Consider the following 57,671-nt stretch of genomic DNA (forward strand, 5'->3'; position numbering starts at 1 on the left):
TTCTAGGGTTATTTGCGGGCCAAGCTCGGCGTAGGCATCAAGCATTCCCGCTAACTCATCGCTGGTGGGGCGTTTAATGCGATGGGCAATCATAAAAGCACCGATTTGGGCCGGAGTTGCTTCTTGGGTTAACATCATCTTGGTGGCCATCGCCGCTTCAGGACGGGTTAGATTTTTGCCCGTATGGGTGCCACTACCGATCGCTTTTAATAATTCTCGAAAAGTATCGCTCATCTCAAGGAAGAAAATAAAGAGTAAATAGGATTGATGGGGATTCTTAAGGCTTTACAGGGGGATTTTCTCAGCTTTTAACCACACTTTGCTTCATTTGCCGCACTAATTGACAAAAATGAGCGATCGGTGGTATCTGTAGGCGATCGCTGGTGGTGACAAGGACTACCTGACGGGTGAGACGATGACTAAATTTACCATTATTAAGATGGGGATTTTCGCTACTAGGGGAAGCAAGAGGACGAATGGCGAGGGTGGCATCGCTACGGGCCTCCATCAGGGCAGATTGAGGCAGAAGAGCGATAATATTACCCTGACGCACCACACCGCGAAAAGCATCAAGGGTGTTTAATTCCATGACGGTTTTTAGGTGGGCATCCTGACGGGAAAACCATTCTTGTACTAATCTTTGCATTCCGTAGCCATCTTTGAAAACCACTTGCGGATAGGGGATTAATTCCGACCATGGCACTTCTTTGTATTGGGCAAGGGGATGATTAGCGGCCATGAGAATTTCGATCGCTTCTTCGTATAATATTTCTACCACCATCTCCGGGCTAGAGGTGAGAAAACGATTATTCATTACCAAGGCCAGATCTACTAAACCATCCCGCAGCACTTTTAAGGCGCGATCACTGCCTAGGGCTGTAACTCTTAACTGAACTTCTGGGTATTCAGCACAAAATTTCGGCAAAATCGGCGGTAAATAATGGGCGCAGACGGAATGAATCGCCGCCACGCACAATTCTGGCTGTTTTCCCGCCTGTAGGTCAGTGATTTCCTCGTGAACATTCGTCCATTCTTGACAAATTCGTTTCGCCCGGGGTAGCAATTTCTCCCCGGCAATGGTTAATTTCGCTTGGGCGGTACGATGGAAAAGAGGTAAGCCCAAATCGGTTTCTAGGGATTGAATCTGGCGGCTGATAGTCGATTGGGTGACTCCACACTGGCGCGCCGCTTGACCGAAATTGCCCGTATCGGCTACGGCTAAAAAGGCTTGCAACTGCTCGATCCGCATTCTTTCTGGTTTTAATTACATTCCGTCATGACCTTATGACGATAACGAATTTTATTGGGACTTTTGGTAGAAATTGCTACCGTTTTCTCAGTTATCAGCTTCTGAAGGCAAGAGGCAACAGGCACTCGTGCAAAAGACAGAATCTGGCAATTCTCCTACCTCAAAAGAAGGTTAGAAACTAAGCACATCAAAGCTTTTAGCTTAACCAATTAGGGTCTGCGGCAAAAAGTTTTTCCTGGGGGCAGGGTGTGGGGTGTGGGGTGTAGGGTTTTACCGATTTTGAGGTAGTCAGTTACCTAATTTTCAGGGCAAAAGTCCCAGAATTTTACCCCCGATCCCTCCAATGGTCGGCACTTTTTGAGGGAAAAAAAGTCTAAAAGTCTTACCCAACAAGGTTTTTAGATTTTTTCAGCCAACCGTAAATAGGATTGATGGGGATTCTTACGGCTGGACAGGGGGATTTTCTCAGCTTTTAACCAGACTTTGCTTCATTTGCCGCACTAATTGACAAAAATGAGCGTTCGAGAGGCTATCTATGTGTGATCGATCGCTTCTATTCGAGTTATCGAATTTTCCCAATCAAACCGATCCGATCGGTCTTCGTGCGGCCTGTTTTTGCTAGGTTAAAATCGTCCCCTGTGTTATTTTTCAATTTATGCCTTTACCGTCCCAATTAACTGCGCTCGTAGAAAGGATTGATCGAGAACTAGATCGCCTAGAAAGTGACGGGAGAGAAGCGATCAAAATCGGTACAGATCTGTTAAATCGTTTTCCCGATAATTTTACATTAATTCAATTGATGGCTTTTGTGAATACTAGCTTATTTTACGCTGATCGCGCAAGGAATCAAATCCGCGAGCGTGTGGAAAGTGTTGATCGATCAGAACCGACCCCAGCAAATTTACAGGAGGCCGGGGAAGATATCTCGATCGAGTTAGGACGTATTTTAGAGACTAGAATAAGGGTGACGCAGGTTAAAAATCGCTTGGAGGGTTTACGGTGATGGAAAGAAAAGAAACAGGACTAAATGAACGGGAACTAGAGGAAATTCTGGAAATGGCACGGGATGCGGCGGAAAAAGCCCGATCAATGTGCGAGGTAATTACAGAAAATTCTAAAAAATGGCGAGAAAGAGCGAAACAATCGCCGCAAGTGAGAGCGGGTGGCTGAAGTAACCGAACCGATATTTATGGGGAATAGTCGGGGGTTCGATCGATACGATAAACTAAACGATATCCACTCCAGAAAACCGCGATGGTTCAAGCGACCGAATATCTCTATATCGTTCGAGACGACGAGATTTTACACGGGGAACCAATTATCAAAGGAACGCGTACACCCGTCCGCGCCATCGTCGAAACTTGGCGTCTGGGAGTCGCTCCCGAAGAAATCCCCCTAGGAATGCCCCATCTGACGTTAAGTCAGGTCTTCAGTGCGTTGACCTATTACAGCGACCATCTAGAGGAAATTAACGCTTATATCGAGCATAACCGCATTCCCGACGACTTAATCGATCCGCTGCTAAAAAATTCGTGAATAATCTCTTCGGCATAAAGGAACCCTTGTGACATCGGAACATTTCCTTAAGATATAAGACCGAAGGTCCAGTCTGGATACAGAATTGATATACCTAGAATCGCTACTCTGGCTCACCCTCTAGGCCATTCCCTTCCAGACTGCTAGGCTATCAGACAAAATGAATAACAATCAAACTCCACGGAAACAAGGACTATACGATCCCCGATTTGAACATGATGCTTGTGGTGTCGGTTTTATCGTTCATAAAACGGGTAAAAAGTCCCACGATATTGTTGAACAGGCCTTAACAATTCTACTAAACCTCGATCACCGTGGCGCGTGCGGTGCGGAAAAAAATACCGGAGATGGGGCGGGTATTTTGTGCCAAATCCCTGACCTATTTTTCCGGAAAGTGACCAGCAATCTAGGTTTTACCTTACCAGCAGCGGGACAATACGGGGTAGGAATGCTCTACACGGCCCCTGATGCGGAAATTCGCGGGAAAAGTCGCCAGGAATTCGAGAAAATCGCCGCCGAAGAGGGGTTAAAAGTTCTCGGTTGGCGTGATGTTCCCACGGATAACTCTAGTTTAGGCAATTCGGCCAGATCTACCGAACCCTTTATCGAACAGGTTTTCATCGAACGCAATGCCAATTTAAGTGATGATCTGGCCTTTGAACGCAAATTATACGTTATTCGCAAGCGTTCCCACCTCAGTCGTCAATCTTTTAATCGTTACTGGTATCCTTGCAGTATTTCTAGTCGTACCATTGTCTATAAAGGGCAATTAATGCCGGTACAGGTGGGTGACTATTTCCCCGATTTACACGACCCCGACTTTCAAAGCGCTTTAGGATTAGTCCATTCCCGTTTTAGTACCAATACCTTCCCCAGTTGGGAACGCGCCCACCCCTACCGTTATATTGCCCACAATGGCGAAATTAATACCCTGCGAGGTAATATTAACTGGATGCACGCCCGTCAGTCGATGTTTGCCTCACCCTTATTCGGGGAAGACATCAAAAAAATCCAGCCGGTTATTAATATCGAGGGTAGTGACTCCTTAATTTTTGATAATGCCCTAGAATTAATGGTTTTATCGGGGCGTTCTCTCCCTCACGCTGTCATGATGATGATTCCTGAACCCTGGGCAGCCCACGAATCAATGAGTGATGAGAAAAAAGCCTTTTATGAATACCATTCCTGTTTGATGGAACCCTGGGATGGTCCAGCCTCGATCGCTTTTACCGATGGTACGATGATGGGAGCAGTGTTAGACCGCAATGGTTTACGTCCTTCCCGTTACTACGTCACCAAAGATGACCTAGTAATTATGGCATCGGAAGCGGGAGTTTTACCCATTGAACCGGAACGCGTCGCTTTTAAAGGTCGTCTGCAACCCGGCCGGATGTTCCTTGTGGATATGAAAGAAGGTCGTATCGTGGCCGATGAGGAGATAAAAGAAGCTATTGCCAAAGCTCATCCCTATCGCCAGTGGTTAAACGAAAATTTAGTCAATTTAGATGATTTACCGGCTGTGGAAACTGCGCCACCGGAAACTTCTGTTTCCCTAATCCAACAGCAAACCGCTTTCGGTTACACTTTTGAAGAATTACGTCTTTTATTAGCCCCCATGGGCCGGGATGGAGTGGAAGCAGTGGGTTCCATGGGTTCCGATACACCCCTAGCCGTCTTGTCCGATCGGCCAAAACTGCTTTATGATTACTTTCAGCAGTTATTCGCCCAAGTCACTAACCCCCCGATTGACTCGATTCGCGAAGAAATTATCACCTCTCCCATTACCACTATCGGCGCGGAGAGAAATCTCTTGGATCCGCAGCCGGAAAGCTGTCACCTGATTAAACTTAACTCTCCCATCCTCACTAACGCCCAATTAGCGCGTTTACAGGGCAATAGCGAATTTAACACCGTGACTATTCCCATTCTCTTCGATCCCACTTCGGGAGTCGAGGGGATGCGTAGCACAATTGAGGCAATTTGTCAAGAGGTGGACGAGGCAATTTTAGCGGGCGCGAGTATTATTATTTTAAGCGATCGAGGTATCGATAAAAATCACGCCCCGATTCCCTCACTGCTGGCGGTTGCTGGTTTACACCATCATCTCATCCGGCAGGGAACCCGCACCAGAGTCGGTCTTGTCTTGGAATCCGGCGAACCCCGGGAAGTACATCACTACGCCCTTCTCCTCGGTTATGGTTGCGGTGCGATTAATCCCTATCTAGCCTTTGCCACCCTCGGCAGTATGATCGAGGAAGGTTTATTGGTGGGAGTTGACCACCAGACCGCCTGTAAAAACTACATAAAAGCCGCCACCAAGGGCGTAATTAAAGTGGCCTCTAAAATTGGCATTTCTACCCTGCAAAGCTACCGTGGGGCGCAAATATTCGAGGCTATCGGCTTAAATCGATCGGTAGTCGATCGCTATTTTACTTGGACAGCTTCCCGCATTGAAGGGGCCGATTTAGAAATTATTGCCAAAGAATCCCTACTCAGACACGGCCACGCTTTCCCCGACCGGGATGTGAATGTGCATACCCTCGATATTGGCGGTGAATATCAATGGCGTAAGGACGGGGAAGCCCATCTTTTTAGCCCAGAAACCATTCATACCCTGCAACAAGCGGTAAAATTGGGCAAATACGATCTCTTTAAGAAATATTCCCAACTGGTCAACCAACAGAATCAAAAATTCTTCACCCTGCGGGGACTATTAACCTTTAAAAACCGGGAAAGTATCCCCATCGAAGAAGTGGAACCGATTGAAGCGATTATGAAACGCTTTAAAACCGGGGCCATGAGTTACGGTTCCATTTCCAAAGAGGCCCACGAATCCCTCGCTATTGCCATGAATCGTATCGGTGGCAAGTCGAACACCGGGGAAGGCGGCGAAGATTCCGAGCGCTACACTTGGACAAATGAACGGGGAGACTCGAAAAATAGTGCCATTAAACAGGTAGCTTCCGGCCGTTTTGGTGTCACCAGTCTTTACCTCTCCCAAGCGCGAGAATTACAGATAAAAATGGCCCAGGGGGCAAAACCGGGCGAAGGCGGTCAATTACCGGGTAAAAAAGTCTATCCCTGGATTGCCAAAGTCCGTCACTCCACCCCCGGAGTCGGTTTAATTTCTCCCCCACCCCACCACGATATCTACTCCATTGAAGACCTAGCGGAGTTGATTCATGACCTAAAAAATGCCAATCGCGCGGCCAGAGTGAGCGTAAAACTGGTTTCTGAAGTGGGAGTTGGTACAATCGCCGCCGGAGTCGCTAAAGCTCACGCTGACGTGGTTTTAATCTCTGGTTTCGATGGTGGGACCGGTGCCTCACCCCAAACCTCGATTAAACACGCGGGTTTACCTTGGGAGTTGGGACTAGCAGAAACCCATCAAACATTGGTGTTAAATAATCTTCGCAGTCGCATTGCGGTGGAAACCGATGGCCAGATGAAAACCGGCCGCGATGTGGTGGTAGCGACGCTATTGGGGGCCGAAGAATTCGGTTTTTCGACCGCGCCACTGGTAACGTTAGGCTGTATTATGATGCGGGTTTGTCATCTTAATACCTGTCCGGCGGGGGTAGCGACTCAGGATCCGTTATTACGGAAGAATTTCATCGGGGATCCCGAATATACGGTGAATTTCATGAAATTTATCGCCCAGGAAGTGCGGGAAATTATGGCCGAATTGGGATTCCGCACCTTAAATGAAATGGTGGGGCGAACTGATGTATTAGAGCCGAAACAGGCTGTAGAACATTGGAAAGCGAAAGGAATTGACCTAACTCCGATTCTCTATCAACCGGAGGTAGCTCCAGAGGTAGGACGCTATTGCCAGATTCCCCAGGACCACGGTTTAGATAAGTCCTTGGATATAACCGTTTTACTGGATTTATGCAAGGATGCCATTGAAAAAGGCGAAAAAGTCAAGGCGACACTACCGATTAAAAATATTAACCGCGTGGTGGGGACGATTTTAGGCAACGAAATCACTAAACGTCACTGGGAGGGTTTACCCGAAGATACCGTACATCTCCATTTTCAGGGCAGCGCGGGGCAGAGTTTCGGTGCTTTTGTTCCCAAAGGGGTGACACTGGAGTTAGAAGGGGATGCCAATGATTATGTGGGTAAGGGTTTAAGCGGTGGCAAAATCATCGTTTATCCGCCCAAAGGTTCCACTTTTGTGGCCGAGGAGAATATTATCATCGGTAATGTGGCTTTATACGGTGCAACCAGTGGTGAGGTGTATATTTCTGGGGTTGCTGGGGAACGTTTTGGGGTGCGTAACTCTGGGGTGACTACGGTGGTTGAGTCCGTTGGCGACCATGCTTGCGAGTATATGACGGGGGGTAAAGTCGTTGTTTTAGGGCCCACCGGTCGCAATTTCGCCGCCGGGATGAGTGGTGGTGTCGCCTACGTCCTCGATGAGTCGGGGGATTTCGCCACTCGTTGCAATACCCAAATGGTGGCTTTAGAGGCGCTAGAAGGGGAAGAAATCGACGATTTACGCGAGTTAATTCAACGCCATGCTGATTACACCCAAAGTCAAAAAGCGTCCCTAGTTTTAGCAAATTGGTCGGAAATGTTGCCCAAGTTTGTTAAAGTAATGCCCAAGGATTATAAGCGGATGTTGCAGTGTATTAAAGAGGCGTTAGATTCTGGTTTAACCGGCGATTCTGCCCTCGATGCCGCTTTTGAAGCCAATGCCTGCGATGTGGCAAGGATTGGCGGTAGTTAGAGTTTCATGGGGGCTGAATAAGCCCCCTTTTTTTCAATAGACAAGTTAAAATAGAGGTTAGATGTTGTTTATAGACCTAACTCCTGTCATTCCAATGGACACACAAAACAATTTTCTCACCTTTGAAATTTTTGCATTTGCCACTTCTGATAAATCTCATATCAAAACTCCTGATAATTTACTCTATCTTCTCGCCTCGAATAATTCATTTTGGAAGGGAACACAACAAATAGATTGTAACAGTCGCCAAATCAAGGATAATTTTATAGAAATTACAGTAAATCCAATTAAATTTGATCAAGACAGCAAAGATAAATGTATTACAGGTTTTTCAATTGTTGTAAAGGGAGAATATGGTTGTTTAGAACCTCAACGTATTCCAATTTTAAAATTTTTCAAAGACCAAAAATTAGAAAAACTGGATATAGTAAAAGACGAAATTTCTGAACAGATTGCTGATCAAATTTATCCTTATATTAATCGTGTGGAACGCCGTTTAAGAGACTACATAACGAAATTCATGATAACCAAGATAGGAGTGAATTGGTGGAAAACGGAAGCCCCCCAAGATTTTAGCAAGAAAGTTAATGACAGAAAAAATAATGAAACAAAATTTGCAAGCTATATTGACAATAAACTCTATCTGATAGATTTTAATGATTTAGGTGAGTATATATACAAGCTTTCATCTGGTTGTATAACCAAAGAGGATTTAATTAAAAAAATTGATAGGCTTGAAGAAACTCCCGAAGCAATTCGTAAATTAAAAGAAGAAATTAAAAGCAACTATGATAAGTTTTTTAAGGAATCATTTAAAGACAGAAATTTTCAATCTAATTGGGAGAAACTGTATAAAATCAGAAACAAAGTAGCTCATAATAATCTTTTTACCAATGACGACTTAAGTGTGGCCGAAGAAAAACACCGAGACTTAATTGAAACAATCAAGAACGCGGAGCAGAAACTTGAAGGACTGATATTAACTCCTGAAGAAGTAGGATTAATACAAGAAGAAGCAAATTCTATAGAAGATAGACAATATCCCATCGAAAAATTGATGGATATAGTAGGAAAGTTACCATCCGAAAAATTGATGGATCCATTAAGAAAGTCACCATCCAAAAAGATGGATCTAGTAGGAAAGTTACCATCATGCCATTCTCTTATCACTCCTTCTGGCTTAAACTTAAGACGAATGAAAACCGAAAAATTGATGGATGCATTAAGAAAGTTACCATCCGAAAAATTGATGGATCTATTAAGAAAGTCACCATCTGACGGGTTCTTCGGTTTGTGCTATGCAATGGACGGAGTTATAAGGGATGAAACCCTTATAGAGAAGGACATTGATGCGATTTTGTCAATTGTTTTCGATCTAGAACGAACTAATCAATAGAACTCTTGCAAGATAAGGATTTAGTCGATTTATGCCACCCTTTAGGAAGTTGATGGGTGCTGCTACTGAGTCGGGATTCCTTGAGTGTGTAACAGAGCAGAGTATGGCTATCGATTAGACATTTCAAAGCAGATACTCCGCGAAGTCTTGTAAGTGTTCTTTATCATCGGCTTAATTTTGCCAGTGGGAAATTATTATCGGTAATTAACAATTCTTCCCCTAGTTTGAGATTGTATATCAGTTCGGGCAGTTTGGCTTGAGCTTCTTGGAGAGAGACAATCATAATTTTACGGCAAGCGGGAAGATGAAAGGACTTTCTAGGCCGATAATACTAAATCCGTTGAGTAACGCACAGAAAACGGGTTTCTCGGAGAAACCCGTTTTCTACTCATGCAAAAATAACCAGATTTGTTATAATTTCTCGATTCTAACTGATCGACGCAGAGAAGGGATAGGCGAACCGAAAACCCTCTCCATTAAGGACTCGTGTTAAACTGATTAATCATGCTGGTGTCTAGAAGCGACCTATGCCAAACTTAACCTTAAGCAACGAACAAGTGATCGAATTAGTCAAACAACTCCCCGAAGCACAGCAACAGGAAGTTTATAAAATTCTCATCCTCAGTCAGTGGAGACAGTTGGAACCAGTATTTAATGAAGGAGCAGAAAGAGCTAGAATCGTAGCCAAAGAACGCGGCCGTGATTGGGATACTATGACCGAAGACGAGAGAGAAGAATTTATCGATGAAATCGTTCACGAAAAATAGTGACCTATGTAGTTGTTTTTGATACAAATATATTAATCTCTGCTTGGCTGTCTAAAAACAGCCCTACATTTTCCTGCTTATCGTTAGCGAAGACGGGATCGGTATCTTCAGTAACCTGCCAAGAGATTTTAGACGAATTAACCGAAAAACTTCAGCAGAAATTTCAAATATCTGAACGGGGACTTAGAGAATATATCGCGGAAATTCGTCAATTTTCTAGCCTTGTTCCGATAACAAGACAACTGAGAGCGGTTCCCAACGATCCCGATGACGATATGATCATAGAATGTGCGATCGCTGGCAAGGCTACCCATATTATCACGGGGGACAAACATCTTCTTTCACTGGTTGAATATCAAAATATTCAGATCGTAAAAGCAAAAGATTTTCTAGATTTCTTAACTCGAAATAATAACCATCAATTATGAACTTTACTCAATGGGATTTTATTAAAAGATATTCGCGAAGCAAGATTATCCGTGGGAGACGTGGGGACATTGGTAGAAAAACATCAAATCGAGGGATTAGAAACCGGGTATAGTGTCGAATTTTTCGATAGGTTGGGAAAAACGATTACTGTTGTCACCCTGCCCGAAAATTCCCTCCGTTTCCCCACCCACGAGGATCGACCTTGACCCTACAGGACTGATATTTTCCCATCTTTAGCAGAATATCGGCATCTAGAAGAGGGTGCGATCGTGCGGTATTTATAGTTGAGAGGGTGTGTTACACTAGCCTTAAGGCACTGTGTAGGCCGTACTCGAATTACTTCTTAACAATCCATTATGATAAAAAATCTACGAGTTAGTTATGATGGAATGGTTTTCCGTCCCGAAGAAAAGATTGAATTAGAACCCAATACCCATTACATCATCCAAATTATTTCTCGGGAAGACCCACTAGAAAATAACCCTAAAAATGCTTGGGAACTGTTAGAAGAAATGGCTGGCACCTATGAAGCTCCAGAAGATTGGTCAAGGGAACACGATCATTATTTATATGATACTCCCAAAAGAAATATAAGCGATGAATAAGTCGAAACTTTTTTTAGATACGGTCTTTATCCAAGCAATTCTCAATCCTCATGATCAATATCATCAAATTGCTATGCAGTTCCTCCCCTATGTAAAAAATGCAACAGCAGTTTGGGTTACTGAAGCCATTTTTATGGAGGTTGGTAATGCTCTTAGTCATTACAATCGTCCTAAGGTTTCTGCCTTTATCAAGCAATGCTATCAAACCGATAATTTATTCGTTGTTACTATCACTTCTACTCTTTTTCAAAAAGGCTTAAAGCTCTACGAATCAAGAGCTGATAAAAGCTGGGGATTAGTAGATTGTTTTTCTTTTATTGTTATGGAAGAAAATCAAATTACCGACGCTTTAACTTCAGATGTTCATTTTATTCAAGCAGGTTTTCAAGCTTTACTACGATAATTAATTAGCGATCACCATTTAGTTAAAGATATAATTTTACGGCAAGCGCGAAGATGAAAGGACTTTCTAGGCCGATAATTTCTCGATTCTAACCGATCGAAGCCCAGAAGGGATAGGCGAACAGAAAACCCTCTCCATTAAGGACTCGTGTTAAACTGATTAATTATGCTGGTGTCTAGAAGCGACCTATGCCGAACTTAACCTTAAGCAACGAACAAGTAATCGAATTAGTCAAACAACTCCCCGAAGCACAGCAACAGGAACTATTTAGATTCCTCATCCAGCGTCAGTGGGGAAATATGGAAGCTATAACCGATTACGGAAGCCAACAGGCAAAAATCGTCGCAGAAGAACGCGGCTACGATTGGGAGACAATGACGGAAGAGGAAAGAGAAGAATTTATCGATGAAATCGTTCACGAACCATCATAATATCCACCGAATTATACAGGACAATATTTTACCATGAATATTACCTTAAATCCCGAATTAGAACAATTAATTAACTCTCAATTAGCGACCGGAAACTATAACAGCGTTGAAGATTTATTAAAAGACGCTTTGTTAAATTTAGCGGACAAACAAAACCGTCAGACTTTAAGCCAAAAAGTTAAAGAACTCTTTGATAAAACTCAATCTTTATCTTGGGTTCAGGAGATTACCGAAGAAGATATCGCCGCAGAAATTGAAGCCTATCGGAGAGGCGAATGAAAGTCGTGATCGATACGAATATTCTACTCTCGGCAATTTTAAAAGGAAGGTTGCCGAGAACGGTTATACAATTCGTGATCGAGTCTAATAAAATCGAATGGATTGTTTCCGAAGCTATTTTAACTGAATATAAAGATGTTGTCAGCCGTCCTAAGTTTAAGCTGTCGGAAGGAGTGATAAGAGAATGGTATAAGGTTTTCGATACATTTCCTAGATTAATTGATGTTCACAGCACCGTTGATTTCCCTAGAGATCGATCGGATGCTAAATTTCTAGCTTGTGCTATGGCGAGTGATGCTGATTTTTTGATCACAGGTGATAAAGACTTTGAAGAAGTAGATAATTTAGGATCGACAACTATAATTTCTGCCTCAGAATTTAAAGCACTCGTGATCGATCCCGTTGCGGATGAAGAATCTTGAAATCCTGTTGATCCCGCGATACTCAATCGAAGGAGTCTTTATGATAAAAAGGAAGGGTAATCAGCGCCTCCCTATGTTCTGGTGTGATGGCAAGGATAAGTACCTAGGCAAAATTATTTACACATGACGATCATTGCCCCGTAAGGGTTTTAGCTCGATCGGGCAGGTAATTAATTTTGCATGACTACTTATTAAATTGATATTGATTAAGGCATAAGTAGCTGGTTATAATTAAAGGCTCTTCGGTTTGTGTTATGCAATGGACGGGGGTTATAAGGGATGGAACCCTTATAGAGAAAGGCATGGCTGCGATTTTTGTCAATTGTTTTTGCTCTAGAGCGAACTAATCAATTAAGTCTCTTGCCAGATAAGGATTTAGTCAATTTATGCCCTCCTATCGAACCATACCAAGTAACGAAGAACCTAATTAAATTAAAAATGGACTATGCCGAAATTAACCTTAAGCAACGAACAAGTAATCGAATTAGTCAAACAACTCCCCGAAGACCAGAAACGAGAAGTTTATAAAATTCTCATCCTCAGTCAGTCGGACCGATGGGAATCCTTGTCTAACTACGCCATTGACAAAGCTCGAATCGTGGCGAAAGAATGCGGCTATGATTGGGATACCATGACCGAAGAGGAAAGAGAAGAATTTATCGATGAAATCGTTCACGAACCATCATAATATCCACCGAATTTACAGAGTATATAGCGTTTCCCAATCTCATGAGGTACACCAAAATCTTAACTCCTGACTCGGAGACTCCTGACTCCTCAAAACCTAAGACTCTGTACCTCACCACTATGGGAATTGCTATAAACGAGCATAATAAGGGACTCTTAAGACAATTCTTGCCCAAGAAGACGAATTTTAAAATCCTGAAGCCAAAGGAGGTAGAAAGAGCCGTAAACTTAATTAACAATCGAGGTGGCTCCATAACAGCTTAAGCTAGAGCTAGTAAATATAAATAGCACCCTGTTGATTGATGTTAAAGGTGGTATAACCGGGGGTACTCCCCGGAACTTTGGTGACAGTAATCGTGACTAAATTATCATCATTGACCTCTACGCCATAGATTAAACTAGAAGAATAGGGATCTGCGGCTGCATTAGCTCGATTAATCAGAATATATGCTGGAATTACCAAACCTTTTAGGGTTGTCTCCGTACCGGGAGATAATAATTGGGGAGAGGAATTAATATTGGCCGATAGGTCATAATTGAGGTCAATATCGGTTTGATTGATGATTTTAATCTCCACGGGACGACTCGTATTCACCCTAGCAACAGGCTGCCAAGGACCGGGTTGAAAGGTGGTAGCGGGGGGATTTTGAGCGGGTAAAGAGGGGGGAAAAACTAATCCCAGACTTAACACTAGGGAAAGAGTCAAAAAGCGATCGCATTTCATAGATAAATCCTGGTCTAGGGTTTTCATCCTATTTTAGGGAGGTATCCCCAGTGTTTTATACTGAAAGTAGAAGCTTTTGAAATTGTCTATAGCATTGATTGATCAGCTATCAGGGAATATCCTAAGCTTCCCTGATTTTGCTCTGTAAACAAGGCTAAATACACCCATTTTTCTCGAGAAGTTTCCCTAGTAACCCCTATCAACGGTTTAACTTAGGTTGAGATTGATTATATGCCTACCATCGACATATCGGGAGTATCCCACAGTTACGAGTTATTTTCGCCCCAAGCGGATAAACCAGTTTTAGTCTTTATACACGGTTGGCTGCTGAGTCGTCACTACTGGCAGCCTTTGGTAGATATTCTCTCCCCGGATTATCCCTGTCTAGTCTATGATCTCCGGGGCTTTGGCGACTCCCAAAAAATCACCTCTAACAGTCCTCCTAGCAGTTATAACCTTGAATCCTACTCCCAAGACGTTATTACCCTTCTTAACCGCTTAAACCTCGATGCTGCTTGGTTAGTTGGTCATTCCCTCGGTGGTAGTGTTGCTTTGTGGGCCGCGGATAGCTGTCCTGAACGGATTAAAGGGGTAATCTGTATGAATGCCGGCGGTGGCATCTATCTAAAGGAGGAATTTGAGCGATTTCGGGAAGCCGGTAGACAGATTTTACAGAAAAGACCCTCTTGGTTGCCCCGTGTTCCCTTTATTGATGTTTTATTCTCGCGGATGATGGTCAAGCAAACCCTAGGTAAAAAATGGGGCAAACAGCGCGTGATTGATTTTGTCCGGGCCGATTACCAAGCGGCCCTAGGGTCACTTTTGGAAACCACCACTATCAGCGAAGTTCATCTTTTACCCCAGATTGTCTCCCGTCTCCCGCAACCGGTCTATTTTCTGGCAGGGAAAGAGGATACGATTATGGAAGTTAAGTACGTTAACCATCTGGCCAGTTTTCATCCCTTGTTTGAAACTGGCAGCAACGTCATTGAGTTATCCGATTGTGGTCATTTTGCCATGCTGGAACAAACAGCAGCGGTGGCCCAAAAGATGATGGCTATTTTAAATCTGCATCGCAGTTAGAACCTTTAGGTAAGCGCATTCTTGAACTTTTCCAACAGTTTCTTAACTCCACAAACAGTGAACTAAAAACTCAAATCTGATCCCTGATAGCTGTCTCGGAGTCTCCTACTTAATGTCTTAGGCCATAATTAAAACTCAATAACTTTAACCAGAGGCGAGGATTGTCTTTTTCTAGCCAGCTTTGCCAGTTTTTTAACCATTGGGGAAACCAGGGACCCAAAAGCAGATTTTTGACTCCATCAAGGCTAAAATCGAGATAGGAACCCAACCAGCGCATTAAATCCTGACTGCCGGCCATTTCTGCTATCCATAACAGTAAAGTGGGGTTTTTTCTGGCCGCTTTAATTGCTAAACGGCTAAAGGTCAACCAATCGGTTTTATCCTTAATAAAGGTTTCGGAAACCTCCGGCGGTTCGTCGGCCAATAAACCGAAAAATGTGTTTAACATGGCGTTAATTCTTTGGGGGGTAAGGTTTTTCCCGTGGGAACCATCATTCCTTTAGAAAATAACCAAGTTACCGCCACATTACTTTGATAGGCCCGCACGTTTTCTAGGTCTTTAGCTGTTAGTAAATCGTGTTTTAAGGCCGTATCCAAAAGATGGGTTAAGCGCTCTAAATTACGCACCAAAGAACCGAATCCAGTAAAGATTAAGGGTGATTGCAGGGAGGCGGCATCACCGATGGCTAAAATGCGATCAAAGGAGACAATTCGATCTTTTTTTCCTGTGCTAAAATGCCCCGGTATATAACCAAAGGTGGGTTTTTTCCAAGTTAATTTTTCTGGGTCACACTGTCGATATTCGGGCAAAATAGTAAAGAAATCTTCGTACATTTCTAACAGAGAACCGGGGTTATCGGGATGGACTTGATGATAGTGAAATAGATAAAAGGTTAATTCTTTTCCTTCCCCCGGAAATAATTCCCAAATTAATTGCCTACCTTTAGAAATATCGCCATGGGAATTTAAGACATCACCATAGTGAGAATCCCACACCACCGGATCGAATCCTTCTACTACTGCCCCCACCGTCGGACAGACACTATCAAAGGCACGCACTCCGTTTAATTGCCAAGCAATGGCAGAGGCGGAACCCATGGCATCAATCAATAAACGGCCTTTTATCTGTTGAATTTCTCCACCATGATTAAGGGTGACAGTAACACTATTAGCGGTAATATCAGCCTTAATAAATTCCGTTTGATCGAGAATTTTACCGCCATAGTACTGTATTTTTTTAGCGCAGGATTGCAGCAATTTATCGGAATTAATGGCGATATTTAAAACCGTGGGAGTATGGAGAATTTTGGCTTTCAGATGGGGGGGATTATTGCCATCAAAAAACTTATTAAAGCCATCGATGTATTCTTGGAAGATTAATTCCTCGAATTCTTCGGCGGTAAATAGGCCTAAATTAATTAAACTTTGAAACTCCGATCGAGAGATATTCCATTCCCGATTCATCCGTCCGAAAGGTAGTCTTTCTACTAAGAGGACTCGATAACCTAATTTGGCCATCTGTGCCGCATGAATTGCCCCCAAGGCACCACCAATATAAATTAAGTCGTAGGTGATGGGATGATTATTTTCCTCGCTGCTAGAGAAAATTACCGGCTGCGGTTGTTGGGGATTTTTGGCACTGTCGCGCCAACGTTTTTCCCACCAGTACAAACGTTCTAAATCTGCCTCCCCTTGCGGCATTTTGCGGAAGTAGTGAACCGTTAGGGGATAGTCCGCTTCTAAATCTGTAAAAATTGAGTGATTTTTTTGATCGATATTTGGTAGCGTGTTATACTGCGGCGGAAAACGCTTTTGTAAAGCTCGATCGAGCTGCCGAGTCAGGGATGTTTCTTGATCATGCGATCGCTCACCCCAGCGGAAAACTTTTAAATAAGTAGTCCGTTGCAGCGTCCAGACAAAAATCGACAATTCGATCGCCTCCGATAAGCGCAATCTCACCCCGTTAGGTGTATTTGTCTTGACACCGTTTGCGGGTTGCCAATCGGATTGTAACCACTGACAAACGGCGATCAAGTCAGGAGTCGGAATTTCTCTGTAAAGTATTTCTTTCATCTTGATTTAGTTATTACACCCAAAAATCGTCTGATTACGCTAGACTACACAAAAAGTTTTCTGAAAAAAGTTTAAAAAACTTTACATACCTAGATTAATACACAGCCTACCCCATCTGATTATGAATTATCCCATCCCGACTACCCCCGAAGAAATTGCCGCCCTCCGACAGCGTCCCGTCGATGAGGAGATGATCGCTGCCGTGATTGCGGGAATTATTAGAATGGCCCGCGCTCAGGGTCAATCTCTCGATGATCTGACTGAAGAAATTCTCGCAGAAGACCCGATTTTAGATCAAGTGCAACGACGTTGGTTAAGTCAGCTTTTGACTAATGCTTGGCAAAATTTAGCTGGATGGGTGTAATTGAGCGATGGAATGGCTAACAATCACTCTCGCTAGTGTTTTGACCCTGTTAACTCCCGCAGGGGCAATTATTGATACGGTTTTAGCCCATACCCTTCGCTCTCAAGTCCAAAAAGTGGAACAATTAGCCGTGAGGGTCGATAATACTCCCAATTATCAGGTTCTGCAAGGCAAAATCGATCGAGTTCGCATTTCTGCACGGGGAATTTATCCCCTTGCTGGTGTTCGCATTGAGAAGATCGAGCTAGAAACTGAGCCAATTAGCCTCGATTTGCGGCGATTACAGCAGAAAAACAGCAGTTTAGCCGCCGCACTGCGCCGACCAGCTGCGGGAGCTTTGCATCTTGTCCTCACGGAAACTAATGTTAATCAAGCTTTACAATCGGCAGCGGTCAAAGAACAAATTCAGACCCTGATTAATAATCTGATTCCCTCTAGGGAAGAATTTGGTAGCACAAAATATCAACTTAGTCAAGCAAATTTTAATTTTCTTAATAATAATCGAGTCACCCTCAGCCTGCAGCTAGAGACACAACGGCCAGACGAACCAGCATCCACCCTCAATCTGAGCTTAGAAGTGGGATTTAAGCTAGTGCAGGGGCGAAAAATCGAGCTTATTGACCCCACAGCCACTCTTAATGGTCGTCGCATCTCCTCGCGCCTTCTCAAGGGGTTTGCCGAGGGTATATCCACCCAGTTAGATTTAAAAAACTTCGAGAAACAAGGAATTATCGCCCGCCTTCTCCAATTGCAGATTGACGATGATAAGCTGAGTATAGCCGCCTTTGGCAGCATTGAACCTCGATCGGGGAACCCCAATTAAATTTAACGGTCAGAAAAGAGGAGATATTTCAGTGATCAGTGATCAGTAATCAGTAATCAGTGAAAAGAAAACGGCAATTTCTATTTCAGTGATCGGTAAAAAGTGAAAAGACACTGGGAAACTGCTATTTAATACTGCTCACTTAATACATACCAATAACTGATAACTGATAACTGATAACTGATAACTGATAACTGATAACTGATAACTGATAACTGATAACTGATAACTGATAACTGATAACTGATAACTGATAACTGATAACTGATAACTGAATTATGCCTAGTTCTCGCTCTAGTGATAAAATCTCTTTGCCTTGGATAATTGGTATCGGCCTCGCTTTATTTACTGCTGGTGGGGCCACTGCTTGGTTTGCCGTCCATCACCTATCTTCCCCCCAGAAAACTAGCGAAAACCCGATTGAATCTCCCAGTCCGGCGCCGATAAGTCAATCGCCAATTGTTGAACCGATTTCTCCCGGTCCAGTGAAGACAAGTCCGACAGCAACTCCTGCAGCTATTCCTGTTAGGGAAACTCGACAGGTTTATTGGTTAAAAGTGACCGATAGGGGTAATCAATTAGTCACCCAAGAAATTACCGTTCAAAAAGCGGATAGCGACGACCGAGAGTTAACAGCAGTATTGCAAACTCTATTAGCAGGTCCAAGTAATCCTCAGGATATGACTACTATTCCCCCGGGACTAAATTACTTGATTTAAAAGTAGATAAAACGGGAATTAAAGTTAATCTCTCGCGGGAGTTTGGCACTGATGATGGTCCTGATATGTTGATCGGTCGTTTGGCACAAATCATCTATACTACTACTACCGAGGATCCCAATGCCAAAGTCTGGATTCAAGTGGAAGGAAAACCCCTAGAATTATTAGGAGAAGGCCACGGTATTGAAGTTGCCCAACCGATGACTCGTAAGTTTTTTGAGGAGAATTATCAATTGTAAGTTGTCCGCGCATTTAAATTGTTTGTTGCGATAGCAAATTGAGGTTAACTAGGGGGATTACTGGGGGGATAGGGAAAAAGAATTGGATAGGGAAGTTTAATTCCTTCTTGCTGATATCGTCGGTGTAGGAGTTTAATAAATTCGTGTTTAATGGTGAGATGTTGAAAAAATTCTTCTTCTACCACCTTGAGATAGACTGTTAGCACAATGCTATAGTAATCGAGTTTACCATAAAGAATCAAGGGTTTATAGTTACCGAGGTGAGGTTGCAATAACTGAGCGATTTCTTGCATAACTTCTAGGGTAACTTTTTCGACTTTTTCTAAGTCACTATCGTAACTAATGCCCACTTCCACGGGAATCAGTAGGGAGTGATCTGGTAAACTATAGTTACGGAAACTAGAAGAAATGATCTGAGCATTGGGAATGACCAAAAGATTATTGGTAATTTCTTCGATGACTGTGCATCTTAAATCCACATCTCGCACATAACCAGCTTCTCCCGTTCTCAGTTCAATATAATCTCCCGGTCTAACTTTTTTAGAAGTGATAATATTAATCCCTGACATTAAATTAGCTAGGGTATTTTGGAGAGCTAAACCGAGGGAAACACCCCCAATACCAAAGGCAGTAAGCATCGGAGTTATCGAAATGCCAATCGAGCTTAAAATCAGCAAAAAACCGCAGCTAAAAATCAGAACTTTGGCGAGAAATTCAAATAGGGAAGTTAGGGAAGAAATGCCATCATCTCCCGTGGTATAAACTCGTAATATTTCCACGGATAATTGAGCAATAGCCCAAGTAGCCGAAGCTAAAAAAGCCACTAGCAGCAATTTTTGGCTCAGGAGAATCAGGGAGGGAAAGAGGGGAAGATTGGGAAGGGAGAGGGCAATATTTAACCCCAAAAGTCCGAACCAAAGTATGCTTAATCCACGAAGGGAACGTAAAACCCCTTCCGAGAAACGCAGGTTTTTTTCTCTGGCAATCGATAAAAGTTGACTGACAACGCGCTGTTCTACGAGCCATCCCAACAGCAGGAAACTGAGGATGATAGTGATAGGTAAGATAATATAGGGCCAATCTTCCAGTCTGGTTAATAGGTTCATTGCTAGAGGGTTAGAAAAAGATGCAGTTTTGTCTTATATTATTCTCCATTTGCCTATCTCTAGCAGGGGCGGTGGAATTTTCGGGCAAAAAGTTGCAAAATGTAAAGAGAAACTCACCTTTCCTTCGGCGGCCTTCGTGAATAGTCAGTTATTTAAACCAAAATTCGGGCTTTATCGACTCTTAATAGTTATAATCGTGGTTTTGTTGCTGATTAGCACCTTTTTAATCACCTTTCATCTGGCTAAGATGTCGGATCCTTACATTAAAGAGGTTTTATCCCTACAAGGTAATGTCAGTCGCGGTTACGAAATCTTTCAGATTAACTGCGCTGCTTGTCACGGTCAGTTTGCTGATGGCATCGTCGGACCGAGTTTAGAGGACGTTTCCCATCGCAAATCGAGAATTAGTCTGATTGAACAGGTAATTAGCGGTAAAACCCCGCCGATGCCCAAATTTCAGCCTGATACTCAAGCTATGGCCGATTTATTGGTTTATTTAGAAAATCTTTCAAAAAACTGACTTGAAAGAGGGTGTAGGGTGTAGGGTGTGGGGTGTAGGGAAGGAAACCTCTTTCATCTGTGGGGGTGAAAACTTTTTCATCGGGACTGACTCTTGGCTGAGATTGATGGTAAGCTAGGACGCGTTGAAACTGGGTGCAGAGTGGGAAGCGGGGGAAGTGGGGACGTGGGGACGTGGGAAGTGGGGGAATTTCAACTAAAACCCTAACACCCCCCGCAAAGCGCACGCAGTGACCACCCCAAAACCCAACCCCTGACCGACTGATAAATTTTACTTATATAGAAAAATTTTGCTTATATTTGGGTACGCTAGTAGAGACACTTAACGATAAATACTTATGTCTTGGCATTCCCAAGTTGAACCGGCAATTATCCAAGGGGATTTCTGGCAAGTTAGCCAGTTTTATCAAGAATTGATAGAAAAAGAACCCTTAGAAATTAGTCATTATTGGTATTTAGGATTGGCCTATCTTTTAGAAGCTAGGGAAGAAGAAGCACAAACCACATGGTTATTCGTCCTCAGTCAAGGGGATGAAGGGGAAATGACTGCGTGGACAGCAGATTTAGTCAATATTTTGGATGGGGAAGCGCGAAGACAATTAGAGTTAGGCAATTTAGAAACCAGTTGGTTAATTCGAGGACATATTCGCGAGATTAGTCACGATAATATTGATAATTTACTGCGGTTTATTTTATTAGCAATTAATTTGAATTATTTTGAAAAAGAGCAGTTAAAAACTTGGTTATTTGTCGATGTGTTAAAAACAAATGATTTCCAGAGTCTCGAGTTAAGTTTATTAGCAGAAGTTTTAGAAAAATTTCTCGATTCTCAGATACCAGAAACCGTCCCCTACTTAGAGGCAATATTTCAATCTAACTGTCAGCGACAAACTTTTATCAAAGTAGTAGAAGCTAAATTACCTTCTCTAGGCATACCATTGGCTATTGATATTATTAATACTTGTTTAGCAGTAGAACCAGGGCAAATTTATCTGTTAGCTGAACTGTATCAATGTTATTTTTATAATCGAGATTTTGCTGCTGCTATGCAAGTAGCTAGTCAATTAAAAACAAGTTGTCAAGGGTTGCCTTCTCAAGCTGTAGCTGATTTTCTTGCTCTTTATGTCAAATTATTTAGTGGTAATTGGGTCGATATTAAGGCAGATGTTGAAGAATATACAGAATCCTTGCAAAAAACCATCGCTAATCGAGAATGTCCCAGATTACTTGATAAACCATCCCTAGCAATTTTATCCCCTCTAGTTTACCTAGAAGATAACCCACGAAAAAACCGTTACATTAGTAATTGTGTTGGTCAACTTTTTCAGGGATATGTTTGCAATAATTATAAGGGTAATTCTCTTCACAAATCGACTATTAAAGATACCAATAAAGTTCTAAAAATTGGCTATATTGCCCATACTTTATATAATCATTCTATCGGATTGATCTCTAGATGGTTAATGAAGTATCATGACTATAACCAGTTTCATGTCTCTTTATACCTAGTATCTCAAAAAGAAGACCTTATCACTGAAAATAGTTTTAGAAATCAGGTAAATGCTTGCTATAATTTACAGATTGATCCTCTAATGATTGCTGAAAAAATCAGTCAAGATAATATTGATATTTTGGTAGATTTAGACAGCATCACTAATAACACAACTTGTCAAGTCATGGCACTAAAATCCGCACCAATACAAGTGACTTGGTTAGGTTTTGATGCGTCAGGAATTCCTGCAATTGATTACTATCTTGCTGATAATTACGTTTTACCAGCAGATGCACAGGAATATTACCGAGAAAAAATTTGGCGCTTACCTAATTCCTATATTTGTGTGGATGGTGTCGAGGTTGCTTACCATTCTCTCCGAAGGGATGATTTAGGGATTCCAGAGGATGCAATTAATTACTTAACCGTACAAACGGGGGTAAAACGGAACCCTGAAACTATTCGACTTCAGCTACAAGTTTTAAAGGCAGTTCCTAATAGTTATTTGAGTATTCAAGGGTTAAGTGATGCTAAATCAGTGGAAAAATTATTTTTCAAAGTTGCCGAGGAAGAAGGAATTAATTATGAGAGATTAAAAATCTTACCCCTCTATCCCACAGGAATTTATCGAGCAAATTTAAGGATAGCTGATGTGGTTTTAGATACCTATCCTTTTACGGGAGGAATGACGACTTTAGATGTGCTGTGGATGGGGATTCCTTTAGTTACAAAAGTTGGTCAACAATGGTCATCGAGAAATAGTTATACTTTAATGGTTAATGCGGGAATTAGTGAGGGTATTGCTTGGAGTGATGAGGAGTATATCGACTGGGGGATTAAGTTAGGTAAGGATGAACAATTGAGACGCAAGGTTATCGCTAAATTAGATGAATCTAGAAAAACTTCACCGATTTGGAATGCACGTCAGTTTACTAAAGATGTGGAAAGCGCCTATCGTCAAATGTGGCAAATCTATTGTGAAAGTTAATCAGGGAGAATTAAATCATGTCTTGGCAAAATGAAGTTAAAACCGCTTTAGAAAACAATCAATACGATATTGTTAGTCAGTTTTACGAAGAACTGATAGAAAGAGAAACCACAGAAATTAGTTATTATTGGTATTTAGGATTATCCTATCTTTTGCAAGGAAGAGAAGAAGAAGCACAAGCTACTTGGTTATTTGTTTTCACTCAAGGAGAAGAACAGGAGGTGATGCTGTGGACAGTAGATTTAGTCAATATTTTGGATGGGGAAGCGCGAAGACAAGTTAAGCTAAAAAATTGGCAATTAAGCTGGGTAATTCGTCAGCATATCTACGAGATAAATCCAGATAACTTAGAAAATTTATTATATCTAGTGCTGTTAGAAATTAAGCTAGAATATTTTTATCCCCAAAAACTTAAAGATTGGCAAATAGTTAATTTAATTAGTTCGGACAAGTTAGAAACTTTCGATATAAATTTACTCCTACACACAATCTATAAACTTCTAGATTGGCCAGCGCAAGAAGTTTTGGATATTATCATAACCCTTTTAAAAATAGACTCACAACAATCTGCAATATTGGAAATTATCGAACAACATATTGAAAAAATTTATTATACTGATAACACTAATGCTGTTATTTTGACTCTTAGCTGTCTAGATATTATACCCGATCACTTACAGCTTTTATACAAAATTCGTCAATACTATATCGAGACTGGTAACTTTGATTTGGCCTTAGAAACTGCTAATAAAATCAAGAATTTATCCAATGATAAAGCTGCAAAACTGGATGGTATTTATCTGCTGCTATATACGGAACTTTTAGCAGGTAATTGGTTAAATATTGACAATAAAACCCAAGAATATTATCAAGCAATTCAAAATAATTTAGAGCGGTGTCAATGTCCCATGAGAAATCAAGCTGAGGTTATTTCTATAACTTTTCCCTTAGCTTATTTAAAAGATGACTTAGTAGGTAATCGCAGGTTAACTAATCAGTTAGCCAAACTTTTTCAAGAGGCAGTTAGAAAAAAAATTAATCAAGTTACTATCGAGTCTCAGAAACCTAAAGATGTCAATAAAAAACTAAACATTGGCTATATTGCCCATACTTTACGGCGACATTCCGTCGGGTTTTTAAGTCGCTGGTTAATTCATTATCATCAACGAGATAACTTTAATATTCATCTCTACCTAGTCAATCAAGTCGAGGATGATATTACAGAACAATGGTTTAAAAATAAGGTGGATAAGTATGATAATTTACCAGCAAACCACCAAATTATTGCCGAGAAAATTAATCAAGATAACATCGATATTTTAGTAGATTTAGATAGTATAACTAATGATGCCACCTGTCAAGTCATGGCACTAAAACCCGCACCAATACAAGTGACTTGGTTAGGTTTTGATGCGTCAGGAATTCCCGCAATTGATTACTATCTTGCTGATAATTACGTTTTACCAGCAGATGCACAGGAATATTACCGAGAAAAAATTTGGCGCTTACCTAATTCCTATATTTGTGTGGATGGTGTCGAGGTTGCTTACCCCTCTCTCCGAAGGGATGATTTAGGGATTCCAGAGGATGCAATTAATTACTTAACCGTACAAACGGGGGTAAAACGGAACCCTGAAACTATTCGACTTCAGCTACAAGTTTTAAAGGCAGTTCCTAATAGTTATTTGAGTATTCAAGGGTTAAGTGATGCTAAATCAGTGGAAAAATTATTTTTCAAAGTTGCCGAGGAAGAAGGAATTAATTATGAGAGATTAAAAATCTTACCCCTCTATCCCACAGGAATTTATCGAGCAAATTTAAGGATAGCTGATGTGGTTTTAGATACCTATCCTTTTACGGGAGGAATGACGACTTTAGATGTGCTGTGGATGGGGATTCCTTTAGTTACAAAAGTTGGTCAACAATGGTCATCGAGAAATAGTTATACTTTAATGGTTAATGCGGGAATTAGTGAGGGTATTGCTTGGAGTGATGAGGAGTATATCGACTGGGGGATTAAGTTAGGTAAGGATGAACAATTGAGACGCAAAGTTATCGCTAAATTAGATGAATCTAGACAAACTTCACCGATTTGGAATGCACGTCAGTTTACTAAAGATGTGGAAAGCGCCTATCGTCAAATGTGGCAAATCTATTGTGAAAGTTAATCAGGGAGAATTAAATCATGTCTTGGCAAAATGAAGTTAAAACCGCTTTAGAAAACAATCAATACGATATTGTTAGTCAGTTTTACGAAGAACTGATAGAAAGAGAAACCACAGAAATTAGTTATTATTGGTATTTAGGATTATCCTATCTTTTGCAAGGAAGAGAAGAAGAAGCACAAGCTACTTGGTTATTTGTCTTCACTCAAGGAGATGAACAGGAAACCGAGTCATGGCTGCTAGAATTAAGCAATATTTTAACTACCGAAGCTAACCGACAAATAGAGTTAGAAAATCTAGAAATCTCTTGGTTAATTCGTAAACATCTACAGGAAATTAATCCCAGTTATCTCGATAATTTACTGCACTTAACCCTCGTTGAAATTAAATTAAATAGATTTGATCCTCAACAACTGCAAGAATGGCAAATACTAGAATTAATTACTCAGGGTTCAGTTAACTCTCAATTATTGGAACGGGTAGTAATTGCCGTCATACCTTACACCCATAAATATACCATAGAATTAGTTCGGTTAAGTTTACCCTATCTGTCGAATTCTTTAAAACTTCTGGATCATATTTTAAAAATTACTCGTCAGGTAGCGTTTCAAAAAAAACTACCTCTTTATTCGGTAGATTTGGCGGAAGCTTTTCTTCCCCTTTATCCCGAAAGTTGGTACTTACAAGTTAATTTATTTTGGTTTTATATCTCTTCAGATGACTATGACAAAGCAATAAATTTAGCAAATAAGTTGAAAAAGAAAAGTCAGACAATTGATTTGAAAATGTTTAGTCAATCTCTCCTCTTTAATGGCTCTTTACGATCCTCAAAATGGAATGATATCCCTAGTATTTGTCAAGAGTATAAACACTTAATTAGAGAATTTATAGAACAAAACCCCCAAGATATACATCCCTTAGTTAGAGAAAATTTACTAACAGTTATGAATCCGATTTCTTACTATGAAGATAACCCGAAAGAGAATCGACCGCTTTTAAGTCATATTGGTAGTTTTTTTCAAACAACCTACAAAGAAATGCTGGGTTTTCAAGAGGAAAGTTTTGACAAACCCAGAGAAGATAATCCCGATAAAAAACTTAAAATTGGTTACATTTCCCAAAGCTTAAAAAGTCATCCCGTGGGTTTCTTGAGTCGTTGGACTATCAATTATCACAATCGTGAGCAGTTTGATATTCACCTTTATATGGTGAGTCAACCTGTGGATGAAATAACTCAACAATGGTTTTCTAATCCCGCAGATAAAATCTATCATGCTACTGCTGATTCCCTAGCAACCTACCGCAAAATTAAAGAAGATAACATCGATATCCTTGTGGACTTAGATAGTGGTACCGGGGCAATCGTTGCCCCAGTTATTGCCTTAAAACCTGCTCCTATTCAAGTTAACTGGTTAGGTTTTGATGGTTCCGGTTTACCCGCAGTAGATTATCTTTTAGCGGATCCTTATGTACTACCAGAAAATGCCCAAGAATATTATCAAGAAAAAATCTGGCGTTTACCTGATGCTTTTGTCGCTGTGGATGGTTTTGAAATAGCCGTTCCTACCCTGCGAAGAGAAGATTTAGGTATTAATAATGATGCGGTTATTTACCTAAGCTCTCAAACGGCAATTAAGCGTAATCCGGCGATGATTCGCTTACAAATGCAAATCCTCAAATCCGTACCTAATAGTTATTTCCTGATTCAAGGAGTTGCTGATGATAATTCTCTCTGGGATTTATTCTGTCAAATTGCCGCAGAAGTTGGGGTAGAAACTAATCGAATTAAGATGCTTCCTATCTATCAGACGGAAACCTACAGGGCAAATTTAGCCATCGCTGATGTGGTTTTGGACACCTATCCCTTTAACGGTGGTACAACCACCCTAGAAACCCTCTGGATGGGAATTCCTCTGGTGGTTAAAGTGGGGCAACAATGGTCATCACGCAACGGTTATACTTTAATGATGAATGCGGGAATAACTGAGGGTATAGCTTGGAGTGATGAAGAATATGTGCAGTGGGGAATTAAGTTAGGATTGGATAAAAATTTAAGAGAAGAAGTCCGTTGGAAACTCCGAAAGTCTCGTCATACATCTCCCCTCTGGAATGCCAAACAATTTACCAGAGACTTAGAAACTGCTTATCAACAAATGTGGAATATTTATTGTCAATCTTAGCGGATAAAAACTATGCAATGGCATCAAGACATACAAACCCATTTAAACAACAATAATTATCAACTGGTGGTGCAGTTTTATGAACAATTAATTGACAACAATTCTCTGGTAATTGAGGATTATTTTTATCTAGGATTAGCCTATCTTTTACAAGATAGAGAAGAAGACGCGCAAGCTACTTGGTTACTGGTGTTGAGTCAAGCAGCCGAATCAGAATTATCGGGGTGGATAGAAACTTTAACTCAAATCTTAGATGCAGAGGCAACCAGACAAGAAAATTCCCAAAGACTAGAGACAAGTTATCTAATTCGATGGCAGCTACAAAATCTTAATCCTAGTTTTTTAAATAATCTCCTGCATCTGATGGAATTAGAAATACAATTCCAAAATTTTGCGATGGAAAAGTGCAATGATTGGTGTGTATTTGAACTGTTAGAGAATACAGCTACAGCAGCAGTTAATCTTGATTTACTGCTGCGAGTGACGGAAAAAGTTTTAATCTACCCCTGTACTAATACCATCCACTTTTTAGAATTAGCAGCCTTACATATCAATAATCCAGAAATAATTGCAGCCAAAGTTATTTCAGCAATTGTCAATTATGCTTATCAACAAAAACAAAGTGTATTTGCCATTAATTTAGTAGAACTTTGTTTGCGCTTTCTACCAGAGTATTTATACCTACAAAATAGTTTGTTTAATCTTTATAAAACCACCACTGTTGACTATAAAAAAGCCCTAGAAATTGCCGATAATTTTTATAAAAGTTGCCAGACAACTACTGAAAAGCTGTTCGGAATTTCTCTAGTGATTGGTATTTTACAAGCTAAGGGAGACTGGGGAAATTTACCTAAATTTATTGATGAATTAATCCAATTAATCGAGGGACAAATTAATGCCAAACAATTTAATGCACGTCCCTTTATTATCGACTCTATTTTAGGAGTTACTATCTGTCTTCCCTACTATCAAGATAATCCGAAAATTAATTGCTATTTACAAAGTAAACTAGCGGAAATTTTTCAAGCAGATGTAAGAACCCGCTACCACTATATTGCTCCTGTTTATTCTTCAAAATCTCCAGCAAGAAAAATAAAAATTGGTTATATTGCCTATACTCTCCGTCGTCATTCTGTGGGTTGGTTAAGTCGCTGGTTATTTCACTATCATAATCGAGATAAATTTGAAATTTACACCTATTGTGTCAACCAAGCAGCGGACGAAATGACTGAAAAATGGTTTAAAAATAACTCAGATTATAGCTATAACTTGCCCGCAAAAATTGAACAAATAACTGCCCAAATTCGTCAAGACAAATTAGATATTTTAGTGGATCTTGATAGCTTAACTAATAATACAACTTATCTAGTAATGGCCTTAAAACCAGCACCGATACAAGTAACCTGGTTAGGATTAGATGCGTCGGGAATTCCTGCTATTGATTATTTTATTGCTGATAACTACGTTTTACCCGAAAATGCTCAAGAAATTTATTCAGAAAAAATTATCCGACTTCCTAACTCTTATTTATCCGTGGATGGTTTTGAAGTGGGTGTTCCCACTAGGAGAAGAACTGATTTAAATATTCCCGATGATGCTATTATTTATCTGACCGTGCAATCGGGATTAAAACGCACCTTAAACATGATTTGTCTCCAATTGCAGATTATCCAACAGGTTCCTAATAGCTTTCTTTTAATCAAAGGTTTTGCCGACAAAGAAACCATTCGAGAATTATTTATCAAAAGTGCCGAAGAATTGGGAATTAGTCAAGATAGATTAAGATTTTTGCCCAATGATTTCAATGAGGAAACCCATCGCGCTAATCTAGGAATTGCTGATATAGTTCTCGATACCTATCCCTATAATGGTGCTACCACAACCCTAGAAACCCTCTGGATGGGGATTCCTTTAGTCACTAGGGTTGGTGAACAATTCGCAGCCCGCAATAGCTATACTTTTATGAAAAATGCCGGCATTAGTCAGGGTATAGCTTGGAGTGAGGAGGAATATGTGCAGTGGGGAATTAAGCTAGGATTGGATCAAAATTTAAGGGAAGAAATTCGTTATCAATTACGTCAATCTCGTCATACATCTCCCCTCTGGAATGCCAAACAATTTACCAGAGATTTAGAAACTGCTTATCAACAAATGTGGAATATTTAGGGTGCATCTCATTTTTGTCAATCTACTAAGTTGGGATTTTGGCTCTTCGGTTTATGTTATGCAATGAACGGGGGTTATAGAGGATGTAACCCTTGTATAGAAAGGCATTTAGCGATTTTTGTCAATTATTTTTCTCTAGAGCGAACTAATCAATTAAGTCTCTTGCCAGATAAGGATTTAGTCGATTTATGCTCCCCTATCGAACCATACCAAGTAACGAAGAGCCGGGATTTTTAAGGGAAAACTCTCTTTTAAAATTGGGCTTTACTTCCGATTTTATCGCTCAATCCAAGCTTTTGGGGGGTAGAACCCCCCAAACCCCTAGGGTTGATTCATAGTAGGGTTGATTCATGAATCAACCCTACCCAAACCCCCCGTTGGGGGCGTGGCGCCGCCCCCAAACCCCGGAGCGCATTAGTTTTTCGGTGGGCTGCTTACAGGTAGTTGTTAATACTTTTGTACGCATTTGAGAGTGACTGATAATTGCTGATTGTCGGTATTTTTGCAAATGTGAGATGCAGCCTTCCTACCTTCTCCCCACACCCCACACCCCACACCCCACACCCCGCTCCCCTGGTGTTAGGCCCAGAGAAAGGGAGCATCTCACTTACGCGATGAGTAATTATACTTAGCCTAAAAGCCACTCTTAATCGTGTCTTGGAACGAAATAGAGGCTTTTAAAGACCGCGTACATGGAGAATTAAAACAAGAATTACCCTCGAAAAGCCTATTTTTCTACTAAGTATTTATGCTTATTGCAAAGGTGAGATGCTCCCCAGAGAAACCCTAATAGCTAAAGAAACTGCGCGATTAGATACCAAAGTCCCTCACAGATAGAAGATAATCAATATTTATCAGTATTGGAAGCCTTCAGCATGGTTCATTTAACGCCCAATCCTAGCTATAGTCTAAGTCTCAAGATAGAAATCCCCAATCAAGCGGGAACCTTCGCTTCTGTCCTCAATGCGATCGCCGATGTCGGGGGAATTTAGGGCAAATTTCTCTGATCGAACGCAATTTAAAGATTAGCACCCGCGAGGTGATGGTTGATGCCGCTAGTACCGACCAAGCGGAACAGATTATCGCCGCGGTTAAAGCTCTACCGGATGTTAAACTGCTCAAAGTTTCCGATCGCACTTTCGACCTCCATCGTCGGGGTAAAATCTCCATTGAAAGTCGTATTCCCCTCACCTCCCAGGATGACCTGGCCATGGCCTACACCCCCGGAGTTGGTCGCATCTGCACCGCTATCGCCCACCAACCAGAACAAGTGTATTCATTGACCATCAAGGGCAACACCGTCGCTGTAGTGACCGATGGTAGCGCGGTATTAGGATTAGGAAATCTCGGGCCAGAGGCTGCCTTGCCGGTAATGGAAGGGAAAGCGATGTTATTCAAGGAATTCGCCGGAATTGATGCTTTTCCTATCTGTTTAGCCACCCAAGACCCCGAAGAAATCATCGCAACCGTCAAAAGAATCGCTCCGGTTTTTGGAGGTATTAACCTAGAGGATATCGGCGCTCCCCGCTGTTTTGAAATCGAGAAACGTCTGCGAGCGGAATTAAATATTCCCGTTTTCCACGATGATCAACATGGTACAGCGATCGTTTCCCTGGCTGCCCTGATTAATGCCCTCAAATTAGTCAAAAAATCGCTTGATACAGTCAAAATCGTCATTAATGGTGCAGGTGCAGCGGGAATCGCCATCGCTACTCTCTTTAAAACCGCAGGAGCTACAGATATAACCCTCTGTGATTCCCTTGGCATCCTCTCCCAACAACGGGACGATTTAACCCCAGAAAAACAAGCTTGGGCCGTGGCCGCCACTGGTAAGCTAGGGGATGCTCTTAAAGGCGCTGATGTCTTCTTGGGGGTGAGCGCACCGGGGGTATTGACTCCCGAAATGGTCAAGGGAATGGCTAAAGATGCGATCGTGTTTGCCATGGCTAATCCGATTCCCGAAATTCAACCGGAATTAATCAATGATTTAGTGGCCGTGGTGGCTACCGGACGCAGCGATTATCCCAATCAGATTAATAATGTTCTCGCTTTCCCCGGATTATTTCGCGGGGCCCTGGACTGTCGCGCTAGGGCCATCACCGATAATATGTATCTGGAAGCGGCCAAAGCGATCGCTTCTTTGATCAATCCTGCTAATCTTGATCGAGAGAATATTATTCCCTCGGTTTTTGATGGTCGTGTAGTTACGGCTGTGGCCGCCGCAGTTCAACACGCTGCTCGTCAAGATGGAGTGGCCGGGGAATAATGTAATTATCGTGCAGGAGGGTAAGTGAACCGTGAAACCGATCGATGATATTCCCGAAGCTTTGCGGGACAACCAGTACAGAAAAACTACTAATCCTAATGGTCTCATAGCGATCGCAAGCGGTTTACTTGCTCTGGTGGGAACCGGCCTAATTGCCATAGCAGTCTTGAATCGTCCCCCTGCTACCGTACAAAAACCGGTTATTAACCCATCACCCCCCATTAAAGCCACTCCTAGCCCCATTGAGAACATTTTAGGTCATTTACCCTATCAAGAGGCCCCGGAGACGGAATTAGCCCCCATTACTGGGGATGGTGCTATGCGTTTAAGGAAACCGGCAGCCAAGGCTTTTATCGAGATGCAGAGTGACGCGAGAAGGTCGGGGGTGATTTTAATGCCGATTTCCGCATTTCGATCGAAAGCAACCCAAGAAAAGCTCTTTTTTGAAGTTAAAAAACAACGCAATCAGCAAACCCGCAAACGAGCAGAAGTGAGCGCACCTCCGGGTTACAGCGAACATCATACCGGTTATGCGATCGATATTGGCGATGGTCGCGCTCCCGCAACGAATTTAAGTAGCAGTTTTGCTAATACTGCCGCTTTTCGTTGGTTGCAAAATAACGCTGCCCAGTATAGTTTTGAGTTATCTTTCCCTGAAAATAATCCCCAGGGTATTAATTATGAACCTTGGCACTGGCGTTTTGTCGGGGATAGTCACAGTTTAGAAACTTTTTATAAAGCCCAACAATTAGGAAAACAAAAATAAGATAACCTTATCGGCGATTGCGTCCTGTAGGGGCGAAGCATTCGGACAATAACCTATCGCTGAAACCAGAGATTTTCTATCCGAATGCTTCGCCCGTACTTTTTCAATTTTTTAGAAAACCTAACAATTAGGAAAACAAAAATAGGATAACCTTATCGGCAATTGCGTCCAGCATTCGGGCAATAACCTATCGCTGAAACCAGAGATTTTCTATCCGAATGCTTCGCCCGTACTTTTTCAACTTTTTAGAAAAGCCAACAATTAGGAAAACAAAAATAGGATAACCTTATCGGCAATTGCGTCCAGCATTCGGGCAATAACCTATCGCTGAAACCAGAGATTTTCTATCCGAATGCTTCGCCCGTACTTTTTAAATTTTTTAGAAAACCTAACAATTAGGAAAACAAAAATAAGATAACCTTATCGGCAATTGCGTCCAGCATTCGGACAATAACCTATCGCTGAAACCAGAGATTTTCTATCCGAATGCTTCGCCCGTACTTTTTAAATTTTTTAGAAAACCTAACAATTAGGAAAACAAAAATAGGATAACCTTATCGGCAATTGCGTCCTGTAGGGGCGAAGCATTCGGACAATAACCTATCGCTGAAACCAGAGATTTTCTATCCGAATGCTTCGCCCGTACTTTTTCAGCAGACCCTAAATATTGCCGTAACGCACCAACAGAAAAAGTTTTTTATGTGTTAGCAAAGCGCGTAACACATCCTACACCTAATGGCGGGGGGTTGTGGACATTTCTAACGAGAGAATCTGGCAGCCAATCGATTCCGTTGCCAATTTTTCAGAGCTAGTCCCACTATATTGCTTATAATTGAAGATATTAAAAGCGTTAATCCGGATTCCTTCTCGAACTAACAGACAGCATCAATGATTGACTGGACTCCCTATCTCAAATCAATCTCGGACTCGGAAAAGTACGCCCAATGGGAGACATTTTACACCCTCACGGACGTAGAGGGAAAAACACGCCCGTCGAAAACTGCACCTTTGCTAAGGGATTTGTGGGTGCAGACGATTGAAAAAGAACCACAAAACCCACAAGAAAGAGCAGAAAGACCAGAAAAACCCGAAAGATTCACTGTTTTAGATGGTTTACGCAAGTATGCAACTAATCACGTTCTTTTAAAAGGTCGTCCCGGTTCAGGAAAATCGACCGCTTTAGCCAGATTATTATTAGAAGAATCTGTAGGAGCGCAAAGCTTGCGCCTAAATCAACAAAATCAGGCTAAAATCATTCAAATTCCCATTCTCATCGAATTACGCTTGTATGAAACCTCAATTCTTGATTTAATTTTACAATTCCTGAAACGCCATCAATTAATTATTGATAGTAATACCCTAGAAAGTTGGCTGTTAGAAAATCAGAATTTTAGCCCATTATTATTATTTGATGGTATCAATGAATTGCCCTCAGATACTGCACGACAGAAATTAAAAAACTTTCGCCAGCAGTATGCAGAAATCCCGATGATTTTCACCACAAGGGATTTAGGCAGCGACGACTTAGATATTGAAAAAAAGCTGGAAATGCTCCCCCTGACTGGACGACAGATGGAAGATTTTGTCAAGACCTATTTGCCCGAAAAAGGCGAAGAAATGCTTAAACAGTTGGGAAATCGTCTCAAGGAATTGGCAGAAACTCCTCTACTTTTGTGGATGCTTTGTTCAGTTTTTGATAATAATGAAAACAAAATTCCTGCTAATTTAGGCTTAGTTTTCCAGATTTTTACAGGAATTTATGACAAGAAATTAAAAGCAGATGTTCCTACTTACCAAGAATCGCGAGATTGGTGGCGAGAATTGCTGCAAGTGTTAGCTTGGAAAATGACCCAAGGGGAGTCAAAAACCGAGATTCAGGTGGCTATTTCCCGAACAGAAGCAGAGGAAGAATTAAGCAAATTTATCAAAAATAAAGGATTCCCAGAATATTACAGTAAGCAGTGGTTAAAGGATTTACTGAAATATCATCTAATTCACCTAGAAGGTAATGATAAAATTGCTTTTCGCCACCAACTGATTCAAGAATATTACACGGCTGAGGAATTAAAGAAAAAGTTACCCCATCTCAGGGATGAGCAGTTACAGTGGGACTATTTGAATTATCTCAAATGGACGGAACCTATGGCGTTGCTGTTGGGGTTATTGGATAATGAAACCCAAGCAAAACGGGTGGTTAAATTAGGGTTAGAGATTGATTTAAAATTAGGAGCGAGGTTAGCAGGAGAAGTCAACTTTAAGTTTCAAAAGCAGACAGTGGGGTTAGTGCTTGGGTTGGATGTACCGAAACGGTTTAAGGTGGAATTATTGGGATTAACAAAGTCTAATGAAGTTGTTAATGAGTTAAGTCAAGCTTTAAAAGACTCTGATTGGGATGTTCGTAGGAACGCAGTCGAGGCTTTGGCTAATATTGGCTCAGAAACAGCCATTCCGGGATTACTCAAGGCTTTAGAAGACTCTCATGAGTATGTTCGTAGGAAGGCAGCCGAGGTTTTGGCTGAGATTGGCTCAGAAACAGCCATTGCGGGATTATTCAAGGTTTTAGAACACTCTGATAAAGATGTTCGTGGGAAGGCAGCCTTCGCTTTGGGTAACATTGGCACAGAAACAGCCATTCCGGGATTACTCAAGGCTTTAAAAGATTCTGATAAAGATGTTCGTAGCAACGCAGTCGTGGCTTTGTGTAAAATTGGCTCAGAAACAGCCATTGCGGGGTTATTCAAGGTTTTAGAACACTCTGATAAAGATGTTCGTGGGAAGGCAGTCGCGGCTTTGGGTAACATTGCCTCGGAAACAGCCATTCCGGGGTTACTCAAGGCTTTAGAACACTCTGATAATGATGTTCGTAGGAACGCAGTCGCGGCTTTGGGTAACATTGCCTCGGAAACAGTCATTTCTGGTTGGGATGTTCGTCGGAAGGCAGCCTTCGCCTTGGCTGAGATTGGCTCAGAAACAGCCATTCCGGAGTTACTCAAGGCTTTAGAAGACTCTGATAAGAATGTTCGTCGGAAGGCAGCCTTCGCCTTGGCTGAGATTGGCTCGGAAACAGCCATTGCGGGATTACTCAAGGCTTTAGAACACTCTGATGATTATGTTCGTGTGTACGCAGCCTTCGCTTTGGGTAAGATTGGCTCGGAAACAGCCATTGGGGGGTTACTCAAGGCTTTAGAAGACTCTTATGGTTCTGTTCGTGAGAACGCAGCCTTCGCTTTGGGTAAGATTGGCTCGGAAACAGCCATTGGGGGGTTACTCAAGGCTTTGGAAGAATCTAATAAAGATGTTCGTAGGAAGGCAGTCGAGGCTTTGGGTAAGATTGGTTCAGAAACAGCCATTGCGGGGTTACTCAAGGCTTTAGAAGACTCTGATGGGTTTGTTCGTAGTAACGCAGCCGAGGCTTTGGGTAAGATTGGCTCGGGAGCGGCTATTCCGGATTTACTCAAGGCTTTAGAAGACTCTAATGATGATGTTCGTGTGTACGCAGCCTTCGCTTTGGGTAAGATTGGCTCGGAAACAGCCATTGGGGGGTTACTCAAGGCTTTGGAAGAATCTGATTGGTATGTTCGTTGGAAGGCAGCCGAGGCTTTGGGTAAGATTGGCTCAGAAACAGCCATTCCGGGATTACTCAAGGCTTTAGAACACTCTGATGATTATGTTCGTTGGAACGCAGCCGAGGCTTTGGGTAAGATTGGCTCAGAAACAGCCATTCCGGGATTACTCAAGGCTTTAGAAGACTCTTATGGGTTTGTTCGTATGAAAGCAGCCGAGGCTTTGGGTAATATTGGCTCAGAAACAGCCATTCCGGGATTACTCAAGGCTTTAGAAGACTCTAATGAGGATGTTCGTTGGAACGCAGCCTTCGCTTTGGGTAAGATTGGCTCAGAAACAGCCATTCCGGGATTACTCAAGGCTTTAGAACACTCTGATGGGTTTGTTCGTAGGAAGGCAGCCGAGGCTTTGGGTAAGATTGGCTCGGGAGCGGCTATTCCGGATTTACTCAAGGCTTTAGAACACTCTTATGGTTCTGTTCGTGGGAAGGCAGCCGAGGCTTTGGGTAAGATTGGCTCGGAAGCGGCTATTCCGGGGTTACTCAAGGCTTTAGAAGACTCTGAGGGTTATGTTCGTAGGTACGCAGCTGAGGCTTTGGGTAATATTGGCACAGAAACAGCGATGACTGAACTTATCAAATGCCTGAAAAATCCTGATTTTGTCACATTAAATAATGGCGATACTCTCTCTCAAGCTAGAAAAGCACTAGACACAATTCAAAACAAACTTAAATACTATCACCCCCTCTCCCAACCCATGAATCAACAAGTTTACATCTCCTACAACTGGCAGGAAGACAGCAACGAAATGGCTAATCAACTCGTCCAAGCTTTTGCCGCTAAAGGAATTGAGATTATTCGGGATAAAACCCACACCACCTATAAAGACTCCATCAAAAACTTTATGCAGCAAATTGGACAGGGGAAATGTGTCGTCGCCGTCATCAGCGATAGATACTTAAAATCAGAAAACTGTATGTTTGAATTAGTAGAAATTGCCAGAAATGGTGACTTTTATCAAAGAATATTCCCGATTATTTTACCAGATGCCATAATTCATAAAGACTTCGAGCGCATAGACTACCTGAAATATTGGGAAGACGAAAAAGCAAAACTACAAGCCAAATACAAACAAATTGATTTAGCTAAAACTAATAGTATCCTAGAGACAGTAAACTTATATGATGAAATCAGGGGCAATATTGATAATCTAACTAACATTCTTAAAGATATGAATACTCTCAATATCGACTTACACCGCCAATCGGAATTTGCAGCTATGATTAAAGCAGTAGAAACTAAGCTTGCAGAGGATAGTCAAAATATTTAACTAAATCCCAGAATGATTGTTTTAAAAGATAAAGGCTAAAGGTGATATTCCTGACTATACCCAATTTGTTCTCTGTAACTCATTTGAACGATAACTGCTATAATCATTAGTTGATAACTTTTAATTGCTGACATGACTAAATATCTAAACATTACTGAAACAGGACAAAAGCTGGTTGAATGGTCTGAGCAAATGACTGACGAACCTATTATTATTACCAAAGAAGGTCAACCCATTATGGTTGCCCTGAATTACGCTCAAATTGAATCTTGGTTGGAAACTCTTGATATTTTAGAAGACAAAGAGTTTGCCGAAATCCTATCTGAAGCGATTCAACAGGATCAATCAGGACAAAGAATTACTTGGGAAGATGCTAAAAAACAACTGGGTTGGTAATGGAATATCAAATACAATTAATTCCTCTTGCTTTAAGCTTTTTATCTAAAATTACCGATAAACGCATTCAGCAAGAAATTCGCAAACGGATTGAAAAGCTAAAAATTGAACCGGATAAACAAGGTAAAGCCCTTTCAGGTAAACTTAAAGGATATCGTAGCGTTAGGGCAGTTGGTCAAAGATATCGGATTGTCTATCGTGTTGAAGAAGCTCAAATTATTGTTATTGTTATTGGAGTTGGAATTCGTAAACAAGGTGATAAGAAAGATATTTATGCCCTTCTTGAAAAATTAATTAATAATGAATAAAATATGGGTTATGACAGAACTGCTAAACCAATAGGTTCTTGCTGAATCGTGAGATATACACCTATTACTTTTTCAGAGATAGCCAGTTTTGGAGAGGATAGTCAAAATATTCCTGCTTCTTCTGAAAAAAACGCATCCCTATCATCTATTACCTATGATTTCAGAGGAGCTACCATTGGCAATTTAGCTCATAATGTGCAAGGAAACCAACAGAATTATCCCCAGCAACCTAATAACAATAACCCAGAGGAAAAATAACATGGTTCAGCAACTTAATAACACCCAAATCGCCATCAATACTTTATTGAATAAACTCAACGATTCTCTCCCCCAGATCCGCGCTAAAGCTGCCGAAGCCTTGGGCAAAATTGGCAATAGCAGCCTTGCCGATACCTTAGTATCCCATTTAATAGGAGAAAATGATCTTAATGTTCGCCTAAATCTGATTCGAGCTTTAGGAGAAATTGGCAATGAATCCGCAATTCCTTATCTAGCTTCCTACTTATCTGATACTAATCCCGATATTCGGATAATCACGGCGGAATCTCTCGGAAAAATTGGTGGTGAAAAAGCAATATCCTATCTCATTCAATCCCTACAAGATACGGAAGTAAAAGTTCGTGTCACAGCCACAATTGCTTTAGGTGAAATTGGACTAGAAGATGTTATTCCTGATCTAGTAAATGTTTGTTACGATGAAGATGATAGCGTTCGTTTCAGTGCTGTTGATGCCCTCGGCAAAATTGGCTCTCGTTATGCAGTAAACTGATATGAAATTGAGTACAGAATCCCTCGATTTAGTTATCAGAACTCTTGCCAAAAGACTATTCACAGACAAGAATCCAAGTATTCGGATTAAAGCCGCTCAATCCTTAGCTAAACTTGCCACCGAAAAAGCCATTCCCACTCTATGTCAAGCCCTAGAAATTGAAGCCGATCTTAATGTCAGTTTTGCCATTATGGATGCTATAATTGTCATCAGTAATCTTCAATCTTTTAATCCTATGTCAGAAACTCCTAAATATGACCTTCGTGGAGCAAATATTGCTAACTTTGCCGATACGGTACAAGGAGATCAAAAAGCCGTTCAACATAATTACGCCACACCCCAAAATTTAGCCGAAGCCGCCCAAGAAATCCAACAACTTATCAGCCAACTCACCCAAACTTATCCCACTAATACCGAAATTGAAAAACAAACTTTTGTCGCACAAGTTGACGCAGAAATCAAGAAAAATTCTCGCTTAAGAAGCATTTTAATCCCGGGAGGAATTGAATTAATTAAAGTCCTCTGTCCTCCCCTCGGTATTCCCATTGAAATGGGTAAAAAATGGCTAGAAACTGCTAATTTAAGTGATTAAACCTAGAGGTTTAATAATCTTCTAATGATAGAAATCCCGAAGTCCGCCGCTGATGCGTTTCATTTTTGAATTAGCACAATTATAACCATAAGTCAAGCTTTTTTGATGATAATTAGGGTTTGCTGAATAAATTTGAAATGTAGGCAAAGTAAAGGTTTTGGGGCTTTTCTCGCTCCCACAGGTGCAAGATTTTGAGAGAATCGTCGTTCAAAACCTTGCGTCTTCATCGGCCCGCGTCCTGTAGGGGCGAAGCATTCGGACAATAACCTATCGGTGAAAAGGTAGATTTTCTATCCGAATGCTTCGCCCGTACTTATTCAGCAAACCCTAATTAACTTTTTGTTGGTGATATTTTGACCTTGTTCTGGTATTGGAGAGAACCAGTATTTCTATTCTAATAAAGTCTCTTTAATTGTTGTTAAAACTTTACTATCTTTGACCATCCAAGCATGAAGCAATACGGGAATGGAAATTTCTTTGCCCACCGATAAACGGGAACTATGGGCAGGAAATATCATTAAATCGTAGGGAGTCCAGATAATTGTGGTTTTAATTTTATTTAAAATTTGTTGACAATCTTTATTTAAATCCTCTAGAAATTGACTCCCCGGCTGCATTTGTCTAATCCCATCTAAGGGTAAACTATACGCGGTTAAAGTGCCTCGATTCGGAGCAGAAATATTTAGGTAACGTTGCACTCTTGCCACTCCTCCCAATCTTTGCAGGTAGTAGCGGGTAATTAATCCTCCCATACTAAACCCAATCAGATCTACTTTCTGCTCTTTAGCAAAGTTTTTCTCGATATAATTCTCCACCTGACCGGCTAAAACTTCTAACTTTTTGTAACCATGATTGGGAATTAGATTAAAACTATGCACCTGCCAACCATGATAGTTTAAATACTCGCTCATCGGTTTAAAAACAGCAGTAGTGTCCAGAAAACCATGCACTAAAACGACAGGATTCATAGATGAGGGTTTATCCTTGAATTTCAGATCTATTCTAACGGATGATCGGGGTAATGAGCGAAAAATTTTTGGGAAGAGCCTATCTACTAGGTACGGCTACCGGCAACTTCTAAGGATTAGGGAAAAAACCAAAAAGTTTAGCGGCACCTCCTAAAATAGCGACCACCAATGCTATCAGAATCCCTCGATTGGTGAATTCCTGATAGGCAACCCTTGCAGTTAATCCATTGATTTTTTCGTCTAAAGCTTTAATATCTCCCTTGAGTTCGGCCTGTCCTATTTCTACTTTAGTTAACCGGTCTTCTACCTTGTCAAATCTCTCATCAATACGTTTTTCCAGAGAGTCGATTTTCTCATCAATACGTTTTTCCAGAGAGTCGATTTTCTCATCAATACGTTTTTCCAGAGAGTCGATTTTCTCATCAATACGTTTTTCCAGAGAGTCGATTTTCCCCTCAATCCTTGTCAGGACAGCTTCTAGGGAATAAGTGACAGTTTCGTTAGACATTTTGAGCAACTCCAAAAGTCAAATCTTTAGGGGTAAATGCTGGAGGCTATATTTTACGGAAAAATCAGGGGTCTATAGGCAGACACGGATTCCCATTATAAGAAAATTATAAGTCAAGAATTGAGTTTTTGTCAAGCTTTTTTTTGACGGCAATCAATGGCAAGAATTTCGGGGAAGTATTTAGCCACCGATGCCTAAACGTCCCGCTAAACTAGGGCTTAAAGGAATCAGAGTCGCTAACATTAAAAAGAGCAGTAATAAACCCCAACCAGCGCGGGTGTCATCGGGTTCGGTTAACTCGTTTAAATTAGGTCTTTCCAACTCTCTTTGTAAAAAAGCGACCAAAATTGTCCAATAGAGAGGAATGGGATTACTGGGATTAACTAAGGAAATAATGCCCAAAATAACCAAAGTGGCCACAGTGGTGCGGCGGGCAATTTTGCGACCATAAATAGCCTGAACAATTCTACCACCATCTAACTGTCCGGCGGGCAGTAAATTAAGGGCAGTAATCACCAATCCTAACCAACCGATAACAGTTAAAGGATGCACGGAGATAACAGCATTTTGTAACTCGTCGCCCAAAAATATCCGGGCTAAAGAACCCACTAAAATTGAACTTTGGAAAAAGTTACTAGGGATTTGAAAAAGGCTGGCCGAATTAGATAAAGTCAGTCCAACGATTAACAAGATTAAAGAAACCAAACCTCCCAAAGCAGGACCAGCGAAAGCTATATCAAATAGAACACTGCGGTTAGGTAATAAAGATTCAAAACGAGTAATCGCCCCAAAAGAACCAATCTGCCAAGTGGGAAGAAAATAGGGTAAACTGAGACGAACATTATGGCGTTTAGCGATAATTAGATGACCGATTTCGTGGGCAATTAATACCGACCATAAACCCAAACTCAGGGGAATTGCTTCTCGATATCTCTGCCAATTACCAAACAAATCAAAACCTAATAGAATTCCAGCTGCTTCTAAGCTAGTGACAAGGGTGGCGACTAACAAAACTAAAGAGAGATTTTTTTGAGCAAGAGTAGCAGGACTAGGATCGTTAGTTTTGGGAAGGATAATTACCACCGGTTTTTCCTCGGTTCCTTCCACCAGAAATAAACGATATTTATCGCCAAAATGATTACTTAATTTCTGGGTTAAGCGCGAGTGAACTAGATCCGGTTCTCCCCGTAAATTGCCTTTAAAAATCGCCCCTTCCTGAAAAGAGATAGTTTCGGTGGCAAAAAAAGTATCTATACCAAAAATACTCTGAATAACTTTTAAATCCTGTTCGGAAATTGGCATCACATCCGGCACAATTGCTGTCACCGCTGCCGGGATTTCTAGAGGAGTAACGGACTGGCTGACTGCTGGGTTAACTTTCGGTTCAATTATCTGATTGGTTTTCAGTAAGCGTAAACGGTTGCCCAAATAAATATAGATAATGGTGGAAGCAACCAGTAAAAAGAGAATTACCGCTAGATTGAGATAAATTCCCGCCGCAAATAGCCCGAAAAAAATTAACCAAGGAGCAATTAGTACCAAGGATTGTAACCAAGGTAAAATTCCCAGTTGGCCGTAGGGTTTAGCCCGATAAAAACTCCAAGTCAAGATAGCACCAGCGACGAGGAAAATAACAGCGATCGCAGCAATTTCCGAAGAAATAAGCTAAACGGCTTTTACTTCGGATCACCGATATAGACTCCAAAAGGGTTATAGCTATTGGATCATGCAGGTTAAGTGCCGTTTAGCTTATTAACCATAGGAAAGTCAAAATTAATAGGTTTTTATCAATCAATTTGATTATAAGCTTGCAGGGCGGCCCGTAATTGCCCTCGATGCTTTTGTAACAATTCTTGTCCTGCCGCCGCCGAAAGTCCCGTTTTCTGCATTAACAAAGCCAGTTTAACCCGGCGGCCACTTTTTTCCAGTAAAACAGCCGCTTCCTCGCGACTAACATCGGTAAGGTGGCAGATAATTCGCAGGGCGCGGTCATGGAGTTTATGATTAGTAACAGCCACATCGACCATCTGGTTGCCGTAAACCTTGCCTAACATTACCATTGTCCCTGTGGAAAGGATATTTAAAGCCATTTTCGTCACCGTTCCCGCTTTCAGACGGGTGGAGCCGGCCAGAAGTTCTGGTCCGGTCAATAAGCGGATATCCACATCCACCGCAATCTCCACCTGTTCGGCGGGGACACAACTAATAGCAATCGTCGTCGCACCCCGCTGTTTTGCCGCCTGTAAAGCCCCGTGAACGTAGGGAGTAGTACCCCCGGCGGTAATCCCCACTACCACGTCTAATTCGTGAATTTCTCGCTGGGCAATAATCGCCGCTCCATCTTCCGCTTTATCCTCCAAATCTTCGGAACTACGCACCAGCGCCGCCGCTCCACCGGCAATAATTCCCTGTACCAATTCCGGGGGAGTGCAGAAGGTGGGGGACATTCGGCCGCGTCCAAAACCCCCAGCCGGCCACTGGTTCCTGCTCCAATGTAAAAGAGTCTGCCACCTTTAGCCAGAGCTTGACCGGTCAGGGAGATTGCCAGGGCCAATTCTTGCCGGGCCATGGCGATCGCTTTTAGGGTTTGGGCATCCTCCTGATTGAAGAGATCCACCAATTCGAGCGGGTTTAATTGGTCTAAATTTAGGCTGTTTGGGTTAATTTGTTCGGTTAACAGGTGTCCTCTGCTTTCCCACTGTTCCATAACGGTTTAATTGAGCTTTTTGTAAGATTATTTTTAGTATATAGCGAATCGGTGGGCTAAAAGCTTGACAATTGCCCCCCGAATATTAGATGATAGGAAATTGTGTCAATTCCTGCTCGGATCAGGTGAAGACATTAGCACAAAAGCTGGAATTTTTTTCAGCTACCTGTACGGCAAAACGAGCGCAGAAAATTTATGAGTTACGCGATTATTGAGACCGGTGGCAAACAGATTCGGGTGGAACCCGGTCGCTATTACGATATCGAACTTCTTCCCGTCGATGAACAAAGTACCCATACCATCGACAAAGTGCTATTAATCCATGATGAGGATGATATTAGCATCGGTCAGCCCTTTATCGAAGGGGCCACCGTCGAAGGCACTGTCATGCAACATCGTCGGGGCAAAAAAGTTATTGTCTATAAAATGCGCCCGAAAAAGAAAACCCGTAAAAAACGCGGTCATCGTCAAGAAATTACCCGTTTTATGATTGATTCAATCAATTATAACGGTAAAACTCTAGTCGCCACTGCTGCTACCTCCGGCGCTGAAGTTGTGGAAGATAGTAGCGATAAAGAAGAATAACTTTTACAATCAAAAAAGCATTTGGAGAGAAATTATGGCTCATAAGAAAGGTACGGGTAGTACCCGCAACGGACGCGATTCTCGTTCCCAGAGACTAGGCGTTAAGCGCTACGGTGGTCAAGTGGTAAAAGCGGGAAATATTCTCATCCGTCAACGGGGTACTAAAGTTCACCCGGGTAAAAATGTTGGTCGTGGTGGCGATGATACTTTATTCGCTTTAATTGATGGTGTGGTCAAATTTGAATACAAGGATAAAAGTCGCCGTCAAGTTAGCGTTTATCCCGCTGAAGTTAGCGCCAGTTAATCCCATCAACCCTGATTAATTTTTTCCCTGTAACCTCCTAACTCACCCTAGGGGGTTTTTCAAATAATTTATATCTGTTGACAGGGTAGATCGAACACTCATGGATTAAAATAGTCCGAAAGTAGCTCGGAAAAGATGAACTGAGTATGATTCTTAAAATTGCCGATATCTTAAAAAATTTGCCCTGGTCTTTCGATTCTACGGCCGAATTACCCTGGTTGGATCGCTCGCGAGCAGAAAAATCCCTGCAAAAAGCTCGTCAACAACGGCGAATTTCCGAACGAGAATATCAACTCCTTGACCATTGGCGAGAATTGGGTTATTGTGTTGTCAAAGATTTAATTCCCGCAACGGCGATCGATAATTTAGTAGCGGAATTAGCCGATTTATTTTTCCTAGAATCGGCTATCCCCGGATTAAGAATTGAAGGCATTCAAGCAGAAAATCTACCGGCGAGTTTGAGTCACGAGCAAGTTTTAGCCCTAGATATGGAGCAAAGAAAAGCCTTAGTTAATTCTATTTGGCGACTCCATGCCTTTCATGAGATTTCTCCCACTGCTCGAGCAATTTTTGACAATCAAAATCTGAGAGCTTTAGTTAATTTAATTATTGGCAAATCCTGCGAACCGAGATATTCCATCAACTTCCTGCACGGTACAGAGCAGGGGCTGCACGAGGATATGGCAGTTTTTTATGTTCATCCTGCTAATCATTTAGTCGGTGTTTGGATTGCCTTGGAAGATATTTCCGCCGATGCTGGCCCGCTAATTTTTTATCCTAAATCTCATAAAAATATCCAAGTAACTGACTTTTTTCCAGACTATCCCGCCGTCAATCTTAAAAATATTACTGCCGAGCAAATTCCCCAATACCAAGATTATGTTAACCAGCGCGCTCAGAATTATGACTGTCAATCATTTACTGCTAAAAAAGGAGAGATTCTTCTCTGGCACGGAATGTTAATTCATGGTGGTGGGAAGATTAATAATACCCTGCTAACCCGTAAATCGATGGTCATTCATTTTATTGCCGAGGGTGGCGATTACAACGATCGGGCTTTGGGACCTTTTAATTGGTAAGATTAATTTACCACTAATAACTCGGAAATAATCGGAATAATACTAAATCCGTTTAGTATAGGCTACTTATGAGGAGAGGCAATAGGGGTAATAGATAATCCGTCTTTAATAACTGGATTTAGTATAACATCGGATTTTAACAGGTCAAAAGTCTTATTTTAAAAGGGTTTTACCATCATTCAGCAAGCCCTAAATATGACAAATGCCCCGCAACTATTCCGGGTCTGTTTCCCTTGCTAATACTTCTTGTAGTTGTGGTACTAAGGTCGGCAAATCTTCTCGAATTGTTGCCCAAATTCTACTTAAATTAACTTGAAAATATTCGTGAGTTGCAACATTTCTCATTCCTGCCATTAAACGCCAAGGAATAAGAGGATAGCGAGACTGAATTTCCTTCGGTACATTTCTAGTTGCTTCTCCGATAATAATAAAATCATAGAGAACCGCTTTGATATTTGTTTGATTCTTGGCAAATTCCTCAAACGTCATTGCCTTTGTTCGCTGTTCAATTTCACTGATAGATTCTAAAATGTCTTGAAGGCGAAGTCGCCAATCTCTAGAAGGCATTGATCAGATCCTCAAGCACAGGTTCCCGTAAATGTTCTCTTAAGGCATCCTGAGTTCCTAAATCCACAGAGCATCCCAGAATATCTTCTAAATAATACTGTACTTGCAGAAGTTGAAAAAAACCACCTTGTCGATCGAATTCTACTAACAAATCTACATCACTATCGGCATCAGCTTTATCCCTGGCCACTGAACCAAATAAAGACAAAGATTTCACCCCTAGTTTTTGTAACTGTTCTCGGTGTGCCTCTAGAATTGCCAGCACCTCGTCCCGTTTCATTTGGTGTGTCCTTGAACCTGCCATCAATATTATAGCTTTGTCGGTGCAACCCTTAAACTGAAGCTGAAATCTTCCAAATCTACAAAACAAACTAATCACTGAAAACTCACATCTGATAACTGCTCACTGCTCACTGATTAAGCTGTAGCTTCTAAAAATACGCCTAAATTGCGGAATTTTTGATAACGAGATTCGCGCCGTTGTTGGGGAGTTAACAAAGATAAAGCCTCTAAATTTTCACTAATAGCGGCTTTTAAATTGGCTGCCGCTCTAATCGGATCAGCATGGGCCCCTCTGGAGGGTTCAGGAACGATCTGATCGATAATATTTAACTCTTTTAAATCTTTTGAGGTAATTTTGAGGGCAACTGCCGCTTTATCGGATTTTTTGGCATCTTTCCAGAGAATGGCGGCACAAGCTTCAGGAGTCGCCACGGTATAGACAGAATGCTCTAACATTAACAGGCGATCGCCGACACCAATGCCCAAAGCACCGCCCGAACCACCTTCGCCAATAACAGTACAAATGATCGGCACATCTAAACGGAACATCTCCCGGAGATTATAGGCGATCGCTTCCCCTTGACCTAATTTTTCCGCTTCCACCCCCGCCCAGGCGCCGGGGGTATCAATAAACGTTAAAATTGGCTGATTAAACTGATGGGCGTGTTCCATTAAACGCATGGCTTTACGATAACCACCGGGGGCAGCCATGCCGAAATTTCTAGCCACATTATCCTTAGTATCCCGGCCTTTTTGATGTCCGATAATCACCACGGGACGACCGTTAAAACGGGCAACACCACCCACAAGAGCGGGATCGTCGTAACCACCGCGATCACCGTGTAACTCGAACCATTCATCGGTGATTGCCTGAATATAGTCTAGGGTACTGGGGCGCCGGGGATGACGAGCTAATTGTAGCCTTTGGGAAGGGGTGAGATTGCTAAAAATCTCACGACGTAATTGATTAGCTCGTTCGTCTAGTTGACTAATTTGTTCCGAGACATCTACGCTATTTTCTTGGGCTAATTCTTTAATCTGTTCGATGCGGGATTCTAATTCGTAGAGGGGTTTCTCAAAATCTAGGAGAAAAATCTTTTTCTCGGTAGTCTCGTTTTTGGTCATAGGTTAGTGGCTAGAAATTTACTTGGAGCTAAGTAGGTAGGCGTTAAAAATTATCAAATACCCCCCTTGTCAAGGGGGGATTAAGGGAGGATTAAGGGGCGATCGGCACCCCCCTTATCAAGGGAGATCCCCCCGCCTATCGGCACCCCCCTTATCAAGGGAGATCCCCCCGCCTATCGGCACCCCCCTTATCAAGGGAGATCCCCCCGCCTATCGGCACCCCCCTTATCAAGGGGGGCAGGGGGAATCAGAGGCAAAATCTATCTTCAATTTAATTATAACTACTTACTTAATCTTTTCTAGCTTACCGTTTTTCAGCGATCGATTATCGGCAGCTTCGGGATAACCTGGAATTATCTCCAGGTTATCGATCGAATTTTGTCAATTGTTGTATAATGATAGATCGTGCCTTTTTCACCCCAAGGAGGATTAGTTATGGCAGGAAGTGAACTAAAAGCGGATCTATGGGTTAACGAATATATTACCCCCTGGGACATTTATAGTCATGGGGTTTCGCGGATTTTAGCCTACAAAAAAACCGCTTTTCAGGAGATGTATATTGTTGAGTCGGGGGCCTATGGAAAAGCCTTGGTACTGGATGGGAAATGGCAATCTTGTACGGGGGATGAATTTATTTATCATGAAGCATTAGTGCAACCGGCAATGATTGCCCACCAAGAAGCCAAAACTGCTTTAATTCTCGGAGGTGGTGAAGGTGCGACAACGCGGGAGTTATTGCGTTGGAAAACAATCGAAAAAGTGATGATGATCGATATCGATGGGGATGTGGTGGCAGCTTGTAAGGAACATCTTCCCGAAATGCACCAAGGCACTTTTGATGATCCTCGTTTTCAGTTAGTTGTGGCCGATGCTTTAGAAGTTTTAGACACCACTAACGATAAATGGGATATTATTATCTCCGATCTGGTTGATCCCATCGGAGAGGGTCCTTCTTTCCCCCTATTCACGAAAGAATACTTTGAAAAACTACAAAGAGTTTTGGCCGAAAATGGCATTGTTGTTGTTCAATCTGGCCCGGTTTCTCCTCCTTCGGTGATGTATCATGCGCGTTTGGTGAATACTTTAAAAGCAGTTTTTCCCTACGTTCATTCCTATTGCGCTCCCACCCCTAGTTATGGTTCCCCTTGGGGTTTTACTCTCTGTGCTAATCATCCTTTAAATACTCGTCCCGATCCCGATGTGGTGGATGAATTAATCAGCGATACAACTACGGGAGGATTACGTTTAATTGATGGCATGAGTTTACTAGGAATGTTACAAACTCCTCTCTATATTCGTCAAGCTATCGCACAAAATACGGAAGTTTATACCCTGGCAAAACCTCCGAAATTCTTCGGTCAAGGAGTAATCAGTAATCAGTAATCAGTGATCAGTAATCAGTTATCAGTAATCAGTAATCAGTAATCAGTTATCAGTAATCAGTTATCAGTAATCAGTTATCAGTTATCAGTAATCAGTAATCAGTAATCAGTTATCAGTAATCAGTAATCAGTTATCAGTAATCAGTAATCAGTTATCAGTAATCAGTTATCAGTTATCAGTTATCAGTTATCAGTAAATAAGAGTTATAATTAAAAATCGATCGAGTCTTCATGATTAAGAATTGCTTGCAGAATTTCTAGGGGAACAGTAGCAAAGTATTGCTGGAGAAAGTTCTCTAGGGCCACCGCTTCTAGAAATTGCTCAATCTTATTAATTTTTGCCTCATGATTGACTAATTCAAAGGATAAATTTTCTTGATTTTTCTTGACTTTAAAGCCATTTTCTGCTAGGGAAATTAATCCTAATTCTAGGGTATGATAGCTGAGGTTTAAGCGGTTTTGTAATTGTTGACAGGAAATGCTGGTTTTAGTTCTAGCTAAATATTTCCCGATCCCGACAAGGTTTATCCATGGGGTGTGAGCGGATTTTTTCAAAGGACTAGCATAGGCAAGAACTAACTTTTTATCCCGTAAAATTGCCTGTTGATATTCCCGGGAAAGTTTTGTCCAATCCCGGGGACATTCCCAGAGAAAAAGGGGATTTAATTGGCTAACTTCTTGACTAATTTCTCGATGGCGATTGTCGATTAAAAAATCTTTTTTATTGCCATAGCTTAAGGATGCTTGTTGATAGGGTTGCAGAGCAATTAAGCGCACTTCATAGCGATTTTTGGAGGTATTAAAATCCAATTCGACTACGGCATCATAACGGGTATCGGCAGCAATTTCATCTTTGTGATGACCCCACCACATACCCGGGAAACCCTGCTCGATTGAACTATCCCAGATATCAAAAGTTGTCCGGAGATAAGCGATTTTTTTGCCCTTGAAATCCTCAAGATTTTTATGCCAAAGATTTTGAAAATAACAATTTTGAATTAATAGCTTCGGTGTCGGATTACCCATCCCGCAGGGTTCCAGTAATTTTAATTCTCGAAATAGACTTTTTCCCAATTGGGAAACCGTCACCACCGCATCCACTTCTATCTGGGAAGAAAGGGAAGTTAAATCAATTCCTGTGCGTCGCAACTGTTGATTAATTCCCTCAATAAATAGGGGTAAATTTTCTAGAGCTAAACTTAAACCTGCGGCCAAAGGATGACCACCAAAACGATGTAAAAGATGGGATTGAGAGGATACTAATTGATAAAGATCGATCTCGCGAATTGACCGAGCGGAACCCTTAGCAAAAGGTGGTTCACTGGTACTTAATAAAATTGTCGGTCGCTGGTATTCTTGGGCAATTTGTCCCGCAACTAATCCTAAAATTCCCGCCGGCCATTGGGGATCATCTAAAATAATTACATTAGTGGTGGAAAGATCAATTCTCTCTAGTTTTTTCTGAACTTGTTTCATAATATCCCGTTGGATTTCTTGGCGACGAATATTGGCTAATTCCGCTTGTTCAGCTAATTCGTGACAACGCTTTTCATCTTCACTGGTGAGTAATTCCACACAAAATCTAGCATCGCCATAAATGCGACTGACGGCATTAATTCGCGGTCCAATACCGAAGGATATATCCATCGGTCTATCTCCGGTTTTGTTACATAAATCGAGTAATTTTTTAACTCCTAAACGCTGAGTATTTTGGAGCTTTTGCATACCTTTTTGGGCTAAATAACGACATTCTCCCGTCAATTTGACTAAATCGGCAATTAAACCAATCGCAACTAAATCCAGTAAATTTTCTAGGGGTTTTCTGGGAATATCTGCAAGGGTTAAATACATCGCTTCCACTAATTTATAAGCAACGGCAACCCCAGAAAGATGATAGAAAGGATGGGTTTCCACAAAATAGCGGGGATTAATCAGGGCAATCACCTCGGGGCGCTCGTCGGGTAGGGTATGATGATCGGTGATGATAATATCGATTCCTAGACTGTTTGCATAGTCAATTTCAGCGATATTCGTGCTTCCCGTGTCACAGGTGACGATTAAACGGGTTCCTTGATGCGCTAGTTTCTCGATACCGGGACAATTGAGGCCGTGGGATTCTTTTTGGCGATCGGGTATGTAATAATCTAACTGTTGATAGGGTGGAAAAAACTGCCCCAATCCTTCCCAAAGGACACTGGTAGCGGTGACACCATCGGCATCAAAATCACCCCAAATAGTCACTTTTTCGCCTTTATTTAGGGCTTTTTCCAGTCTTTTGACGGCGAAGTTCATTTCTTGCCCAAAATCAAAGGGAGTTTTTGACTGATAAGCTTTCTCATCCAGAAACGTCCGCAGAGTCGCCCCATCTTGGACACCGCGATGCCATAATATTTGTGCCACGACGCTGCCATCCGACTCTGGGGTGTAGTCTTGGACTATTTTTAAAAACTCTTGGGGAAGCTCTACCGATGGGGGAATTTGCCAGTTAGACACGGGATATCAGGGAAAAAGTAAAAAAGGTGGCAGTTTTTGTGATTTTCCCTATCTCCATTTAGGGCTTGCTGAATAAATGTGAAATGTAGGCAAGGTAAGGGTTTTGTGGCTTTACGAGCGAAACAGGTGCAAGATTTTGAGAGAATCGTGCTTCAAAACCTTGCGTCTTCATCAGCCCGCGTCCTGTAGGGGCGAAGCATTCGGACAATAACCTATCGGTGAAACCGTAGATTTTCTATCCGAATGCTTCGCCCGTACTTTTTCAGCAAACCCCATTTAGCCACCACTAACGGGGGGAATTAAAACTATCTCATCGCCATTTTCGAGGATTTTCTCTCCCGAAACAAACTGAAGATTAACTCCAAAACGAGTAACGTCGCGCCATCTTTCTAATTGGGGATAGGGGGCTATAATATAGTTTAACACTGCTGCTGCGGAAGTGTGGGCAGGAAATTCGAGGTTTAATTGTGAAGTTTGATAGACTTCTTGATAAATAGCAAATAGTTTTACTGTGATCGTAATCTTTTCCATCTTTACATCAATATTTTTTCTAGGATAATAACATTAATTGAGAACCCTGTTCGGTTTTGCGGACTTCGATGCGATGTTGAAAAGCTTCTTTAAATTGGGGCATATGAGTTACCGTCAAAATACAGGCAAAATCGGCGGATATAGCGTTAATTGCCGCAATTAAGCGCTCGCATCCTTCCGCATCCTGAGTTCCGAATCCTTCGTCAACAATGAGCATTTGTAAGGCTGTTCCGGCTCTTTGTGCCAATAATCTCGCTAAAGCTAATCGAATCGAGAAATTAATCCGAAAAGCTTCCCCTCCTGAATAGGTTTCGTAGGGACGAGAGCCGCGGGTATCACCAATAATAATATCTAAAGTATCGATTAACTTTTGTCGCTGTTTCTTCGTACCTTTACCGCTTTTTTGGGTTAAAAACTGCACATGAAATTGATTACCGGTTAAGCGAGCTAAGATATGATTAGTTTGTGCTTCCAACTCTGGTAAAACATTCTCAATCATCAGAGTTTGTAAACCATTTTTGCCAAAAGCTATGGCTAACTCTCTATAAACTGTATATTGTTTTTTAACTTTAGCTAAATCGCTTTCTTTTTCTATCAGTTGTTTACCTAAAGTTTCCAGTTGATGTAACTTCTCCTCAACCCGACCTTTTTGGGAGAGCAATCCATCAATTATCTGTCTTCGCTGTTGAATATTAGTCGATAACACGGCTATTTCTTGGCGATAGTCAGTCAAAGTACCAATCTTTTGACTAATATTTGCTAACTCCTGATTCAGCTTCTGGCGATCCTCATTTCGCAGCTGTAATCTTTGCTCAATGTCAGCAATTTTAGCAGCTATTTCTGGATAATTTTTTTCTGCTTGTTGCCAATCTTGATACTGTAATCTTACTCCCTGTAATTGTCGGATCAGATTTTGAATATTCTGATGTTCACTGCGATCATAATTTAAGTTTTGAATAAACTTTTCTAAGCGTTCAATTTCCTGTTTAAGTGGGGAATTTTGACCTAGTTCTCGTTTCTCCTGTTCTAGTCTAGCTAGTTGATTAATTAAATTAGGTTTCTCGGCATTGATATTAGCTAAACGACGGTTTGCTTGCTTAAGTTCTGATTCTTGAATTTCTGCCCAACGCCATCTTTTTTCTTCTCCTCTGACTAAAGCATGACTTTGTTCATCATAGTTTAATAGGGCGATTTCTTGATTGACAATTTGCAATTCTTGCTGTAATTCTAGGGCATAATTGCCACTGCTTAAAAGTGCTTCTAACTGGACAAGTATCTCCTCGGTTTTCTCTAGTTCTATTTCCTTTTCTTCAATAGTTTCTAACTTGACTTCCAACTGCACATATTTTTGTTGTAGATTCGATCTTACTGGCAATTCTTGTTTAATTTGGGCTAATTCCTCCCGTAAACGTTTTAAATCTCGATCGCAGTCTGCCATCCCTTCCTGTAGGGACCAGATTTGCTCTTGAATTTGTTCTTGATGTTGATGGGTTTTCCTGATTACCTGATGACGGTGATGACTGTCTAAATTCTGTTCACACAAAGGACAAACCGAATCGGGAATATTTAATTTTTCCAATTTATCAGTTAACTCTAAAAGTTGTTCTTCATATCTTTTCTGCTGCTCCAATAAACTTTTTTTATCCACCTGTTTGAGGGTTTCCTTTTCTTCCACTCGTTCACAATAGGTTTGTTTTTTATCTAGTTCCTTAATTCGTTTGGCTAAATTGAGAGCTTCCTCTCTTAGCAGAGGAATCCGAGCGATTTCTGTCTCTAATTGTTGCCGATTTCTTTGCAGTTGTTCTCGACGAGCATTAATCCTGGCTTTTTCCCGTTCCAACTGCATATTTAGATCAGCTTTTCGGCTATTTAAAGGAGCATATTTTAAAGCTAATCTATCCAATTCCTGAAGACGTTGACGATGATAATTTAATTTCTCTAATCCTGCTTGAATATCCCCCCCTTGCTCGATAATTTTCTGAGTTTCTTGTTCCTGTCTTTCCAATTCTTCTAAACGAGCGCTCGTTTGTTGGATGGGAAGGGTAAATTCGTTAATTTTTTGCTGTAATTTCTGTTCTAATTGTTGTTTATCATACTGGGCCTGTTGCCAAGCTTGTAATTGACTTGACAAACTTGCCTCTTTCTGGTCTAAATTGATTAGGCGCTCGTGTGCAGTAATAATGTCATTTTTGCGATGAAGAATAGTCCTAATTTGATTTAATTGATTGTCTAGACTAACTTTTTCCCGGTCTAATCTCTCGATTTCTGCTAATAAAGCTCGCTCCTGTTCTCTTTGCCACTGCAGCTGTTTTTCCCAATTCTGACGCTGATTTTCTTCCCCTTGCAGTTGCTGTAAACGCCGATTATTTACCTCTTGTTCTTGATTAATTTGGTTAATTTGGCTGCTTAACTCTTGCAGGTGTTCTTGATAAGAATTTTTCTCCTGAAGACGGAGTTTGATAGTTTCTACCTGCTGCTCAATCTGGAGGGACTGTCCATCAAATTGTTTCGATATATCCTTGGCTTTATTTGCTAAAATTTCATAGCGATCAAGTTGTAATAATTCTGCTAAAATCTGTTTACGACCACTGGGAGGCTGTTTCATAAACTCGTCCGCTTGTCCCTGTCGTAAATAAGCAGAATTAATGAAAGTTTTATGGTCTATTTTTAGATAAGTATTAATCTGTGCTTGGGTATCTTTAATACTTTTACCCGATAAAGGACGAAAACTTTGATCATTAATCACCTGAAAATCTAAACCAGAAGCTTTCCCCCCCCGGTGACGACTACGGATAATTTTATAGATTTCTCCCCCATAACTAAACTCGAAATCTACCCGCGCATAATCGCTGCCCGCATGAATCACATCATCACCAATCGAGACGCGACTTTCCCCCCAAATTGCCCAAGTAATTGCTTCGAGTAAAGAGGATTTTCCTGCACCATTGGCACCACAAATACAGGCAGTATGTAATCCGCGAAAATCTAGCACTGCCTCGCGATAACTGAGAAAATTTTTTAGGGTTAATTGTAGGGGAATCATAAGCTGGGGAAGTGGGGAAGTGGGGAAGTGGGGAAGTGGGGAAGTGGGGAAGTGGGGAAGTGGGGAAGTGGGGAAGTGGGGAAGTGGGGAAGTGGGGAAGTGGGGAAGTGGGGAAGTGGGGAAGTGGGGAAGTGGGGAAGTGGGGAAGTGGGGAAGTGGGGAAGTGGGGAAGTGGGGAAGTGGGGAAGTGGGGAAGTGGGGAAGTGGGGAGAATACAGTACAACTTAAAAATTAATCAGAGGATAAAAAACCGGGGAAAAGATAGTTTCAGCGCAATACATCTGGGTGAATCTATTCGGTATCAATAACTCCCTCCTGCAATAACCTCTGATCAAAGCTTAACTGAAATCCAGCCGGGGGCAAATGCGCTTTTTTCTGTTCCCCAGAATTCCCCTCACCATTAGGGATTAAGTAAGTCTTGCGGCTGAAGGATGATGATATTAGGAAGGGGAACAAAGTCATCAGGATTAAAGGTTAATAAATGAGTGATACTATGAGCTTTCATAACAGCCAGAAGCCTAATATCGTGAGTTCTTTTTCCCTTGATGTTATAGTCAGTGACTAATTGAAACCAAAGGGGAAATATCTCTGGCGTTTCTTCGAGGACAGTGAATCTGGTTAGAAATTGATTGATTTGATTTTTAGTTCTTTCAGGAGTCCAGCCTAACCCATTAACCTCAGTAGGACGGGTGGCAACTACCCAAAACTCAATGATAATTTGTGAGGTCAAGCAGCATTTATGTCCTTGCTCTATTAAGATATAGGTCGCATCTCTTGCTAAGGCATAATTAGCGGAAATTCGGTCACTCAGCCTGAGTAAAATATTGGTATCAAATAGATATTTAGCCATCAGTCATAGATAGTTTCACGCCCTAAGGCTTCATCGGGTAATCCGGGGGTATCCTTGGGTTGACTTTCCAGAAATTTTAGCCAATCTTCTGCTTTTTCGTGGGAGGTCATCTCTGCAATTTTTGGCGAAGTTATCTGAGTTAGAAATTGGCTGAAGTTTAAGACTTCTTGTTGTTTTTCTAAAGGAAGTTTTCGCAAGTTTTCGATAACGGCTTGTTCAATATTCATCGAAATTCAGCTTGTCGATTAATCGGCGTACTAAAAAGCATCAATCTCTTCAATACCTGCCGTTTCCCCATTATATCACCCCCCCGCTCTGGCACTGACCAAATCCCCCCACTTGGCTGGGATATTATTCCTACGCAAGTCCCTAACCGCTCAGGGTCCCTCGATTTGCTACTCTAAAGGAAAGATAACCGATTCTTAAAACCAAATCTATGAGCATTCCCGAAATTAGCGTCCATGAACTCGCTCTCCGTTTAGCCGATCATGATCCTAATTTACAACTTATTGATGTGCGCGAACCAGAGGAAGTTGCGATCGCATCTGTAGCCAATTTTACCATTTTACCCTTGAGTCAATACCAAGAATGGTCGCCCACTATTGCCAGCCAATTCAACCCCCAAGCGGAAACCCTCGTTATCTGTCACCATGGCATGAGATCCCTGCAAATGTGCCAATGGCTACAAAGTCAGGGTTTTACTAATGTTAAGAATATTAACGGTGGCATCGATGCTTATTCCCTCCTCGTCGATCCTAATATTCCCCGTTACTAATTTTCATGGCCACCATCGGGAAAAGAGAGAGGCAAACTATCCCCTTTCTCACCATGGATTACTGATAACTGATAACTGATTAAGCGTTATACTGTCTAAAAAAATGTTATAAATCTTTTGTTAAGATTATTCCCCTATGTCCGCTAGAACCCATCTCAGTGATCGCTATCAACATATCTTAAAGGCGACAATCCAACATTATATCGCCACGGCCGAACCGGTTGGCTCGAAAACTCTACTTGATGAGTACAAGTTTACTGTTAGTTCCGCCACGATTCGCAATGCTCTCGGTAAACTGGAAAAAGAAGGTTTACTCTATCAACCCCACACTTCCTCCGGACGCATTCCCTCCGATTGGGGTTATCGTCTCTACGTCGATGAGTTGATGACTCCCGATGACCGTATCGGCGAAAAAATCGGCTATTATCTGCATCAAAACGCTAAATCTCCCGCTTGGAGTCTCGAAAGTCTGCTGCAACGGGCCACCCAACTTTTAGCCGGTTTAAGCGGTTATATCGCTATCGTTACCCTCCCCCACACCCTCACCAATACCCTGCGTCATCTGCAATTAGTCCCCGTCTCGGACCGGCAGATCATGTTAATTATTGTTACAGATAGTTTACAAACACGCTCGGTTATGATAGAAATTCCTGAGTCTATGGCAACGGACAAGAAGGATGGATTAGCAGAAGAATTACAAATCCTCTCTAATTTTCTGGGGGAAAAATTAAAGGGTTATTGCTTGGCAGATTTAATTAACCTCGATTGGCAGCAAATCGAGCGAGAATTTACCCGTTATACCCATTTTCTCCAACAATTAAGCCAGGAAATCGGCGCTAGTCTCCAATCCACTGCCACCCCAGAAATTATCGTCCATGGTGTCGCTGAAGTCATTCGACAGC

General features: G+C 41.6%; 53 protein-coding genes and 5 pseudogenes (2 of these 58 cut by a window edge). 39 read left to right on the forward strand and 19 right to left on the reverse strand.

What is annotated here, in order from left to right; translation table 11 throughout:
* Both VL20_RS00610 and VL20_RS00615 read right to left on the reverse strand, forming a co-directional pair.
* Positions 1-234, reverse strand: partial view of an anthranilate phosphoribosyltransferase family protein gene (locus VL20_RS00610; RefSeq protein WP_052275291.1) — the 5' portion only. The gene continues 828 nt to the left of window position 1, outside the view; the window shows 234 of its 1,062 coding nt (coding positions 1-234); the start codon lies at positions 232-234; the stop codon falls past the left edge of the window.
* A gap of 67 nt (positions 235-301) precedes the next feature.
* Complete coding sequence (locus VL20_RS00615; protein WP_052275292.1) at positions 302-1,249, reverse strand: LysR family transcriptional regulator; 948 nt, start codon at positions 1,247-1,249, stop codon at positions 302-304.
* Positions 1,250-1,904: 655 nt separating this feature from the next.
* On the opposite strand from VL20_RS00615, the gene VL20_RS00620 reads away from it, so the two are divergent.
* The 5 genes from VL20_RS00620 (at position 1,905) to VL20_RS00635 (ending at position 8,916) form a co-directional block, all read left to right on the forward strand.
* A complete protein-coding gene (locus VL20_RS00620; protein ID WP_002763560.1) occupies positions 1,905-2,252 on the forward strand; it encodes a hypothetical protein in 348 nt (115 codons plus the stop codon).
* Positions 2,252-2,419 (forward strand): hypothetical protein, encoded by a 168-nt coding sequence (locus tag VL20_RS31545; RefSeq protein ID WP_002785897.1) that lies wholly within the window; start codon positions 2,252-2,254, stop codon positions 2,417-2,419. The genes VL20_RS00620 and VL20_RS31545 overlap by 1 nt, the downstream gene beginning before the upstream one ends.
* A gap of 84 nt (positions 2,420-2,503) precedes the next feature.
* Positions 2,504-2,785 carry a DUF433 domain-containing protein gene (locus VL20_RS00625; protein ID WP_052275293.1) on the forward strand — a complete coding sequence of 94 codons (282 nt, stop codon included), beginning with the start codon at positions 2,504-2,506 and terminating at the stop codon, positions 2,783-2,785.
* Positions 2,786-2,945: 160 nt separating this feature from the next.
* A complete protein-coding gene (gene gltB, locus VL20_RS00630; protein WP_052275294.1) occupies positions 2,946-7,520 on the forward strand; it encodes a glutamate synthase large subunit in 4,575 nt (1,524 codons plus the stop codon).
* A 94-nt stretch (positions 7,521-7,614) separates the two neighbouring features.
* Entirely contained in the window at positions 7,615-8,916 is a 1,302-nt protein-coding gene (locus VL20_RS00635; RefSeq protein WP_284525955.1) for a Swt1 family HEPN domain-containing protein, read from the forward strand.
* A gap of 163 nt (positions 8,917-9,079) precedes the next feature.
* Here VL20_RS00635 and VL20_RS31435 read toward each other — a convergent pair whose 3' ends face one another.
* On the reverse strand, positions 9,080-9,199 hold the full coding sequence (locus tag VL20_RS31435) for a type II toxin-antitoxin system Phd/YefM family antitoxin (RefSeq protein ID WP_002777099.1): 120 nt from the start codon (positions 9,197-9,199) through the stop codon (positions 9,080-9,082).
* 244 nt (positions 9,200-9,443) lie between these two features.
* On the opposite strand from VL20_RS31435, the gene VL20_RS00645 reads away from it, so the two are divergent.
* The 10 genes and pseudogenes from VL20_RS00645 to VL20_RS34020 all read left to right on the forward strand — a co-directional run.
* A complete protein-coding gene (locus tag VL20_RS00645; protein WP_052275296.1) occupies positions 9,444-9,683 on the forward strand; it encodes a hypothetical protein in 240 nt (79 codons plus the stop codon).
* On the forward strand, positions 9,683-10,111 hold the full coding sequence (locus VL20_RS00650; RefSeq protein ID WP_052275297.1) for a putative toxin-antitoxin system toxin component, PIN family: 429 nt from the start codon (positions 9,683-9,685) through the stop codon (positions 10,109-10,111). Before VL20_RS00645 ends, VL20_RS00650 begins: the two co-directional genes overlap by 1 nt.
* A 60-nt stretch (positions 10,112-10,171) precedes the next feature.
* Entirely contained in the window at positions 10,172-10,318 is a 147-nt protein-coding gene (locus VL20_RS00655; RefSeq protein WP_284525956.1) for a DUF4926 domain-containing protein, read from the forward strand.
* Between the two features lie 150 nt (positions 10,319-10,468).
* The gene (locus VL20_RS00660) at positions 10,469-10,717 is read left to right on the forward strand and encodes a hypothetical protein (RefSeq protein ID WP_052275299.1); all 249 of its coding nucleotides are present in this window, start codon (positions 10,469-10,471) and stop codon (positions 10,715-10,717) included.
* Positions 10,710-11,120, forward strand: a complete 411-nt coding sequence (locus VL20_RS00665) for a type II toxin-antitoxin system VapC family toxin (protein WP_002777101.1) — start codon at positions 10,710-10,712, stop codon at positions 11,118-11,120. The genes VL20_RS00660 and VL20_RS00665 overlap by 8 nt, the downstream gene beginning before the upstream one ends.
* 188 nt (positions 11,121-11,308) lie before the next feature.
* Entirely contained in the window at positions 11,309-11,551 is a 243-nt protein-coding gene (locus VL20_RS00670; protein WP_052275300.1) for a hypothetical protein, read from the forward strand.
* Between the two features lie 33 nt (positions 11,552-11,584).
* Positions 11,585-11,830 (forward strand): ribbon-helix-helix domain-containing protein, encoded by a 246-nt coding sequence (locus VL20_RS00675; RefSeq protein ID WP_052275301.1) that lies wholly within the window; start codon positions 11,585-11,587, stop codon positions 11,828-11,830.
* The gene (locus VL20_RS00680; protein ID WP_052275302.1) at positions 11,827-12,252 is read left to right on the forward strand and encodes a putative toxin-antitoxin system toxin component, PIN family; all 426 of its coding nucleotides are present in this window, start codon (positions 11,827-11,829) and stop codon (positions 12,250-12,252) included. Before VL20_RS00675 ends, VL20_RS00680 begins: the two co-directional genes overlap by 4 nt.
* Before the next feature lie 445 nt (positions 12,253-12,697).
* Positions 12,698-12,940 (forward strand): hypothetical protein, encoded by a 243-nt coding sequence (locus VL20_RS00685; protein ID WP_052275303.1) that lies wholly within the window; start codon positions 12,698-12,700, stop codon positions 12,938-12,940.
* A gap of 131 nt (positions 12,941-13,071) precedes the next feature.
* Positions 13,072-13,182: pseudogene (locus VL20_RS34020) on the forward strand (IS30 family transposase); the annotation flags it as partial.
* Between the two features lie 28 nt (positions 13,183-13,210).
* Here the strand turns inward: VL20_RS34020 and VL20_RS00695 are convergent.
* The gene (locus tag VL20_RS00695) at positions 13,211-13,663 is read right to left on the reverse strand and encodes a hypothetical protein (protein WP_052278339.1); all 453 of its coding nucleotides are present in this window, start codon (positions 13,661-13,663) and stop codon (positions 13,211-13,213) included.
* A 231-nt stretch (positions 13,664-13,894) separates the two neighbouring features.
* Between VL20_RS00695 and VL20_RS00700 the strand changes: the two genes are divergently transcribed.
* Positions 13,895-14,746 carry an alpha/beta fold hydrolase gene (locus tag VL20_RS00700; protein WP_002766855.1) on the forward strand — a complete coding sequence of 284 codons (852 nt, stop codon included), beginning with the start codon at positions 13,895-13,897 and terminating at the stop codon, positions 14,744-14,746.
* A 109-nt stretch (positions 14,747-14,855) separates the two neighbouring features.
* Here the strand turns inward: VL20_RS00700 and VL20_RS00705 are convergent.
* A pseudogene (locus VL20_RS00705) lies at positions 14,856-16,819 on the reverse strand (flavin-dependent dehydrogenase).
* A gap of 121 nt (positions 16,820-16,940) precedes the next feature.
* Here VL20_RS00705 and VL20_RS00710 point away from each other — a divergent pair.
* Positions 16,941-17,183: a hypothetical protein gene (locus tag VL20_RS00710; RefSeq protein ID WP_002763591.1), complete on the forward strand. Its 243-nt coding sequence runs from the start codon at positions 16,941-16,943 to the stop codon at positions 17,181-17,183.
* Between the two features lie 7 nt (positions 17,184-17,190).
* Positions 17,191-18,006, forward strand: coding sequence for an LmeA family phospholipid-binding protein (locus VL20_RS00715; protein WP_052275304.1), 816 nt, complete (start codon positions 17,191-17,193; stop codon positions 18,004-18,006).
* A gap of 142 nt (positions 18,007-18,148) precedes the next feature.
* On the opposite strand, the gene VL20_RS26770 is transcribed toward VL20_RS00715, so the two are convergent.
* The gene (locus tag VL20_RS26770; protein WP_128575110.1) at positions 18,149-18,370 is read right to left on the reverse strand and encodes a hypothetical protein; all 222 of its coding nucleotides are present in this window, start codon (positions 18,368-18,370) and stop codon (positions 18,149-18,151) included.
* Between VL20_RS26770 and VL20_RS00720 the strand changes: the two are divergent.
* A pseudogene (locus tag VL20_RS00720) lies at positions 18,285-18,964 on the forward strand (GerMN domain-containing protein). The gene VL20_RS26770 and the pseudogene VL20_RS00720 sit on opposite strands and share 86 nt — an antisense overlap.
* Before the next feature lie 44 nt (positions 18,965-19,008).
* Here the strand turns inward: VL20_RS00720 and VL20_RS00725 are convergent.
* Positions 19,009-20,070 (reverse strand): mechanosensitive ion channel family protein, encoded by a 1,062-nt coding sequence (locus VL20_RS00725; RefSeq protein WP_052275305.1) that lies wholly within the window; start codon positions 20,068-20,070, stop codon positions 19,009-19,011.
* A 28-nt stretch (positions 20,071-20,098) separates the two neighbouring features.
* On the opposite strand from VL20_RS00725, the gene VL20_RS00730 reads away from it, so the two are divergent.
* From VL20_RS00730 to VL20_RS26785, 13 genes and pseudogenes are all read left to right on the forward strand, one after another.
* A complete protein-coding gene (locus VL20_RS00730; protein ID WP_052275306.1) occupies positions 20,099-20,590 on the forward strand; it encodes a c-type cytochrome in 492 nt (163 codons plus the stop codon).
* A gap of 337 nt (positions 20,591-20,927) precedes the next feature.
* Positions 20,928-23,069 carry an O-linked N-acetylglucosamine transferase, SPINDLY family protein gene (locus VL20_RS00735; RefSeq protein ID WP_052275307.1) on the forward strand — a complete coding sequence of 714 codons (2,142 nt, stop codon included), beginning with the start codon at positions 20,928-20,930 and terminating at the stop codon, positions 23,067-23,069.
* Between the two features lie 17 nt (positions 23,070-23,086).
* On the forward strand, positions 23,087-25,237 hold the full coding sequence (locus VL20_RS00740) for an O-linked N-acetylglucosamine transferase, SPINDLY family protein (protein WP_052275308.1): 2,151 nt from the start codon (positions 23,087-23,089) through the stop codon (positions 25,235-25,237).
* 17 nt (positions 25,238-25,254) lie between these two features.
* Positions 25,255-27,414, forward strand: a complete 2,160-nt coding sequence (locus VL20_RS00745; RefSeq protein ID WP_052275309.1) for an O-linked N-acetylglucosamine transferase, SPINDLY family protein — start codon at positions 25,255-25,257, stop codon at positions 27,412-27,414.
* A gap of 12 nt (positions 27,415-27,426) precedes the next feature.
* A complete protein-coding gene (locus VL20_RS00750) occupies positions 27,427-29,580 on the forward strand; it encodes an O-linked N-acetylglucosamine transferase, SPINDLY family protein (RefSeq protein ID WP_052275310.1) in 2,154 nt (717 codons plus the stop codon).
* 875 nt (positions 29,581-30,455) lie between these two features.
* Positions 30,456-31,846: pseudogene (locus tag VL20_RS00755) on the forward strand (NAD-dependent malic enzyme).
* A gap of 31 nt (positions 31,847-31,877) precedes the next feature.
* Entirely contained in the window at positions 31,878-32,612 is a 735-nt protein-coding gene (locus VL20_RS00760) for a M15 family metallopeptidase (RefSeq protein WP_052275311.1), read from the forward strand.
* A gap of 888 nt (positions 32,613-33,500) precedes the next feature.
* Complete coding sequence (locus VL20_RS00765) at positions 33,501-37,505, forward strand: HEAT repeat domain-containing protein (protein ID WP_052275312.1); 4,005 nt, start codon at positions 33,501-33,503, stop codon at positions 37,503-37,505.
* A 132-nt stretch (positions 37,506-37,637) separates the two neighbouring features.
* On the forward strand, positions 37,638-37,901 hold the full coding sequence (locus VL20_RS00770; RefSeq protein WP_002790841.1) for a type II toxin-antitoxin system Phd/YefM family antitoxin: 264 nt from the start codon (positions 37,638-37,640) through the stop codon (positions 37,899-37,901).
* Complete coding sequence (locus tag VL20_RS00775; RefSeq protein WP_002750216.1) at positions 37,901-38,209, forward strand: type II toxin-antitoxin system RelE family toxin; 309 nt, start codon at positions 37,901-37,903, stop codon at positions 38,207-38,209. Before VL20_RS00770 ends, VL20_RS00775 begins: the two co-directional genes overlap by 1 nt.
* A gap of 48 nt (positions 38,210-38,257) precedes the next feature.
* Positions 38,258-38,467, forward strand: a complete 210-nt coding sequence (locus tag VL20_RS00780; RefSeq protein ID WP_052275313.1) for a hypothetical protein — start codon at positions 38,258-38,260, stop codon at positions 38,465-38,467.
* A gap of 1 nt (position 38,468) precedes the next feature.
* A complete protein-coding gene (locus VL20_RS00785; RefSeq protein WP_052275314.1) occupies positions 38,469-38,978 on the forward strand; it encodes a HEAT repeat domain-containing protein in 510 nt (169 codons plus the stop codon).
* 1 nt (position 38,979) lies between these two features.
* The gene (locus VL20_RS26785) at positions 38,980-39,570 is read left to right on the forward strand and encodes a HEAT repeat domain-containing protein (RefSeq protein ID WP_128575112.1); all 591 of its coding nucleotides are present in this window, start codon (positions 38,980-38,982) and stop codon (positions 39,568-39,570) included.
* 389 nt (positions 39,571-39,959) lie between these two features.
* Here VL20_RS26785 and VL20_RS00795 read toward each other — a convergent pair whose 3' ends face one another.
* From VL20_RS00795 to murQ, 4 genes and pseudogenes are all read right to left on the reverse strand, one after another.
* Entirely contained in the window at positions 39,960-40,538 is a 579-nt protein-coding gene (locus tag VL20_RS00795) for an esterase/lipase family protein (RefSeq protein WP_052275315.1), read from the reverse strand.
* A gap of 109 nt (positions 40,539-40,647) precedes the next feature.
* Entirely contained in the window at positions 40,648-41,046 is a 399-nt protein-coding gene (locus tag VL20_RS00800) for a DUF4164 domain-containing protein (protein ID WP_052275316.1), read from the reverse strand.
* Positions 41,047-41,226: 180 nt separating this feature from the next.
* On the reverse strand, positions 41,227-42,708 hold the full coding sequence (locus VL20_RS00805) for a site-2 protease family protein (protein WP_052275317.1): 1,482 nt from the start codon (positions 42,706-42,708) through the stop codon (positions 41,227-41,229).
* 125 nt (positions 42,709-42,833) lie between these two features.
* Positions 42,834-43,753 (reverse strand): annotated as a pseudogene (murQ, locus tag VL20_RS00810) (N-acetylmuramic acid 6-phosphate etherase).
* 195 nt (positions 43,754-43,948) lie between these two features.
* Here murQ and rplU point away from each other — a divergent pair.
* The 3 genes from rplU (at position 43,949) to VL20_RS00825 (ending at position 45,721) form a co-directional block, all read left to right on the forward strand.
* Positions 43,949-44,338: a 50S ribosomal protein L21 gene (rplU, locus tag VL20_RS00815; RefSeq protein ID WP_046662996.1), complete on the forward strand. Its 390-nt coding sequence runs from the start codon at positions 43,949-43,951 to the stop codon at positions 44,336-44,338.
* A 34-nt stretch (positions 44,339-44,372) separates the two neighbouring features.
* Entirely contained in the window at positions 44,373-44,642 is a 270-nt protein-coding gene (rpmA, locus tag VL20_RS00820; RefSeq protein WP_002744094.1) for a 50S ribosomal protein L27, read from the forward strand.
* Between the two features lie 146 nt (positions 44,643-44,788).
* Entirely contained in the window at positions 44,789-45,721 is a 933-nt protein-coding gene (locus VL20_RS00825) for a phytanoyl-CoA dioxygenase family protein (protein WP_052275318.1), read from the forward strand.
* Positions 45,722-45,934: 213 nt separating this feature from the next.
* On the opposite strand, the gene VL20_RS00830 is transcribed toward VL20_RS00825, so the two are convergent.
* From VL20_RS00830 to accA, 3 genes are all read right to left on the reverse strand, one after another.
* Positions 45,935-46,288, reverse strand: coding sequence for a HepT-like ribonuclease domain-containing protein (locus VL20_RS00830; RefSeq protein ID WP_002744095.1), 354 nt, complete (start codon positions 46,286-46,288; stop codon positions 45,935-45,937).
* On the reverse strand, positions 46,278-46,568 hold the full coding sequence (locus VL20_RS00835) for a nucleotidyltransferase family protein (RefSeq protein WP_052275319.1): 291 nt from the start codon (positions 46,566-46,568) through the stop codon (positions 46,278-46,280). The genes VL20_RS00830 and VL20_RS00835 overlap by 11 nt, the downstream gene beginning before the upstream one ends.
* A gap of 137 nt (positions 46,569-46,705) precedes the next feature.
* Positions 46,706-47,695 carry an acetyl-CoA carboxylase carboxyl transferase subunit alpha gene (gene accA / locus VL20_RS00840; RefSeq protein WP_002760280.1) on the reverse strand — a complete coding sequence of 330 codons (990 nt, stop codon included), beginning with the start codon at positions 47,693-47,695 and terminating at the stop codon, positions 46,706-46,708.
* A 435-nt stretch (positions 47,696-48,130) separates the two neighbouring features.
* On the opposite strand from accA, the gene VL20_RS00845 reads away from it, so the two are divergent.
* Positions 48,131-49,078, forward strand: coding sequence for a fused MFS/spermidine synthase (locus VL20_RS00845; RefSeq protein WP_052278341.1), 948 nt, complete (start codon positions 48,131-48,133; stop codon positions 49,076-49,078).
* Between the two features lie 209 nt (positions 49,079-49,287).
* Here the strand turns inward: VL20_RS00845 and recJ are convergent, their stop codons facing one another.
* From recJ to sbcC, 3 genes are all read right to left on the reverse strand, one after another.
* Positions 49,288-51,570, reverse strand: a complete 2,283-nt coding sequence (recJ, locus tag VL20_RS00850) for a single-stranded-DNA-specific exonuclease RecJ (RefSeq protein WP_052275320.1) — start codon at positions 51,568-51,570, stop codon at positions 49,288-49,290.
* Positions 51,571-51,846: 276 nt separating this feature from the next.
* Positions 51,847-52,101 carry a MoaD/ThiS family protein gene (locus VL20_RS00855; protein ID WP_002760275.1) on the reverse strand — a complete coding sequence of 85 codons (255 nt, stop codon included), beginning with the start codon at positions 52,099-52,101 and terminating at the stop codon, positions 51,847-51,849.
* A 19-nt stretch (positions 52,102-52,120) separates the two neighbouring features.
* Positions 52,121-55,144, reverse strand: a complete 3,024-nt coding sequence (sbcC, locus tag VL20_RS00860) for an exonuclease subunit SbcC (protein ID WP_052275321.1) — start codon at positions 55,142-55,144, stop codon at positions 52,121-52,123.
* Between the two features lie 19 nt (positions 55,145-55,163).
* Between sbcC and VL20_RS00865 the strand changes: the two genes are divergently transcribed.
* On the forward strand, positions 55,164-55,379 hold the full coding sequence (locus VL20_RS00865) for an isopentenyl pyrophosphate isomerase (protein ID WP_158499308.1): 216 nt from the start codon (positions 55,164-55,166) through the stop codon (positions 55,377-55,379).
* A gap of 165 nt (positions 55,380-55,544) precedes the next feature.
* Here VL20_RS00865 and VL20_RS00870 read toward each other — a convergent pair whose 3' ends face one another.
* Entirely contained in the window at positions 55,545-55,994 is a 450-nt protein-coding gene (locus tag VL20_RS00870; RefSeq protein ID WP_052275323.1) for a type II toxin-antitoxin system VapC family toxin, read from the reverse strand.
* Positions 55,994-56,221 carry a hypothetical protein gene (locus tag VL20_RS00875; protein WP_052275324.1) on the reverse strand — a complete coding sequence of 76 codons (228 nt, stop codon included), beginning with the start codon at positions 56,219-56,221 and terminating at the stop codon, positions 55,994-55,996. The genes VL20_RS00870 and VL20_RS00875 overlap by 1 nt, the downstream gene beginning before the upstream one ends.
* Before the next feature lie 209 nt (positions 56,222-56,430).
* On the opposite strand from VL20_RS00875, the gene VL20_RS00880 reads away from it, so the two are divergent.
* Positions 56,431-56,769: a rhodanese-like domain-containing protein gene (locus VL20_RS00880; protein WP_052275325.1), complete on the forward strand. Its 339-nt coding sequence runs from the start codon at positions 56,431-56,433 to the stop codon at positions 56,767-56,769.
* Positions 56,770-56,905: 136 nt separating this feature from the next.
* A protein-coding gene (gene hrcA, locus VL20_RS00885) for a heat-inducible transcriptional repressor HrcA (protein WP_008207188.1) crosses the window boundary here: on the forward strand, positions 56,906-57,671 show its 5' portion. The gene runs 311 nt beyond the window's last position; the window shows 766 of its 1,077 coding nt (coding positions 1-766); the start codon lies at positions 56,906-56,908; the stop codon falls past the right edge of the window.

Source organism: Microcystis panniformis FACHB-1757, from assembly GCF_001264245.1.
In the GTDB taxonomy this organism is placed as follows: domain Bacteria; phylum Cyanobacteriota; class Cyanobacteriia; order Cyanobacteriales; family Microcystaceae; genus Microcystis; species Microcystis panniformis.

Excerpts from the sequence above, each read along its gene's own strand:
- VL20_RS00670 (WP_052275300.1), top strand. The coding sequence starts at position 11,309 with ATGCCGAACTTAACCTTAAGCAACGAACAAGTAATCGAATTAGTCAAA.
- VL20_RS00770 (WP_002790841.1), top strand. The coding sequence starts at position 37,638 with ATGACTAAATATCTAAACATTACTGAAACAGGACAAAAGCTGGTTGAA.
- VL20_RS00685 (WP_052275303.1), top strand. The coding sequence starts at position 12,698 with ATGCCGAAATTAACCTTAAGCAACGAACAAGTAATCGAATTAGTCAAA.
- VL20_RS00765 (WP_052275312.1), top strand. The coding sequence starts at position 33,501 with ATGATTGACTGGACTCCCTATCTCAAATCAATCTCGGACTCGGAAAAG.
- VL20_RS00855 (WP_002760275.1), bottom strand. The coding sequence starts at position 52,101 with ATGGAAAAGATTACGATCACAGTAAAACTATTTGCTATTTATCAAGAA.
- VL20_RS00775 (WP_002750216.1), top strand. The coding sequence starts at position 37,901 with ATGGAATATCAAATACAATTAATTCCTCTTGCTTTAAGCTTTTTATCT.
- VL20_RS00800 (WP_052275316.1), bottom strand. The coding sequence starts at position 41,046 with ATGTCTAACGAAACTGTCACTTATTCCCTAGAAGCTGTCCTGACAAGG.
- VL20_RS00880 (WP_052275325.1), top strand. The coding sequence starts at position 56,431 with ATGAGCATTCCCGAAATTAGCGTCCATGAACTCGCTCTCCGTTTAGCC.
- VL20_RS00870 (WP_052275323.1), bottom strand. The coding sequence starts at position 55,994 with ATGGCTAAATATCTATTTGATACCAATATTTTACTCAGGCTGAGTGAC.
- VL20_RS00645 (WP_052275296.1), top strand. The coding sequence starts at position 9,444 with ATGCCAAACTTAACCTTAAGCAACGAACAAGTGATCGAATTAGTCAAA.
- VL20_RS00795 (WP_052275315.1), bottom strand. The coding sequence starts at position 40,538 with ATGAATCCTGTCGTTTTAGTGCATGGTTTTCTGGACACTACTGCTGTT.
- VL20_RS00715 (WP_052275304.1), top strand. The coding sequence starts at position 17,191 with ATGGAATGGCTAACAATCACTCTCGCTAGTGTTTTGACCCTGTTAACT.
- VL20_RS00735 (WP_052275307.1), top strand. The coding sequence starts at position 20,928 with ATGTCTTGGCATTCCCAAGTTGAACCGGCAATTATCCAAGGGGATTTC.
- VL20_RS00830 (WP_002744095.1), bottom strand. The coding sequence starts at position 46,288 with ATGCCTTCTAGAGATTGGCGACTTCGCCTTCAAGACATTTTAGAATCT.
- rpmA (WP_002744094.1), top strand. The coding sequence starts at position 44,373 with ATGGCTCATAAGAAAGGTACGGGTAGTACCCGCAACGGACGCGATTCT.
- VL20_RS00675 (WP_052275301.1), top strand. The coding sequence starts at position 11,585 with ATGAATATTACCTTAAATCCCGAATTAGAACAATTAATTAACTCTCAA.
- VL20_RS00875 (WP_052275324.1), bottom strand. The coding sequence starts at position 56,221 with ATGAATATTGAACAAGCCGTTATCGAAAACTTGCGAAAACTTCCTTTA.
- VL20_RS00785 (WP_052275314.1), top strand. The coding sequence starts at position 38,469 with ATGGTTCAGCAACTTAATAACACCCAAATCGCCATCAATACTTTATTG.
- VL20_RS31435 (WP_002777099.1), bottom strand. The coding sequence starts at position 9,199 with ATGATTGTCTCTCTCCAAGAAGCTCAAGCCAAACTGCCCGAACTGATA.
- VL20_RS00680 (WP_052275302.1), top strand. The coding sequence starts at position 11,827 with ATGAAAGTCGTGATCGATACGAATATTCTACTCTCGGCAATTTTAAAA.
- VL20_RS00635 (WP_284525955.1), top strand. The coding sequence starts at position 7,615 with ATGGACACACAAAACAATTTTCTCACCTTTGAAATTTTTGCATTTGCC.
- VL20_RS00700 (WP_002766855.1), top strand. The coding sequence starts at position 13,895 with ATGCCTACCATCGACATATCGGGAGTATCCCACAGTTACGAGTTATTT.
- sbcC (WP_052275321.1), bottom strand. The coding sequence starts at position 55,144 with ATGATTCCCCTACAATTAACCCTAAAAAATTTTCTCAGTTATCGCGAG.
- VL20_RS00825 (WP_052275318.1), top strand. The coding sequence starts at position 44,789 with ATGATTCTTAAAATTGCCGATATCTTAAAAAATTTGCCCTGGTCTTTC.
- VL20_RS00615 (WP_052275292.1), bottom strand. The coding sequence starts at position 1,249 with ATGCGGATCGAGCAGTTGCAAGCCTTTTTAGCCGTAGCCGATACGGGC.
- VL20_RS00665 (WP_002777101.1), top strand. The coding sequence starts at position 10,710 with ATGAATAAGTCGAAACTTTTTTTAGATACGGTCTTTATCCAAGCAATT.
- VL20_RS00660 (WP_052275299.1), top strand. The coding sequence starts at position 10,469 with ATGATAAAAAATCTACGAGTTAGTTATGATGGAATGGTTTTCCGTCCC.
- VL20_RS26785 (WP_128575112.1), top strand. The coding sequence starts at position 38,980 with ATGAAATTGAGTACAGAATCCCTCGATTTAGTTATCAGAACTCTTGCC.
- VL20_RS00620 (WP_002763560.1), top strand. The coding sequence starts at position 1,905 with ATGCCTTTACCGTCCCAATTAACTGCGCTCGTAGAAAGGATTGATCGA.
- rplU (WP_046662996.1), top strand. The coding sequence starts at position 43,949 with ATGAGTTACGCGATTATTGAGACCGGTGGCAAACAGATTCGGGTGGAA.
- VL20_RS00750 (WP_052275310.1), top strand. The coding sequence starts at position 27,427 with ATGCAATGGCATCAAGACATACAAACCCATTTAAACAACAATAATTAT.
- gltB (WP_052275294.1), top strand. The coding sequence starts at position 2,946 with ATGAATAACAATCAAACTCCACGGAAACAAGGACTATACGATCCCCGA.
- VL20_RS00725 (WP_052275305.1), bottom strand. The coding sequence starts at position 20,070 with ATGAACCTATTAACCAGACTGGAAGATTGGCCCTATATTATCTTACCT.
- VL20_RS00625 (WP_052275293.1), top strand. The coding sequence starts at position 2,504 with ATGGTTCAAGCGACCGAATATCTCTATATCGTTCGAGACGACGAGATT.
- accA (WP_002760280.1), bottom strand. The coding sequence starts at position 47,695 with ATGACCAAAAACGAGACTACCGAGAAAAAGATTTTTCTCCTAGATTTT.
- VL20_RS31545 (WP_002785897.1), top strand. The coding sequence starts at position 2,252 with ATGGAAAGAAAAGAAACAGGACTAAATGAACGGGAACTAGAGGAAATT.
- VL20_RS00710 (WP_002763591.1), top strand. The coding sequence starts at position 16,941 with ATGAATTATCCCATCCCGACTACCCCCGAAGAAATTGCCGCCCTCCGA.
- VL20_RS00740 (WP_052275308.1), top strand. The coding sequence starts at position 23,087 with ATGTCTTGGCAAAATGAAGTTAAAACCGCTTTAGAAAACAATCAATAC.
- VL20_RS00845 (WP_052278341.1), top strand. The coding sequence starts at position 48,131 with ATGGCAGGAAGTGAACTAAAAGCGGATCTATGGGTTAACGAATATATT.
- VL20_RS00745 (WP_052275309.1), top strand. The coding sequence starts at position 25,255 with ATGTCTTGGCAAAATGAAGTTAAAACCGCTTTAGAAAACAATCAATAC.
- VL20_RS00695 (WP_052278339.1), bottom strand. The coding sequence starts at position 13,663 with ATGAAATGCGATCGCTTTTTGACTCTTTCCCTAGTGTTAAGTCTGGGA.
- VL20_RS00835 (WP_052275319.1), bottom strand. The coding sequence starts at position 46,568 with ATGAAACGGGACGAGGTGCTGGCAATTCTAGAGGCACACCGAGAACAG.